General features: G+C 59.5%; 62 protein-coding genes (1 of these 62 cut by a window edge). 3 read left to right on the top strand and 59 right to left on the bottom strand.

Features of this window, described 5'->3' with window-relative positions; all coding sequences use genetic code 11:
* The 17 genes from ACXPVS_RS24045 to ccmA form a co-directional block, all read right to left on the bottom strand.
* Positions 1-647 carry the 5' portion of a carbon-phosphorus lyase complex subunit PhnI gene (locus ACXPVS_RS24045; RefSeq protein WP_458512120.1) on the bottom strand. It extends 430 nt beyond the left edge of the window, so 647 of the gene's 1077 nt are visible here — the first part of the coding sequence; it begins with the start codon at positions 645-647; the stop codon falls past the left edge of the window.
* Positions 647-1246 carry a phosphonate C-P lyase system protein PhnH gene (gene phnH, locus ACXPVS_RS24040; protein WP_458512119.1) on the bottom strand — a complete coding sequence of 200 codons (600 nt, stop codon included), beginning with the start codon at positions 1244-1246 and terminating at the stop codon, positions 647-649. Before phnH ends, ACXPVS_RS24045 begins: the two co-directional genes overlap by 1 nt.
* On the bottom strand, positions 1246-1692 hold the full coding sequence (phnG, locus tag ACXPVS_RS24035) for a phosphonate C-P lyase system protein PhnG (RefSeq protein ID WP_458512118.1): 447 nt from the start codon (positions 1690-1692) through the stop codon (positions 1246-1248). Before phnG ends, phnH begins: the two co-directional genes overlap by 1 nt.
* A gap of 14 nt (positions 1693-1706) precedes the next feature.
* Positions 1707-2411 (bottom strand): phosphonate metabolism transcriptional regulator PhnF, encoded by a 705-nt coding sequence (phnF, locus tag ACXPVS_RS24030; RefSeq protein ID WP_458512117.1) that lies wholly within the window; start codon positions 2409-2411, stop codon positions 1707-1709.
* A 36-nt stretch (positions 2412-2447) separates the two neighbouring features.
* Positions 2448-3230 carry a phosphonate ABC transporter, permease protein PhnE gene (phnE, locus tag ACXPVS_RS24025; RefSeq protein ID WP_458512116.1) on the bottom strand — a complete coding sequence of 261 codons (783 nt, stop codon included), beginning with the start codon at positions 3228-3230 and terminating at the stop codon, positions 2448-2450.
* 80 nt (positions 3231-3310) lie between these two features.
* Positions 3311-4327, bottom strand: coding sequence for a phosphonate ABC transporter substrate-binding protein (gene phnD / locus ACXPVS_RS24020; protein WP_458512115.1), 1017 nt, complete (start codon positions 4325-4327; stop codon positions 3311-3313).
* A 43-nt stretch (positions 4328-4370) separates the two neighbouring features.
* Positions 4371-5204, bottom strand: coding sequence for a phosphonate ABC transporter ATP-binding protein (phnC, locus tag ACXPVS_RS24015; protein WP_458512114.1), 834 nt, complete (start codon positions 5202-5204; stop codon positions 4371-4373).
* 236 nt (positions 5205-5440) lie between these two features.
* Complete coding sequence (locus ACXPVS_RS24010; RefSeq protein WP_458512113.1) at positions 5441-5839, bottom strand: hypothetical protein; 399 nt, start codon at positions 5837-5839, stop codon at positions 5441-5443.
* A gap of 14 nt (positions 5840-5853) precedes the next feature.
* Positions 5854-7056, bottom strand: a complete 1203-nt coding sequence (gene ccmI / locus ACXPVS_RS24005) for a c-type cytochrome biogenesis protein CcmI (protein WP_458512112.1) — start codon at positions 7054-7056, stop codon at positions 5854-5856.
* On the bottom strand, positions 7049-7522 hold the full coding sequence (locus ACXPVS_RS24000; RefSeq protein ID WP_458512111.1) for a cytochrome c-type biogenesis protein: 474 nt from the start codon (positions 7520-7522) through the stop codon (positions 7049-7051). The genes ccmI and ACXPVS_RS24000 overlap by 8 nt, the downstream gene beginning before the upstream one ends.
* The gene (locus tag ACXPVS_RS23995) at positions 7519-8055 is read right to left on the bottom strand and encodes a DsbE family thiol:disulfide interchange protein (protein ID WP_458512110.1); all 537 of its coding nucleotides are present in this window, start codon (positions 8053-8055) and stop codon (positions 7519-7521) included. Before ACXPVS_RS23995 ends, ACXPVS_RS24000 begins: the two co-directional genes overlap by 4 nt.
* Positions 8052-10040 carry a heme lyase CcmF/NrfE family subunit gene (locus tag ACXPVS_RS23990; RefSeq protein ID WP_458512109.1) on the bottom strand — a complete coding sequence of 663 codons (1989 nt, stop codon included), beginning with the start codon at positions 10038-10040 and terminating at the stop codon, positions 8052-8054. Before ACXPVS_RS23990 ends, ACXPVS_RS23995 begins: the two co-directional genes overlap by 4 nt.
* Positions 10041-10043: 3 nt before the next feature.
* A complete protein-coding gene (ccmE, locus tag ACXPVS_RS23985; protein ID WP_458512108.1) occupies positions 10044-10499 on the bottom strand; it encodes a cytochrome c maturation protein CcmE in 456 nt (151 codons plus the stop codon).
* Entirely contained in the window at positions 10496-10672 is a 177-nt protein-coding gene (gene ccmD, locus ACXPVS_RS23980) for a heme exporter protein CcmD (protein ID WP_008055370.1), read from the bottom strand. The genes ccmE and ccmD overlap by 4 nt, the downstream gene beginning before the upstream one ends.
* Positions 10669-11424: a heme ABC transporter permease gene (locus ACXPVS_RS23975; protein WP_458512107.1), complete on the bottom strand. Its 756-nt coding sequence runs from the start codon at positions 11422-11424 to the stop codon at positions 10669-10671. Before ACXPVS_RS23975 ends, ccmD begins: the two co-directional genes overlap by 4 nt.
* A gap of 78 nt (positions 11425-11502) precedes the next feature.
* Positions 11503-12171, bottom strand: a complete 669-nt coding sequence (gene ccmB, locus ACXPVS_RS23970; protein WP_111451895.1) for a heme exporter protein CcmB — start codon at positions 12169-12171, stop codon at positions 11503-11505.
* Complete coding sequence (gene ccmA, locus ACXPVS_RS23965; protein ID WP_458512106.1) at positions 12168-12803, bottom strand: cytochrome c biogenesis heme-transporting ATPase CcmA; 636 nt, start codon at positions 12801-12803, stop codon at positions 12168-12170. The genes ccmB and ccmA overlap by 4 nt, the downstream gene beginning before the upstream one ends.
* A gap of 197 nt (positions 12804-13000) precedes the next feature.
* On the opposite strand from ccmA, the gene fliK reads away from it, so the two are divergent.
* Complete coding sequence (fliK, locus tag ACXPVS_RS23960) at positions 13001-14575, top strand: flagellar hook-length control protein FliK (RefSeq protein ID WP_458512105.1); 1575 nt, start codon at positions 13001-13003, stop codon at positions 14573-14575.
* Complete coding sequence (locus ACXPVS_RS23955) at positions 14572-14901, top strand: EscU/YscU/HrcU family type III secretion system export apparatus switch protein (RefSeq protein ID WP_458512104.1); 330 nt, start codon at positions 14572-14574, stop codon at positions 14899-14901. Before fliK ends, ACXPVS_RS23955 begins: the two co-directional genes overlap by 4 nt.
* A gap of 35 nt (positions 14902-14936) precedes the next feature.
* Here the strand turns inward: ACXPVS_RS23955 and ACXPVS_RS23950 are convergent, their stop codons facing one another.
* The 42 genes from ACXPVS_RS23950 to ACXPVS_RS23745 form a co-directional block, all read right to left on the bottom strand.
* The gene (locus ACXPVS_RS23950; RefSeq protein WP_458512103.1) at positions 14937-15329 is read right to left on the bottom strand and encodes a DUF2802 domain-containing protein; all 393 of its coding nucleotides are present in this window, start codon (positions 15327-15329) and stop codon (positions 14937-14939) included.
* Entirely contained in the window at positions 15330-15815 is a 486-nt protein-coding gene (locus tag ACXPVS_RS23945; protein ID WP_322221603.1) for a chemotaxis protein CheW, read from the bottom strand.
* 73 nt (positions 15816-15888) lie between these two features.
* Positions 15889-16746 carry a CheW domain-containing protein gene (locus tag ACXPVS_RS23940; protein WP_458512102.1) on the bottom strand — a complete coding sequence of 286 codons (858 nt, stop codon included), beginning with the start codon at positions 16744-16746 and terminating at the stop codon, positions 15889-15891.
* Positions 16747-16773: 27 nt separating this feature from the next.
* Positions 16774-17562 (bottom strand): ParA family protein, encoded by a 789-nt coding sequence (locus ACXPVS_RS23935; protein ID WP_415770601.1) that lies wholly within the window; start codon positions 17560-17562, stop codon positions 16774-16776.
* A 43-nt stretch (positions 17563-17605) separates the two neighbouring features.
* A complete protein-coding gene (motD, locus tag ACXPVS_RS23930; RefSeq protein WP_458512101.1) occupies positions 17606-18496 on the bottom strand; it encodes a flagellar motor protein MotD in 891 nt (296 codons plus the stop codon).
* Positions 18497-18511: 15 nt separating this feature from the next.
* On the bottom strand, positions 18512-19252 hold the full coding sequence (locus ACXPVS_RS23925) for a flagellar motor protein (protein ID WP_458512100.1): 741 nt from the start codon (positions 19250-19252) through the stop codon (positions 18512-18514).
* The gene (locus ACXPVS_RS23920) at positions 19252-20382 is read right to left on the bottom strand and encodes a protein-glutamate methylesterase/protein-glutamine glutaminase (RefSeq protein ID WP_458512099.1); all 1131 of its coding nucleotides are present in this window, start codon (positions 20380-20382) and stop codon (positions 19252-19254) included. Before ACXPVS_RS23920 ends, ACXPVS_RS23925 begins: the two co-directional genes overlap by 1 nt.
* Before the next feature lie 49 nt (positions 20383-20431).
* Positions 20432-22669, bottom strand: coding sequence for a chemotaxis protein CheA (locus tag ACXPVS_RS23915; RefSeq protein WP_458512098.1), 2238 nt, complete (start codon positions 22667-22669; stop codon positions 20432-20434).
* Between the two features lie 37 nt (positions 22670-22706).
* Positions 22707-23495 carry a protein phosphatase CheZ gene (locus tag ACXPVS_RS23910; protein WP_458512097.1) on the bottom strand — a complete coding sequence of 263 codons (789 nt, stop codon included), beginning with the start codon at positions 23493-23495 and terminating at the stop codon, positions 22707-22709.
* Positions 23496-23517: 22 nt separating this feature from the next.
* The gene (locus ACXPVS_RS23905) at positions 23518-23889 is read right to left on the bottom strand and encodes a chemotaxis response regulator CheY (RefSeq protein ID WP_024012118.1); all 372 of its coding nucleotides are present in this window, start codon (positions 23887-23889) and stop codon (positions 23518-23520) included.
* A 167-nt stretch (positions 23890-24056) separates the two neighbouring features.
* Positions 24057-24797 (bottom strand): RNA polymerase sigma factor FliA, encoded by a 741-nt coding sequence (gene fliA / locus ACXPVS_RS23900; protein ID WP_348130628.1) that lies wholly within the window; start codon positions 24795-24797, stop codon positions 24057-24059.
* Positions 24794-25624 carry a flagellar synthesis regulator FleN gene (fleN, locus tag ACXPVS_RS23895; RefSeq protein ID WP_008001746.1) on the bottom strand — a complete coding sequence of 277 codons (831 nt, stop codon included), beginning with the start codon at positions 25622-25624 and terminating at the stop codon, positions 24794-24796. Before fleN ends, fliA begins: the two co-directional genes overlap by 4 nt.
* Before the next feature lie 116 nt (positions 25625-25740).
* Positions 25741-27069 carry a flagellar biosynthesis protein FlhF gene (gene flhF, locus ACXPVS_RS23890; RefSeq protein WP_458512096.1) on the bottom strand — a complete coding sequence of 443 codons (1329 nt, stop codon included), beginning with the start codon at positions 27067-27069 and terminating at the stop codon, positions 25741-25743.
* Between the two features lie 11 nt (positions 27070-27080).
* Positions 27081-29210, bottom strand: coding sequence for a flagellar biosynthesis protein FlhA (flhA, locus tag ACXPVS_RS23885; protein WP_458512095.1), 2130 nt, complete (start codon positions 29208-29210; stop codon positions 27081-27083).
* A 110-nt stretch (positions 29211-29320) separates the two neighbouring features.
* A complete protein-coding gene (locus ACXPVS_RS23880; RefSeq protein ID WP_458512094.1) occupies positions 29321-29743 on the bottom strand; it encodes a hypothetical protein in 423 nt (140 codons plus the stop codon).
* Between the two features lie 137 nt (positions 29744-29880).
* Positions 29881-31038, bottom strand: coding sequence for a flagellar biosynthesis protein FlhB (flhB, locus tag ACXPVS_RS23875; protein WP_458512093.1), 1158 nt, complete (start codon positions 31036-31038; stop codon positions 29881-29883).
* Between the two features lie 3 nt (positions 31039-31041).
* Complete coding sequence (gene fliR / locus ACXPVS_RS23870; RefSeq protein WP_458512092.1) at positions 31042-31824, bottom strand: flagellar biosynthetic protein FliR; 783 nt, start codon at positions 31822-31824, stop codon at positions 31042-31044.
* A gap of 3 nt (positions 31825-31827) precedes the next feature.
* Entirely contained in the window at positions 31828-32097 is a 270-nt protein-coding gene (gene fliQ, locus ACXPVS_RS23865; protein ID WP_458512091.1) for a flagellar biosynthesis protein FliQ, read from the bottom strand.
* Complete coding sequence (gene fliP, locus ACXPVS_RS23860; protein WP_458512090.1) at positions 32094-32852, bottom strand: flagellar type III secretion system pore protein FliP; 759 nt, start codon at positions 32850-32852, stop codon at positions 32094-32096. Before fliP ends, fliQ begins: the two co-directional genes overlap by 4 nt.
* On the bottom strand, positions 32852-33322 hold the full coding sequence (gene fliO / locus ACXPVS_RS23855) for a flagellar biosynthetic protein FliO (RefSeq protein ID WP_458512089.1): 471 nt from the start codon (positions 33320-33322) through the stop codon (positions 32852-32854). The genes fliP and fliO overlap by 1 nt, the downstream gene beginning before the upstream one ends.
* Complete coding sequence (gene fliN / locus ACXPVS_RS23850) at positions 33323-33781, bottom strand: flagellar motor switch protein FliN (protein WP_129442187.1); 459 nt, start codon at positions 33779-33781, stop codon at positions 33323-33325.
* Between the two features lie 72 nt (positions 33782-33853).
* Entirely contained in the window at positions 33854-34822 is a 969-nt protein-coding gene (gene fliM / locus ACXPVS_RS23845) for a flagellar motor switch protein FliM (RefSeq protein ID WP_458512088.1), read from the bottom strand.
* 9 nt (positions 34823-34831) lie between these two features.
* Positions 34832-35332 carry a flagellar basal body-associated protein FliL gene (fliL, locus tag ACXPVS_RS23840; protein ID WP_458512087.1) on the bottom strand — a complete coding sequence of 167 codons (501 nt, stop codon included), beginning with the start codon at positions 35330-35332 and terminating at the stop codon, positions 34832-34834.
* Positions 35333-35497: 165 nt separating this feature from the next.
* A complete protein-coding gene (locus tag ACXPVS_RS23835) occupies positions 35498-36859 on the bottom strand; it encodes a flagellar hook-length control protein FliK (RefSeq protein ID WP_458512086.1) in 1362 nt (453 codons plus the stop codon).
* Between the two features lie 102 nt (positions 36860-36961).
* On the bottom strand, positions 36962-37309 hold the full coding sequence (locus ACXPVS_RS23830; protein ID WP_458512085.1) for an Hpt domain-containing protein: 348 nt from the start codon (positions 37307-37309) through the stop codon (positions 36962-36964).
* A 30-nt stretch (positions 37310-37339) separates the two neighbouring features.
* Positions 37340-39046 carry an ATP-binding SpoIIE family protein phosphatase gene (locus tag ACXPVS_RS23825; protein WP_458512084.1) on the bottom strand — a complete coding sequence of 569 codons (1707 nt, stop codon included), beginning with the start codon at positions 39044-39046 and terminating at the stop codon, positions 37340-37342.
* Between the two features lie 5 nt (positions 39047-39051).
* Entirely contained in the window at positions 39052-39357 is a 306-nt protein-coding gene (locus tag ACXPVS_RS23820) for an STAS domain-containing protein (protein ID WP_458512083.1), read from the bottom strand.
* Between the two features lie 116 nt (positions 39358-39473).
* The gene (fliJ, locus tag ACXPVS_RS23815; protein WP_458512082.1) at positions 39474-39923 is read right to left on the bottom strand and encodes a flagellar export protein FliJ; all 450 of its coding nucleotides are present in this window, start codon (positions 39921-39923) and stop codon (positions 39474-39476) included.
* Between the two features lie 6 nt (positions 39924-39929).
* Positions 39930-41288 carry a flagellar protein export ATPase FliI gene (fliI, locus tag ACXPVS_RS23810; protein WP_458512081.1) on the bottom strand — a complete coding sequence of 453 codons (1359 nt, stop codon included), beginning with the start codon at positions 41286-41288 and terminating at the stop codon, positions 39930-39932.
* The gene (gene fliH / locus ACXPVS_RS23805; protein WP_458512080.1) at positions 41278-42087 is read right to left on the bottom strand and encodes a flagellar assembly protein FliH; all 810 of its coding nucleotides are present in this window, start codon (positions 42085-42087) and stop codon (positions 41278-41280) included. The genes fliI and fliH overlap by 11 nt, the downstream gene beginning before the upstream one ends.
* A 7-nt stretch (positions 42088-42094) precedes the next feature.
* On the bottom strand, positions 42095-43114 hold the full coding sequence (fliG, locus tag ACXPVS_RS23800) for a flagellar motor switch protein FliG (RefSeq protein WP_427634873.1): 1020 nt from the start codon (positions 43112-43114) through the stop codon (positions 42095-42097).
* Positions 43107-44894, bottom strand: coding sequence for a flagellar basal-body MS-ring/collar protein FliF (gene fliF, locus ACXPVS_RS23795; RefSeq protein WP_458512079.1), 1788 nt, complete (start codon positions 44892-44894; stop codon positions 43107-43109). The genes fliG and fliF overlap by 8 nt, the downstream gene beginning before the upstream one ends.
* Positions 44895-44908: 14 nt before the next feature.
* Positions 44909-45238, bottom strand: a complete 330-nt coding sequence (gene fliE, locus ACXPVS_RS23790; RefSeq protein ID WP_056742087.1) for a flagellar hook-basal body complex protein FliE — start codon at positions 45236-45238, stop codon at positions 44909-44911.
* 145 nt (positions 45239-45383) lie between these two features.
* A complete protein-coding gene (fleR, locus tag ACXPVS_RS23785; protein ID WP_458512078.1) occupies positions 45384-46769 on the bottom strand; it encodes a sigma-54-dependent response regulator transcription factor FleR in 1386 nt (461 codons plus the stop codon).
* A gap of 5 nt (positions 46770-46774) precedes the next feature.
* Positions 46775-47980: a sensor histidine kinase gene (locus tag ACXPVS_RS23780; RefSeq protein ID WP_458512139.1), complete on the bottom strand. Its 1206-nt coding sequence runs from the start codon at positions 47978-47980 to the stop codon at positions 46775-46777.
* Between the two features lie 128 nt (positions 47981-48108).
* Positions 48109-49584, bottom strand: a complete 1476-nt coding sequence (locus ACXPVS_RS23775; protein ID WP_458512077.1) for a sigma-54 dependent transcriptional regulator — start codon at positions 49582-49584, stop codon at positions 48109-48111.
* A gap of 175 nt (positions 49585-49759) precedes the next feature.
* Positions 49760-50056, bottom strand: coding sequence for a flagellar protein FliT (locus ACXPVS_RS23770; protein WP_458512076.1), 297 nt, complete (start codon positions 50054-50056; stop codon positions 49760-49762).
* 10 nt (positions 50057-50066) lie between these two features.
* Positions 50067-50462 carry a flagellar export chaperone FliS gene (fliS, locus tag ACXPVS_RS23765; RefSeq protein ID WP_347803251.1) on the bottom strand — a complete coding sequence of 132 codons (396 nt, stop codon included), beginning with the start codon at positions 50460-50462 and terminating at the stop codon, positions 50067-50069.
* A 132-nt stretch (positions 50463-50594) separates the two neighbouring features.
* A complete protein-coding gene (fliD, locus tag ACXPVS_RS23760) occupies positions 50595-52022 on the bottom strand; it encodes a flagellar filament capping protein FliD (RefSeq protein ID WP_458512075.1) in 1428 nt (475 codons plus the stop codon).
* A gap of 82 nt (positions 52023-52104) precedes the next feature.
* Positions 52105-52470, bottom strand: coding sequence for a flagellar protein FlaG (locus tag ACXPVS_RS23755; RefSeq protein ID WP_458512074.1), 366 nt, complete (start codon positions 52468-52470; stop codon positions 52105-52107).
* 74 nt (positions 52471-52544) lie between these two features.
* Positions 52545-53393 (bottom strand): flagellin domain-containing protein, encoded by an 849-nt coding sequence (locus ACXPVS_RS23750; RefSeq protein ID WP_458512073.1) that lies wholly within the window; start codon positions 53391-53393, stop codon positions 52545-52547.
* Between the two features lie 275 nt (positions 53394-53668).
* Entirely contained in the window at positions 53669-54595 is a 927-nt protein-coding gene (locus ACXPVS_RS23745; protein WP_458512072.1) for a ketoacyl-ACP synthase III, read from the bottom strand.
* A 424-nt stretch (positions 54596-55019) separates the two neighbouring features.
* Between ACXPVS_RS23745 and ACXPVS_RS23740 the strand changes: the two genes are divergently transcribed.
* Positions 55020-55151, top strand: a complete 132-nt coding sequence (locus ACXPVS_RS23740; protein WP_458512140.1) for a hypothetical protein — start codon at positions 55020-55022, stop codon at positions 55149-55151.
* Positions 55152-55246 lie beyond the last annotated feature (95 nt).

Raw genomic sequence — 55246 nt, 5'->3', positions numbered from 1 at the left:
TATCCGCGTTGGGTGGAATAGCCCAGCGCCAACAGAAAACCCTCATCGCCACGGGCCAGTGCCTGCAAACGTTCGGCGCGGCTGGCCGGCAGTTCCAGCGGGTCGCGGGTGATGTCGGCGACGCTGTCGTTGTTGTCGGACTCGTTCTTGATCAAGCCTTCCTTGGCCAGCAAACCCAAGACTCGCGGGCACGGTTCGAGGCTGGCGCTTGGCATGATCTGCGGCCCCGGGTATTCGCCCTCGGCGAGCAAGGCAAAGTCCAGCAAGCGATGGGTGTAATCGAAGGTCGGCCCTAGCAGTTGCCCGCCCGGCACATCCTTGAAGGTCGCGCACAGGCGCCGGCTGAGCTGCATGTCGGACGTGTCGATCGGCAGGCTCGGGCTGAAACGCGGCAACGTGGTGCGATAGGCGCGCAGCAGGAAGATCGCTTCCACCAAGTCGCCCGCCGCTTGCTTGATCGCCAGCGCGGCGAGTTCTTCGTCGTACAGCGAGCCCTCGCTCATCACCCGCGCCACGGCCAGCGGCAGTTGCTGGCGGATTTGCTCGACGCTCAGTTCTGTGACCGAGGTATCGCCCCGGCGTTTTTTCGCCAGTAGACGGTGGGCATTGTCGATGGCCTGTTCGCCACCCTTGACGGCTACGTACATCAGGCACGCTCCTGTTCTGCGTGGGCGACCCGCGTGCTGCGCGGCAGGCCGAGAAGGTCATGGCCGGCGGCGAAAAACAGATCCAGCCCACGGGGGAAGTCGTTGCGCTGCTCGCGCTCGCGCCAGGCGCGGTCGGGCAGCGGCAGGCTGACCACGTGTTCGGTCTCGATTCCCGGTCCGCGCCAGGCCAGCCCTTCCCCGCCGTCGAGGCTCGGCAACTGAACCAGCAAGGTGCAGGACTGATCGGGGTAGCGGTCATTGCCAAGGTCGAAGCCGCTGAGGTCGAGCAGATCCTCTGCGTCGAGCAAGGCGAACCGCGCAGCTTCACGGCGTGATGTCAGCGGGCAGCCACAGTGGAACGCCAGGTTGGCGCGGATCACCGGTGTGTCGAAGGACGGCGCCAGCCACAGCGCCGTGTCGACATCCAGCAGCGCCAGGCACAACGCGTAGGTGGCCGGTGCCAGCCCTTCGATGCCTGGAATGTCGTGCAATGTCTGGATCAATCCGGGGCCGGCCAGCGCCTTCAGTGCCGCGCGAAAACCACGTTGGGCATCCAGCACCGGGTCGGTGAAGGCCGGTTGCAACAGCTGTGCGCTCATCAGTTTTCTCCTCGCACGAGGGTGAAGAATTCAACTTTGGTGGCGGCGGTTTCGGCCGCTTTCTGCGCCCGGCGTTCGGCCTGGGCGGTCGCCAACGGCGTGATCATTTCCGCCAGCCAGTGACACTGTTGCGCGCCCTGCAAATGCGCGTCGGCCAGCGCCGCCAATTCGGCGTGGACCTTGTCGCGCCCCGCCAGGTAGCTGAAACCGGTACGACCATCGGCCAGACGCACCACGCAGCGGGTCACGCTCATTTCGCCGACGTTGAACGGCGCACCGTTGCCGCCCATGCGGCCACGGACCAGGGTCATGCCGATTTCCGGGGCACGGATCAATTGGTACTCGACGTCTCGCAGCGCCGCTTCGTGAGGCTGCAATTCACTGCGACGGGCGCGGGCCAACACGCCGATCCAGTGCTGCCGCGCCGAGTAAGGAGTAGCGTTCATCGTTGAATTCTCCATCAGGTGACGACCTGGTACTGGAAGCGATCCGAACGGCTGGTGGACTGGGCCAGCTCCACCGGGCGGCCGTCGCGGTCGCGGGAAAGGGTGAACACACTCAGCGCCGGCAAATGCCGGGGCATCATCAGCAACGCGGCTTCTTCGCGGCTGGGCAAACGGGCGCCTATCAGGCTCAGTGTTCGGGTCAACGGCAGATCCCGTTCGCTGAGGTACTGGCGCAATGAGCCGCCGGTGTAGTCCGCCAGCATCGGCGCATGGCTGGCGCAGTAGCGATGGCGGATCAGGCTGACCGGTTGGTGATCGAGCTTGCGCAAAGTCTGCAACTCGATCATCGACGCCATCTCGGCAAGCCCTAAGTGCTGCGCTTCTTCACGGCTGGCGAAGCAGTAGCGACGCTTGAGCAATACCGCCTCAACCCCCAGCCCTTGTGCGGACAACGACTGGCTGTAAGCGCTGTCGGCGGCCATCGGATAAATCAGTGGCCGCTCCAGCACCTGCGTGCCCTTGCCCTGGCGGCGCAACAGGCTGCCTTCGAACACCAACTCATCAATGGCGCGGCGCAAGGTATGGCGGTTGACCCCGAAGCGGTCAGCCAACTGCACCTCCGCCGGCAGGAAGTCCCCGGCCTGATAATCGGCCAGCTCACGGCGTAGGATGTCGGCCAATTCGCGGTACACCGGCTCATCTTGTCTAGACAACTGCATGCTTAAAAAAAGCGCCCACGGGCACCCCTCCGAAATTCAGATGAACTGCTTGCGCAGGCGTTGCGACAGGATGTCGATCAGGCTCACCACGACGATGATCACGAGCAAGACTGCACACGTCTGGACAAACTGAAAGGAGCGGATGTTCTCCCAGAGAATCACCCCGATCCCGCCGGCACCGACCATCCCCACCACCGTCGCGGAGCGCACGTTGGCCTCGAAGCGGTAGAGCGCGTAGGACACCCACAGCGGCATCACCTGCGGTATCACCCCGTAGATCACCTCTTGCAGGGCGCTGGCACCGGTGGCGCGAACCCCTTCAACCGGCCCCGGGTCGATGGCCTCGACCGCTTCGGCAAACAGCTTGGCAAGCACACCGGTGGTGCTGATCCACAGCGCCAGAACACCGGCAAACGGTCCCAACCCGACGGCCACCACGAACAACATGGCGAAGACCATTTCGTTAATCGAACGGAACGCGTCCATCACCCGGCGCAGTGGTTGGTGAATCCACCAGGGGGTGATGTTTTCCGAACAGAGAATCCCCAGGGGAATCGAGCAGACAATCGCCAGTACCGTGCCCCACAGGGCGATTTGTACGGTGACGATCATTTCCTTGAGGTAGGAGCGCCATTCGTGGAAGTCCGGCGGGAAGAAATCAGCGGCGAAGGTCGCCATGTTTCCCGAGTCGCGATACAGCGCCATCGGGTTCATCTCGGCGCCGTGCCAGGCCCAGGTCAGCAGGACCAGAAACAGGCCCCAACCGGCGAACTGCGGCCAGGTGCGCTTGCCGACAGCTTCAGCGTGAAGAGTGGTCATGAGGTTTCTCTTAAAAAGCGTTCAAAGAGGTGATGCACAATTCATGGCGGGTACAAAAACCTGTAGGAGTGAGCCGCGTATCAGCCAGCGTTGGCTGCACTCTTCTCAGTGTGGGTTTTTTCGAGCAAGGTCAGGCGCTCCTGCAGCTTCGCCAGTTCGGCGTCGATATCGGCGAGCTTCTTGGCCTTGTCCGCCGCGTCAAGCTTTGAGTCGGTATTGACGGTGGTGCGCTGCTTGAACAGTTCAAGCTGACGGATCGGCAGCAACTGGTCGTCGCTGGACTTCAGGAACTTGCCGAGTTGCATACCCGCAAGCACTGCTTTCTCGGCGTCGATGTCGCCATAGCTGAAGATGAAATCGCGGATCTTGGTCTTCTCGCTGTCGCTCAGGGCCTTGCTCCATACCAGTGGGTCGGCGGGGATCAACGGCGACTTCCAGATCACCTTGAGCAGTGCAGCCTTGTCCGGCTGGGTCACTTCCAGACGATCCCAGCTTTCGGTGTTGAAGGTCGCGACATCCAGTTGCCCTTTGGCCACGCTCAAGGCGTTGACCTCATGGCTGGAGTTGAGGGTGCGTTTGAACGCGGTGGCGGCGTCGACATGGTTCTTCGCGAAGACGTAGTAGCCCGGCACCAGATAGCCGGACGTGGAGTTCGGATCGCCGTTGCCGAAGGTCAGGGACTTGGCGTTTTTCAGCATGTCGTCGACGGAGTTGATCGGGCTGTCCTTGCGCACGATCAGCACGCTCCAATACCCGGCGGCACCGCTGGCGGCAGCGGTCTGGGCGAAGATCTCGCCGTTGGAACGGTCCACCGCTTCAATGGCGGCCTTGTTGCCGAGCCAGGCGACGTCGACCTTGTTGAAGCGCATGCCCTGGATCAGGCCGGCATAGTCGGAGGCGAAGGTGGCGTTGATCGTCAGGCCGGTTTTCTTCTGCATATCGTCAAGAAACGGCTGCCAGATACTTTTCAGATTCTGCGAAGACTCGGTGGACATGATGCCGAAGTTGATGGCTTTTTCTTCAGCCTGGGCAGTGCCCAGCACACAGCTGGCGAGTAGCGCGGCGCCAGCAACAACGCGACCGATACGGTTCAACATGGAATGGATTCCTGAGGGTGCGTAGTTAAGGAAGTGGAGGTACTCACACGCGAGCCAGCACCAAGCGCGGCGCGGGTTCGCGACGACGTATCTGGTCGGAAAACATCAGGCTGGTGTCGATGTCGGCACCATACAAATCATTGAGGAACTGACTGCTCAGGTCAGCGGCGAGGCCGTCAAAATGAATCCGGCCGCCCTTGAGAGCGACGGCACGCGGGCAATAGCGCGTGGCGTAATCGACTTGATGCAGGGTTACCACCACAGTCTTGCCGTCGCGGCGGTTGATGTCAGCGAGGATTTCCATGACCTTGCGCGCCGACTCCGGGTCCAGGGAGGCGATCGGTTCATCGGCCAGAATCACCTCGGCGCGCTGGGTCAGCGCCCGGGCAATCGCCACGCGTTGCTGTTGGCCGCCAGACAAGGTGGACGCCCGCTGCGCGGCCAGATCGGCCAGGCCGACACGGTCCAGGGACTCCAGTGCGAATTGCCTTTCCTCGGCATTGAACAGGCACAAATTGCCGCGCCAACGCGGCATACGCCCCAGGCAACCGAGCAGCACGTTATCGAGCACGCTGAGGCGGTTGACCAGGTTGAACTGCTGGAAGATGTAGCCGATATCGGCGCGCAAGCGACGGACCTTGCCGTTCAGTCGCCCGGAGGCCTGCACTTCCCGCCCCAGCACCTTGACGCTGCCCCCGTTGTTGCGATCGCAACAGGCCAGGCCCGCGAGGTGCCGCAGCAAGGTGGATTTGCCGGAGCCGGAAGCGCCAATCAGCGCGACCATCTCACCGGTTGCGATGGTGAGTTCGAGGTCGACCAGTGCGGTCTTGCGCGCAAAGGTCTTGTTCAGATGATCGACATGGATAGCTGCGTTCATGGGCTTCTCTGTCTGGTTGAACAGCCGTCCCTGGCCGCTTTGAAGTTCAACCGACTTTAGGCATGGGTTGTGTCAGCCCTATGACTTGCACAAGTCGCTGGATGGGCCATTTGATGAAGGTTTTGTGAAAGGTTGAGTTCTGAAAAACACCGCCCCCCTGTGGGAGCGGGTTCACAGTTGATTTTCTGCGGGCAAAAAAAAGGCGACCCGAAGGTCGCCTTGTTCTGTGCTTGCTGTTATTGCCCGAATTGCCGCCCCAATCCGCCCGGCACGCCATGGATGTCTGTCTCTTCCCATGGCCCGTTCGGGCTGATCGACCGGCTCCAGCCGTTGTCCCAGCGATAGTACGTGCGCTGGCGGTAGAAGGTGTTGGTCTGATCATCGAGTACGTACACGCCGAGCTTGGCATCCCAATGGCTGTTGCCACCCGGTGGCGGCGCGAAGCTGGCGGAGGTGCGTGGCAGCGGTTTGGCGGGCTTGGCCGGAATACTCGGCTTGCCCGGTATCGGGGACGGCGTCGGACGCGGCTTCGACGTCGGGATCGGTGGCAGCCGTTCAGGCTGCTGCGGCTGGACCACGCAAGCGCTTAACCCTAAAACCATACTGAGCAGGGTGATACGAGCGATGGCGGTCATAGTGGCGTTTCCTGTCATTTGTCCGGGCTGTCGATGGTCAGTTGTTGCTGCGCAGTGGTGCTGCTGGCCAGAGGCTCGCTGCGACCGATCCATTCGCCGGCAGTTGGTTGGCCGGCGCGAGAAATGCGCGCAACCAGTTGGACTTCAGGGAAGTTCGACAGTTTCAACTGCGGCATCATTGCGTCGGCATCGCCCAGCTCGACGGTCGCCGGCAAGTCGGCCACGGTCAGGCGCTTGGCGGCCAGAGGAGCCGGAGGCCCTGCGGTGGCGCGGGCGAAGATGAATACGCTGTCGCCCGGCTGAACCTTGGCTTTCAGCTCTGGTGCCAGATCCACTCGCACCTTGAGCAGTGCCGCCACCTTGGCGGCGGGCGCCTGGGCCACCTTGGCGCCGCTGGCTTCGAGTTTCTCGGTAGCCCGAGTGATGCCGCCTTGCAGAGCGGCGCGGGAACTGTCCTCCGGTGGCAGTTGCGCCAGCAGGCGATTCCAGTAGTCGATGGCGTCTTGATAACGCTGGCTTTCAAAGGCAGCAATACCGAGCAAGCCAAGACTGGTGACTTCTTTCGGATCGGCTTTGAGTGCTTCGTCGGTCAGGGCCTGAACCTTGTCCGACCACTTCTTGCCATCGGCGAAGTATTGAGCCTGCGCCCATTGCCCCAACAGTTCCGGTTGACGACCGGCCAGGTTCACCGTGCGTTCGAAGATCTTCGCCGCATCGCCAGGACGATCCTGAGCCATGTAGGTGCGACCGAGGAAGTACAAACCTTCAGCCGAATCCGGCTGAGCCTCGACTGCACGCTCCAGGCGACGGGTCATCTCTTCCATCGACTGCGGCGCCTGGGAGAATTCGCGGGTCAGTTCGACCTTGTCGCTGGCGCCGAAATGCAGGTACAGGCTAAGACCCAACACCGGCACCAGAATCGCCGCCAGCAAGGGCCACGGTTTGCCCAGGCGGGACACGCGTGGCGCCTCGACGCCTTCGGTGTCGGCGAGCAATTCACGGGCGGCTTCGGCGCGACCGGTGTCCATTTGCGTGGCGTCAAGAACGCCCTCTTCCTGCTGAGTCTGCAACTCAGCCACGCGCTCCTGATACAGGGCGACGTTCAGGGCCGTACGATCCTCTTCAAGCTGGGCGCGACGACCACGCAGAACAGGAATCAGCAGAAAACTCAGGGCGACCAGAAGTAGCAGACCTGCAGCGAGCCAGAAATCAATCATTCTTGGTTTTATCCAACAGGTGGTCGAGGCGCTCACGCTCCTCGGCAGAGAGCTCATCCTTGGTGTCAGCGCGTTGCACGCGACGACGCCGGACGATCACGGCGATGATCACAAAACCGCCCAGCAGCAGGCCGGCAGGGCCGAACCACAGCACAGCAGTCTTGGCGTTCAGAGCAGGTTTGTAGCGGACGAAATCACCATAGCGGTCGACCATGAAATCGATGATCTGCTGGTTGTCCTTGCCCTCGCCGAGCATGCGAAAAATCTCTTTGCGCAGGTCAGCGGCAATCGGTGCGTTGGAATCGGCAATGTCCTGATTCTGGCACTTGGGGCAACGCAGCTCCTTGGTCAGCTCGCGAAAACGCTCACGATCACCTTCTTTGGCGAACTCGTAGGTGTCGATGGCCGCGTGCGCCACGCCGGCCATGCTCAAACCCAATATCGCGGCGGCTATCCAGCGTTTCATGGCTTGGCCTCGTCAACCAGCGCCTGATACTTGGCCGCCAGTTTTTCGCGCCAGACCTGTTCGTCGATCACGCCAACGAACTTGTCGCGGATGATGCCCTTGGCGTCGATGAAGAAGGTTTCCGGAGCGCCATAAACGCCGAGGTTCAGGCCCAAGGTGCCTTCGTCGTCGCGGATATCGAGCTGGTAGGGGTTGTGAAATTCCACCAGCCACTTCAAGGCGTCAGCGTTGACGTCCTTGTAGTTGATGCCGTAGATCACCACGCCCTTCTCGGCCAGTTTATTCAGCACCGGATGCTCGACCCGGCAAGAAATGCACCAGGTGCCCCAGACATTGACCAATGCTGGCTTGCCCAGAATGTCGGCCTTGGTCAGGGTCTTGTCGCCCTGCACGGCAGGCAAGGAAAACTCCGGGAACGGCTTGTTGATCATCGCCGAAGGCAACTCGGCCGGGTCCAGATAGAGACCGCGATAAAGGAAAACAGCCACCACCAGAAAAACCGCCAGTGGCAAGAGCATCAACCAACGTCTCATGCCGTGGCTCCCGTCACGCCCAGTGCTTCACGCACACGGCTTTTCACCTTGACCCGGTAACGGCGATCCAGCGCCGCCAGCAATCCACCGGCACCGGTCAGCAACGCACCGAACCAGATCCAGCGCACGAACGGTTTGACGTGGACGCGAACGGCCCAGGCGCCATCACCCAACGGTTCGCCGAGTGCGACGTAGAGGTCGCGGGTGAAACCGGCGTCGATCCCGGCTTCGGTCATCACCGAATTCTGCACGGTGTAGAGGCGTTTCTCCGGGTGCAGCACGCTGACTTCCTTGCCATCGCGGATCACCCGCACGGTGCCCTTGTCGGACGTAAAGTTCGGGCCTTCGAAATGCTTGGCGCCTTCAAATACGAAGTGATAACCGCCCAGGTCCATGGACTCGCCTGGCGCCAGACGCAGGTCGCGCTCGGCACTGTTCTGGCTCGACAGCACGACGCCAAGGGCGCACACGGCGATGCCAATGTGAGCGATCTGCATGCCCCAATAGCTGCGAGTCAGGGTCGGCAGGCCTTTGATCAGGCCTTTGTGGCGAGTCTTGTCGACGATGTCACGCACACCGGCCAGCAACACCCAGGCGGCGAGCATGAACGTCGCAATCACTGCCCAATTGAAATCGCCATAAGCGACACCGGCTACCACGGCCAGCGCGGCGCTGCCGAGCAACACCGGGGTCAGCATGCCCACCAGCCATTTGACCGGGGTGTCTTTCCAGCGCACCAACATGCCGACCGCCATCACCATCATCAGCAAGGCCATCAACGGGATGAACAGTGCGTTGAAATACGGCGGGCCGACCGACAGCTTGGCGCCGGTCATTGCATCGAGAATCAGCGGATACAACGTGCCCAGCAGGATCATCGAAGCCGCCACCACCAGCACCAGGTTGTTACCCAGCAGCAGGGTTTCCCGGGACCAGAGGTTGAAGCCGACCTGGCTCTTGACCACCGGTGCGCGCAGGGCGAACAGGGTCAGCGAACCGCCGACCACAAACAGCAGGAAAATCAGGATGAACACGCCGCGCTCAGGGTCGGAGGCAAAGGCGTGAACCGAGGTCAGCACTCCAGAACGCACGAGGAAGGTTCCCAGCAAGCTCAACGAGAAGGCAGCGATGGCCAGCAACACGGTCCAGCTCTTGAACACGCCACGTTTTTCCGTGACCGCCAACGAGTGAATCAGCGCCGTACCCACCAGCCAAGGCATGAAGGACGCGTTTTCCACCGGGTCCCAGAACCACCAGCCGCCCCAGCCAAGTTCGTAGTACGCCCACCACGAACCGAGGGTGATACCGATACCGAGGAAGGCCCAGGCGACGATGGTCCACGGACGGGACCAGCGAGCCCACGCCGCATCAAGACGACCGCCCAGCAGTGCAGCGATGGCGAAAGCGAACGCCACGGAGAAACCGACATAGCCCATGTACAGCATCGGCGGATGAACGATCAGACCGATGTCTTGCAACAAGGGATTGAGGTCACGACCGTCCGCGGGAATCTGCGGCAGGATCCGTGCAAACGGGTTGGATGTAAGGATCAGGAACAGCAGGAAACCCGTGCTGATCATGCCCATCACCGCCAGCACGCGAGCCAGCATCACTTGCGGCAACTGTCGGGAGAACACCGACACCGCGAAGGTCCAGCCGCCGAGAATCAAGGCCCACAGCAGCAACGAACCTTCGTGCGCGCCCCATACGGCGCTGAACTTGTAGTACCACGGTAAGGCGCTGTTGGAGTTACTGGCGACGTAATCGACAGAGAAGTCGTCGGCCATGAACGCGTAAGTCAGGCAACCGAAGGAGAACAGCAGAAATGCGAATTGCCCCCAGGCGGCCGGCTGAGCGAGGCTCATCCACAAGCGGTCACCGCGCCAGGCGCCGAGCAACGGCACAATGGCCTGAACCAGCGCGAAACACAGCGCCAGAATCATGGCCAGATGGCCGAGTTCAGGAATATAGAGTCCGGACGTCATCGATCAACCCTCCTTCGCGGGCGTTGGGGCAGATTGACCACTGTCTTTCAAAGCCTTGGTCACTTCCGGCGGCATGTACTTTTCATCGTGCTTGGCCAGCACTTCGTCGGCCACCACCACACCGTCGGCGTTGAGCTTGCCCAGGGCAACGATGCCCTGCCCTTCGCGGAACAGGTCCGGAAGGATGCCGCGATAAGTGATGGTGACGGATTTATTGAAGTCAGTGACGATGAATTTCACGTCCAGCGAATCGCCGGAACGTTGCAGCGAACCATTCTCAACCATGCCGCCCGCGCGGATGCGCGTGTCTTGCGGGGCTTCGCCGTTGGCGATCTGAGTCGGGGTGTAAAACAGATTGATGTTCTGCTGCAGGGCGCTCAGGGCCAGGCCGACAGCAGCACCGACACCGACCAGGATCGCGAGAATGATGATAAGACGCTTTTTGCGCAGCGGATTCACTTGCCGTTCTCCCGGCGCAAACGACGCGCCTCTTGTTGCAGATACCGCTTGCGGGCCAGGATTGGCGCCGCCACGTTGAGGGCCAGCACCGCCAGGCAGATGCCATAGGCTGACCAGACATACAGGCCATGATGGCCCATGGCGAGGAAGTCGCCGAATGAAGCAAAACTCATCGAGCGGTCTCCAGACTGTTCTGCACTTCGGCCTTGACCCAACTGGCGCGGGCTTCGCGCTTGAGCACTTCAAGACGCATGCGCAGCAGTAACACCGCGCCGAAGAAACAGTAGAAACCCAGCACCGTCAGCAGCAGTGGCAGCCACATCTCGGCGGGCATCGCCGGTTTTTCAGTGAGGGTGAACGTCGCGCCCTGGTGCAGGGTGTTCCACCACTCCACCGAGTATTTGATGATCGGGATGTTGATCACGCCGACAATCGCCAGCACCGCGCAGGCCTTGGCCGCGCTGTCACGATTGCTGATCGCGTTGCCCAGCGCAATAAGACCGAAGTACAGAAACAGCAGAATAAGCATGGACGTAATTCGTGCATCCCATACCCACCACGAGCCCCAGGTCGCTTTGCCCCAGATCGCGCCTGTGACCAGCGCCACGGCGGTCATCCAGGCGCCGATGGGCGCCGCGCATTGCAGGGCGACGTCGGCCAGTTTCATCTTCCAGACCAGCCCGACGATGCCACAGATCGCCAGCGTCACGTAGATGGACTGGGCCAGCATGGCGGCCGGAACGTGGATATAAATGATGCGAAAGCTGTTGCCTTGCTGGTAGTCCGGCGGCGCGAAGGCCAGGCCCCAAACGACACCAACACTGATCAGCAGCAACGCCGCGACACTCAGCCACGGCAGCAGTTTGCCGCTGATGCCGTAAAACCATTTGGGCGAGCCGAGCTTATGAAACCAAGTCCAGTTCATTACTGTTTCCATCACGGTTGCTGCTCGCCATCACGAGCAGCGAAGGGTCTTTGCTGATCAATATTTGATCAGACCTCATTATTCGCCGACGCTGATCTTCAGGCCAGCAGCTATTGCAAAAGGTGTCAGGGTTATCGCCAGGGCGGTCAGGCTACCAAGCCACAGGAGATAACCGGTCGCCGGCATTCCCTGCAATGCCGCCTGCAAGGCGCCACTGCCAAGAATCAATACCGGGATGTACAACGGCAGAATCAGCAGCGCCAGCAACAGGCCACCGCGCTTCAACCCCACCGTCAGGGCTGCGCCCACCGCACCGAGCAGGCTCAGCACCGGTGTACCCAGCAACAAAGAAAGCAGCAACACCGGCAGACAGGCGGTTGGCAAACCCAGCATCAATGCCAGTAATGGAGCGAGCAAAACCAGTGCCAGGCCAGAGAAGGACCAGTGTGCCAGTACCTTGGCCAAAACCAGAAGAGGCAGGGGGTGCGACGAAAGGACCCACTGCTCAAGCGATCCGTCTTCGAAATCACTGCGGAAAAGCCCGTCCAGCGAGAGTAAAACCGATAAAAGAGCCGCTACCCAGACCAGTCCCGGAGACAAGGTTTGCAACAATTGAGACTCGGGTCCCACCGCCAACGGGAACAGGGACACGACGATCGCGAAGAAGACGAGCGGATTGGCCAACTCCGCCGGACGGCGGAACAACAATCGGGCTTCACGGGCGACTAACAGACCGAAAACTCTCATACGGCCCAGTTCCCCAGATCAATGTCGCGATAACCGGCCGGCATCCGGGTCAGCGTATGGTGAGTGGTCAAGACCACCATGCCGCCGCGCTCGCAGTGTGCGGCCAGGTGTTCTTCGAGTTGCGCCACGCCTTGCTTGTCGAGCGCGGTGAATGGCTCATCGAGGATCCACAGTGGAGGGCTTTCCAGGTACAACCGCGCCAACGCGACCCGGCGTTGCTGCCCCGCAGACAGTGTGTGGCAAGGAACATCCTCGAAACCGCGCAGTCCGACAGCCGTCAGCGCCTGCCAGATCGCCTCATGGGAGGCCGGTTGGTGCAAAGCGCACAGCCAGCTCAGATTCTCTTGCGGCGTCAGCAGATCCTTGATCCCGGCGGCATGGCCGATCCACAGCAGGTTACGCGCCAGCTCGAAGCGCTGCTCGCTCAACGGCTGGCCGTTGAGCAACACCTGACCGGCAGTCGGTTGCATCAGACCGCAAAGCAGACGTAAAAGGCTGGTTTTGCCACTGCCGTTGGGGCCGCTGATTTGCAACATTTCGCCACTGGCCAGTCTCAATTCGAGATTTTCGAAGAGCAGCCGAAGGTCTCGCTCACAGGCGAGGGCAACGGTTTGCAGGACAGGACTGGTCAAGAGATCACGGGCCTTTTGGGTTCAAGTCGGCAGTGGAGCGGCCGTTAAAGATATGCAGGATAAATGCATTGGCGGCCCGTTCTAAGGAGCTGGATCAAGTATTTGATATGTTTTCAGCGCCCCGGATACAGCGGGGCAGCATTATACATGCCGTGCCCTACTCTAAAGAGGGCAATTTCCTCAGGTTGTGACCGCGTATGACAGGCGAAATGAACATCCTTGCGCTACCGCAAACCACGCCCGCGACTTCGCGACCGCTGGTGGTGAGTAGCGACCTGCTGAAGTTACTGACCCCGATGGAGGGTCTGATCACTGCCGGCCAGACCGCCAAGGCCGAAGTGCTTTCGCTCAAGCAGGCGGATCAAACCTTTCAACTGTTGCTCAAGGTCACCCTCGACAGCGGCCGTCAGACCACCGTGCAAGCGACCAGTAACCTGCCGCTGCCGCAAGGCACCAGCCTGGCGATTACCCAGCCATCGGCGGGTAACCTGGCCGTCACCGTGCAACAGGCCATCGCCTCCAGTGTCGCCACCCTCACCCGTATCGACACGGCGCAACTGCCGATCGGCACGCTGCTGCAAGGCAAAGTGCTGACCTCTCAGGTGTTGCCGCAGGTCCCGGGCCAGCCTGCGGTGTTTCGTTCGATGGTGAGCTTGCTCAACACCGCGCTGAGCGGCAGCACCCTGAGCATCGACAGCCCGACGCCGCTGCGCATCGGCACGTTGCTGAGCGCGCTGGTGCAGGACACCCATACATTGAAATTTGTGCCATTGAGCAGCCGCCAGGAGCAATTGGCGGTGACCCAACAACTGGTCAACCAACAGAGCCGTCAAGGCTCGCTGGATGGCCTGCTCAAACTCCTGCAAAACCTGCCGTCTTCGAACCAAACATCCAGTGAGTTGCGTGCCGCCGTCGACAAGTTGCTCGCCGGTCTGCCCGACATTCAGCAACTCAGCACGCCAAAGGGCCTGGCCCAGGCGCTGGCCAATAGTGGCCTGTTCCTTGAAGCCAAGTTGCTCAGCGGTCAGAACCCGACATTGGCCCCGGACATGAAAGGCGATCTGCTCAAGCTGATCGCACAATTGACGCCAGGCCTGCCAGCCAATACCAATCTCAACGCGATCATTGCCGCCAACACACTGGCCCAGGCCATGCCAAACTTCGTGCGCAGCGCCCTCGGCATGCTCGGCCAGGTCAGCGCCAAACCGCTGCCAACCCGCTTCCCGCTGCCCGAGCGCTTGTTACAAAGCATGGACGGCGAAGGCGACCTCGAACACTTGCTGCGTTTAGCGGCAGCGGCGGTTTCACGCCTGCAAAGCCATCAACTGTCGAGCCTGGAACAGACCGGCGTCACTGACGACGGACGGTTGATGAGCACCTGGCAACTGGAAATTCCGATGCGCAATCTGCAGGATATTGTGCCGTTGCAGGTCAAGTTCCAGCGCGAAGAAGCGCCCGAGAAAGAACAGCAAAACGAACGCTGCGACGAGCGCGAACCCAAACAACAATTGTGGCGAGTGGACCTGGCGTTCGATATGGAGCCCTTGGGCCCGTTGCAAATACAGGCGCAACTGATCAACGGCAGCCTGTCCGGCCAGCTATGGGCCGAACGCCCCTACACCGCTGGCCTGATCGACAGCAATCTGCCCGGGTTACGCGAACGCTTGCTGGCGTCCGGCCTCAACGTCGGCGATCTCGATTGCCATCTCGGCACACCACCACAAGGCCCTCAAACCCGTCTCGAACAACGCTGGGTCGACGAAACCGCATGAAAAACCCCAACACCCCGCGCCAGGCCATCGCCCTCAAATACGACGGCAGCCACGCCCCAACCCTCACGGCCAAAGGTGACGAAGCTCTGGCCGAAGCCATACTGAAGATTGCCCGCGAATGCGAAGTACCGATCTATGAGAATGCCGAGCTGGTGAAACTGCTGGCGCGGATGGAATTGGGGGAGAGTATTCCGCAGGAGTTGTACCGCACGATTGCCGAGATTATCGCGTTTGCGTGGAATTTGAAGGGGAAATTTCCCGAGGGGCAGGATCCGGATGCGCTGCACGTAGAAAAGGATGTTACTGATCGCGGGGATGACGATTAATCGTTCCCACGCGTGGGAACGATCTTGGGCAGGCGTCAGTTCTTGTGCAACTTACTCATCAATTCCGCCTCAGCCTGGGTCAAGCCACAAGACTGAGTCAGTTCATCGACGCTCGCACCCATCCCCACCAATCGCGCCGCCTGGGCAAACGACAGGCTCGAGGGGTCGCGCTGTTCCAACTGAGCCAGTTTGTCCGGCAACGGGCCAATCACCGCGCGCAACTCGTGCAGGTCTTCACCCATGCGCACGTTGCCGTTCTGGTAGTCGTCGACGCGCTTGGCCAGGTCCTTGATGCGCTGATCGCGCAGCGCATCTCCCTGGGCCTGTTGCGCGACAATCAGTCGTTGGCCTCGTATGTACGCCAGAAACATCGCCAGCGTGCCTGCCCAGAACAGGAACAGGACAATGACCGCCACCTCAAGAATCAATCAGATGCTCTCCAGGTCCGACCATTCTTCTTCGCTCATCATCTTGTCCAGCTCGACCAGGATCAGCAGTTCGTTGTTCTTGTTGCACACGCCTTGAATAAACTTGGCGGATTCTTCGTTCCCGACGTTCGGCGCAGTCTCGATTTCCGACTGACGCAGGTAAACCACTTCGGCCACGCTGTCGACCATGATCCCGACCACTTGCTTGTCGGCTTCGATGATGACGATACGGGTGTTATCGCTGATCTCGGCATTCATCAGGCCGAAGCGCTGACGGGTGTCGATCACGGTGACCACGTTACCGCGCAGGTTGATGATGCCCAGCACGTAGCTCGGGGCACCCGGGACCGGGGCGATTTCGGTGTAACGCAGGACTTCCTGAACGCGCATCACGTTGATGCCGTAGGTTTCATTGTCCAGCTTGAAGGTTACCCATTGCAGGATCGGATCTTCGGAACCCTTTGCAGACGACGCCTTATCATTCATACCCTGACCCCTCGAAAAACCGCCCTAGCGGTATATGTTCTGTGCGACGGCAATCACTGCCGTCACGTGCTTGTTATGTTGGTTTATGAGTCGGTCTGGTGCCGCTCATGTGCTTTGCCCCGCCGCTGGCGATCAACTCGGCCAGTGCGGAAACGTCGAGCAATGCACACATGTGTTCAATCACAGTGCCCGCCAGCCATGGCCGTTGACCTCGGTGACTGCGCCATTTGATTTCGTTCGGGTCCAGGCGCAACGAGCGGCTGACCTGATGCACCGCCAGCCCCCACTCGTAGCCCTGAACCGAAATAACGTATTGCAAGCCTTGACGGAAATCGTCGCGGTAGCGGTCCGGCATGACCCAACGCGCGGTGTCCAATACTTTCAGGTTGCCGGCCTGGCTTGGCAGAATCCCAAGGAACCATTCCGGCTGACCGAACAGCGGTGTCAGCTCGTGACCGGCCAAAGAATAAATAGAGCCCAGACACACCAGTGGCACCGCCAGGGTCAGCCCGGCGACATCGAACAACAGGCATTCGAATGGCTCGGCGGCCCAGGACGGGCGACCATCGGTTTCCACTGGCGGCGGCGTGTTGCTCGGTGGCAGGTGGACTTCGACCACCGGTGGCACCAAGGCTTGCAGCTGCGGGGCGATGGTCGAGATCGGTACGAGAACCGGCACCGGTGCTTCGATCACGGCTACCGGCACGGCAACCACGGCGGGGTTCTGTGCATCACGAGCCTGCTCTTCGAGCACCGCTGCCTGGAAATCGTCCAGCGCAGCTTCAACTTCGACCGCGTCAACAACCACAACGGTTTCAACCAGCGCTTCGATTTCCGGCGGCAACTCTAACGTCGCCTCCATCAGCAAGCTGTCCAGATAGGACTGCAGCGCCAGTTGCGGACGCGAGGTGGTCTTGACCGGCCGATTCATGGGAGCACCAGGCTAGGAAGGCTCATCTCACGCCACCTGCGGAACAAGTTGTGCTGCCAGCAGATGTTTGAGCAACGCGCGATAGGCCAGCACCCCTCGGCTCTTGCCGTCGAACTGCGAAGGCGTCACACCGGCACGGCTGGCGTCACGCAAACGGGTGTCGACAGGGATGTAGCCCTGCCAGATGTCTTCCGGGTATTTGTCGCGTAACACCCGTAGCGTTCCGAGGGAGGCCTGCGTGCGGCGGTCAAACAGGGTCGGCACGATGCTGAACGGCAGCGCCTGTTTGCGCGAACGGTTGATCATCGCCAGGGTATTGACCATGCGCTCCAGGCCTTTGACCGCCAAGTGTTCGGTCTGCACCGGAATCACCAATTGCTGGCTCGCCGCCAAGGCATTGACCATCAGCACGCCGAGCAACGGCGGGCTGTCGATCACGGCGTAATCGAAGTCCTGCCAAAGTTGCGCCAGGCTCTTGGCTATCACCAGGCCCAAGCCACTCTGCCCCGGCGACTGGCGCTCGAGGGTCGCCAGCGCAGTGCTTGATGGCAGCAGGGAAATACTCTCGTGGCTGGTGGGCAACAACAACTGACCGGGCAAGCCTTGCGGCACACTGCCTTTGTGCAGGAACAGGTCGTAGCTGCTGTGTTCCAGGCTGTCGGGGTCGTAACCGAAATAGCTGGTCATGGAGCCGTGGGGGTCGAGATCGACCACAACCACGCGCTTGCCCGCCTCGGCCAGTAAACCGGCTAAAGCGATAGAGGAAGTGGTTTTACCAACACCACCCTTTTGATTGGCGACTGCCCAGACTCTCATTCGGATTGTTCCTCCCGGTCGAAATGGTCGACCGAGGAAAAGCTCAACGTATTAATGCGGGTGACGGAGAATTGACGGCACTCTCTCGTCCCGGCGACTTGACCGGGGTCGGTGCAGTTTGTGTGCCAGCACGCTTCAACGCGGCATCCGGTTTCGCATTGGCCGTTCCGGTACCGGTGAGGCTGCGGCGTACATCGAGATTTCGCGACACTACCAGGACGACGCGACGGTTACGCGCCCGGCCCTCGGCAGTGGCGTTGTTGGCCACTGGCTGGAACTCGCCGTACCCCACCGACGCCAGACGACCGGGGTTCACACCCTGCATCGCCAGCATGCGCACGATGCTCGCCGACCGGGCCGAGGACAGCTCCCAGTTGGTCGGGTATTGCGCGGTGCGGATCGGTTGATCATCAGTGAAACCTTCGACGTGAATCGGGTTGTCGAACGGCTTCAGAATCACGGCAACCTTGTCGATGATGTTGAACGCGATGTCACTGGGCATGGCGTCGCCGCTGCCGAACAACAGGCTGGAATTGAGTTCGATTTCGACCCACAGTTCGTTGCCGCGAATCGTCATCTGATTGGAGCTGATCAAGTCGCCGAACGCGGCGCTGATGTCGTCAGCGATACTTTTGAGCGGATCGTTGGCACCCGCAATACCGGCGTCGACCTGCTCGGCGTCTTTAACCAGCGGCTTGGCCGGGGTCACGGTCTTCGGTCGCTCGTCGCCGATCGGGATCGGCTTGAGGGCGCGGTCAGAGTCGGTAAAGACCCCGATCAGCGCTTCGGAAATGACCTTGTACTTGCCTTCGTTGATCGAAGAAATCGAGTACATCACGACGAAGAAAGCGAACAGCAACGTAATGAAGTCGGCGTACGAAACCAGCCAACGCTCATGGTTTACATGTTCTTCAGGTTGGCGACGACGAGCCATAATCCATTACCCCCATCAATCCATGAAGCCCTGAAGCTTCAACTCAATAGAGCGAGGGTTTTCACCTTCGGCGATCGACAGAATGCCTTCCAACAACATTTCGCGATAACGCGACTGCCGCAAAGCGACGGACTTGAGTTTGGCGGCAATCGGCAGCAGCACCAGGTTGGCACTGGCCACGCCGTAGATGGTCGCGACAAAGGCCACGGCAATGCCGCTACCCAGTTGCGATGGATCGCCCAGATTGCCCATCACATGGATCAGGCCCATCACCGCACCGATGATGCCGATGGTCGGCGCGTAGCCGCCCATGCTTTCGAAGACTTTGGCGGCTTCGATGTCGCGGCTTTCCTGAGTGTAGAAATCCACTTCCAGAATGCTGCGAATCGCTTCCGGCTCGGCGCCGTCCACCAGCAGTTGCAGGCCTTTGCGCGAGTAGTTGTCAGGTTCGGCGTCGGCTACGCCTTCCAGACCGAGCAGGCCTTCCTTACGCGCGGTCAAGCTCCAGTTCACAACGCGATCAATGCCACCGGCCAGGTCCACGCGGGGTGGAAACAGGATCCAGGCCAGAATCTGCATGGAGCGCTTGAAGGCGCTCATCGGTGACTGCAGCAGCGCCGCACCGACGGTTCCGCCGATAACGATCAACGCCGCCGGGCCGTTGGCCAGGGCGCCGAGGTGGCCACCTTCAAGGTAGTTGCCGCCAATGATGGCGACGAACGCCATGATGATCCCGATGAGGCTTAAAACATCCATCAGATACAAGCCTCGACCAGATGCTTGCCTATATCGTCCAGGCCGTACACCGCGTCGGCGAGTTCAGCTTTGACGATGGCCATCGGCATGCCGTAGATCACGCAGCTGGCTTCATCCTGAGCCCAGATCGAGCTCCCGCCCTGCTTGAGCAGACGCGCGCCTTCGCGACCATCGGCGCCCATGCCGGTCAATACGACCGCCAGAACTTTGTCACCGTAAGACTTGGCGGCGGAACCAAAGGTGATGTCCACGCACGGCTTGTAGTTCAGACGTTCGTCGCCCGGGAGGATCTTCACCGCGCCACGGCCGTCGATCATCATTTGCTTGCCACCCGGTGCCAGCAATGCCAGGCCCGGACGCAGGATGTCGCCATCCTCGGCTTCCTTGACGCTGATGCGGCAGAGCTTGTCCAGACGTTCGGCGAAGGCCTTGGTGAAGGCAGCCGGCATGTGCTGGATCAATACGATCGGTGCGGGGAAATTGGCCGGTAATTGGGTCAGAACCCGCTGCAAAGCAACCGGACCGCCAGTGGACGTACCGATGGCGACCAGTTTGTAGGCTTTGCGTTTCGGCGTTGGCGACGACGAGGCCGGTGCGTGCGTACGCGCCGGAATCGGCGCCGGTGCCGGACGCGCAGGCGTGCTGCTGCCGTAGCTGCTGACGCTCGAAGGTGCAGGCGTCGGGGCGGGCGCGGCGACAGGCACCGGTGCGCTGTAGGTGTTGGCGCGACGGTTACTGCGCGAAATGCTGAGAATTTTCTCGCACAGCAGTTGCTTGACCTTCTCCGGGTTGCGGGAGATGTCTTCGAAATTCTTCGGCAGGAAATCCACCGCGCCGGCATCCAACGCATCGAGGGTTACCCGAGCGCCTTCATGGGTCAGCGAGGAGAACATCAACACCGGGGTCGGGCAGCGCTGCATGATGTGCCGCACCGCCGTGATGCCATCCATCATCGGCATCTCGTAGTCCATGGTGATCACGTCTGGCTTGAGGGCCAGCGCCTGATCAATCGCCTCTTTTCCGTTGGTCGCCGTGCCGACGACCTGGATATTCGGATCCGCTGAAAGAATTTCCGAGACGCGGCGGCGGAAAAAACCCGAATCATCCACCACCAGGACTTTAACTGCCATAAACACTCCGTTAGACGGAGCGAGGCTCAGTCGCCCCGCCCCACCAGAATCAAATACGCCGTGCGGCGTAACGCTTGAGCATGCTGGGAACATCGAGAATCAGCGCAATGCGGCCGTCACCGGTGATGGTGGCGCCGGACATGCCCGGGGTTCCCTGGAGCATTTTGCCCAATGGCTTGATGACCACTTCTTCCTGGCCCACCAGTTGATCGACGACGAAGCCGATCCGCTGAGTGCCCACCGAAAGGATCACCACATGGCCCTCGCGCTGCTCTTCGTGAGCAGCGGAGCTGACCAGCCAGCGCTTGAGGTAGAACAAGGGCAGCGCCTTGTCCCGCACGATTACCACTTCCTGGCCATCCACCACGTTGGTGCGCGACAGGTCGAGGTGGAAGATCTCGTTGACGTTCACCAGCGGGAACGCAAACGCCTGGTTGCCCAACATGACCATCAGCGTCGGCATGATCGCCAGGGTCAACGGCACCTTGATGACGATCTTCGAGCCCTTGCCCTTGGTCGAATAGATATTGATGGTGCCGTTGAGCTGGGCGATTTTGGTTTTCACCACGTCCATGCCCACGCCGCGTCCGGAGACATCGGAAATTTCGGTCTTGGTCGAGAAACCCGGCGCGAAGATCAGGTTGAAGCAATCGGACTCGCTGAGGCGATCCGCTGCATCCTTGTCCATCAAGCCTTTCTTCACGGCAATGCCGCGCAGAACATCGGCGTCCATGCCCTTGCCGTCATCGGAAATCGACAGAAGGATGTGGTCGCCTTCCTGTTCAGCGGACAGGATCACCTTGCCGCTGCGAGGCTTGCCCATCGCTTCACGCTCGGCCGGCTCTTCAATACCGTGGTCGACCGAGTTGCGCACCAAGTGGACCAGCGGGTCGGCCAGGGCCTCGACGAGGTTTTTGTCGAGGTCGGTTTCTTCGCCGACCAGTTCCAGGTTGATCTCTTTCTTGAGCTGGCGAGCCAGGTCGCGAACCAGACGCGGGAAGCGTCCGAAGACCTTCTTGATCGGCTGCATCCGGGTCTTCATGACCGCGGTTTGCAGGTCGGCCGTGACCACGTCGAGGTTCGACACGGCCTTGGACATGGCTTCGTCACCGCTGTTGAGGCCCAGACGGACCAAGCGGTTACGCACCAGTACCAACTCACCGACCATGTTCATGATTTCGTCGAGACGCGCGGTATCGACCCGCACGGTGGTCTCGGCTTCGCTGGCCGGTTTTTCCGGCGGCGGCGCGGATGGGGCACGAGCCGGAGCCGGGGCAGCAGCGGCAGGCTTCGGCGCTTCGGCTTTAGGCTCGGGCGCTTTGGCAACGGGTTTGGGTGCAACAGCCTTGGCAATTGGCGTCGCAGCCGAAGCGCTGGTGCCCGAGGCGGTACCGACTTCAGTGAACGTGCCTTTACCGTGCAATTCGTCGAGTAGCGATTCGAACTCGTGATCGGAGATCAGATCGCCGCCCGCCACTTTAGCGATTGGCGCAGCCGGGGCCGGGACCGCAGCAATAGCCGATTCCAGCGCATCAACGGCAAAATTACCCTTGCCGTGCAACTGATCGAGCAGTGCTTCGAACTCGTCGTCGGTGATATCGGAGCTGTCGCCTGCCGCTTTCGGGGCAGCCGGTGCGGCCGGCGCCGGGGCTACCGCATCGACGGCGAACTGGCCTTTACCGTGCAGTTGATCGAGCAACGACTCGAACTCGGCATCGGTAATTTCGTCGCTGCTCGCCACATTACTGCTCGGGGCTTGCGGGGCTTGCGCCTGAGCCTTGACGGCGTTCAGCGAGTCCAGCAGTTGTTCGAATTCGTGATCGGTGATGTCACCCGATTCGCTCTCGGCGGCAGGTTGTTCCACCACCTCGGCGACCGGTGCCGTTTCATCGGCGATTTGCGGCTCGGCCAGACGGGCCAGTGCCGCAAGCAATTCTGGCGTGGCAGCCGTGATCGGGCTGCGCTCGCGGACTTCGGTAAACATGCCGTTCACCGCATCCAGCGCTTCGAGAACCACGTCCATCAGTTCCGAGTCGACGCGACGCTCACCCTTGCGCAGGATGTCGAACACGTTCTCGGCGATGTGACAGCACTCCACCAGCTCGTTGAGCTGGAGGAAGCCGGCGCCTCCTTTTACAGTGTGAAAACCGCGAAAAATTGCATTGAGCAAGTCCGCATCATCGGGTCGGCTTTCAAGCTCGACCAGCTGTTCGGACAGTTGCTCTAGAATCTCGCCGGCCTCAACCAGGAAATCCTGAAGGATCTCTTCATCGGCGCCGAAGCTCATTAAGGGGGTGCTCCTAAAGGTCTAAAAACCTAAAAACCTAAAATCCAAGACTGGATAGCAAATCGTCCACATCGTCCTGACCGGACACAACATCTTCTCTTTTATCGGCATGAATCTGCGGACCTTCACCCTGAGAGAGATGTTTTTGCGGATCTTTTTCTGCACGCATCGCTTCACGGTCATGTTCGATGCCCGCAAAGCGGTCCACCTGACTGGCCATAAGCACGAGCTTGAGCAGGTTGCTTTCAACTTCGGTGACCAATTGGGTCACGCGCTTGATCACCTGACCGGTGAGATCCTGGTAATCCTGAGCGAGCAGAATGTCGTTGAGGTTGCCCGACACAACGCGATTGTCTTCGCTGCTGCGTGTCAGGAAACCGTCGACTCGCCGAGCCAACTCGCGGAACTCTTCAGCCCCGACTTCGCGACGCATGAACCGTCCCCAGTCGGTGCTCAAGGCCTGGGCTTCGTTGCTCAGGCCGTTGACCAGCGGCGTGGCGTTTTCCACCAGGTCCATGGTGCGGTTGGCAGCAGCCTCGGTCAGCTTGACCACGTAACCCAACCGCTCGGTGGCATCCGTGATCTGCGAGACTTCCTCGGCTTGCGGCATGTTCGGGTCAATCTGGAAATTGACGATCGCGCTATGCAACTCGCGAGTGAGCTTGCCCACTTCCTGATACAGGCCACGGTCACGGGTCTGATTGAGCTCATGGATCAGTTGCACAGCGTCGCCGAACCTGCCTTTTTCAAGGCTTTCGACCAGTTCGACCGCGTGTTTTTTCAGGGTCGACTCAAAATCGCCCTGTGAAGATTCTTTATGCTCCATAGCTCCCCCGTGGCGCAGTTGCTCAACCGATGCGTTCGAAAATCTTTTCGATCTTGTCTTTCAACGCCTGGGCCGTGAAGGGTTTGACCACATAGCCGTTTACACCGGCCTGGGCCGCTTCGATGATCTGCTCGCGCTTGGCTTCAGCGGTCACCATCAGCACTGGCAAGTGCTTGAGTTTTTCATCGGCGCGCACGTGGCGCAGCAGGTCGATACCGGTCATGCCAGGCATGTTCCAGTCTGTTACCAGAAAGTCGATGCTGCCGCTGTTGAGCACCGGAATGGCAGTAGTGCCATCGTCGGCCTCGACAGTGTTGGTGAACCCAAGGTCACGCAACAGGTTTTTAATGATCCGCCGCATCGTTGAGAAGTCATCAACGATGAGGATTTTCATGTTCTTGTCCAATTCGACCTCCAAGCAGTCTTAAACGCGCCCAGCACCTGGACGCGCCATTTCATTCAATCCGGCAAAGCACTCAATGACTGTCTGGAGCACAACAGATCGTGACCGGCAAGGTTCAACACCCCACCAGCCGCGTTCGCAGTGTCCCCACACTGCCTTCAGCGCGCTCGCCACTCCCCCAAACGCCCCCGCAAACGGGCCGCGCACTGGCTGTGTAACTGGCTGACCCGAGATTCGCTGACCCCCAGGACCTCACCGATTTCCTTGAGATTCAACTCTTCGTCGTAGTACAGCGCCAACACCAGTCGCTCACGCTCCGGCAAATTGGCAATCGCGTCCGCCAGCGCCGCCTGGAAGCGTTCATCTTCCAGATCGCGTGACGGCTCGAGATGAGCACTGGCGCCATCCTCGTGCAGCCCTTCGTGTTCGCCGTCCTGCAACAGATCGTCGAAACTGAATAACCGGCTACCCAGGGTGTCGTTCAAAATCCCGTAATAATCGTCGAGACTCAATTGGAGTTCGGCCGCAACCTCGTGATCTTTAGCGTCACGACCGGTTTTAGCTTCAATCGAGCGAATGGCATCGCTGACCATCCGGGTATTGCGGTGGACCGAACGTGGCGCCCAATCCCCCTTACGCACTTCATCGAGCATCGCGCCACGGATTCGAATGCCCGCGTACGTCTCGAAGCTCGCACCTTTGCTGGCGTCGTATTTGGTCGACACTTCAAGCAGGCCGATCATACCGGCCTGAATCAGGTCTTCGACCTGGACACTGGCCGGCAGACGCGCCAGCAAGTGGTAGGCAATGCGTTTAACCAGTGGCGCGTAACGCTCGATCAGCTCGTACTGCGCGTCACGTGCCGACTTCTTGTAGAAGTTGTAGCCACTGGCTGTCATAGCACCGGTCCTGCGGTTTGTTGCACGAGGCGCTCGACGAAAAACTCCAGGTGACCACGCGGGTTGGCAGGCAGCGGCCAGGTATCGACCTTCTGTGCAATGGCCTTGAACGCCAATGAACACTTGGACCGCGGGAAGGCTTCGTAAACGGCGCGCTGCTTCTGCACCGCCTTGCGCACACTTTCGTCGTAAGGCACCGCACCGACGTATTGTAAGGCGACGTCAAGGAAGCGATCCGTGACCTTGGTCAACTTGGCGAACAGGTTGCGCCCTTCCTGCGGGCTCTGGGCCATGTTGGCCAGGACGCGGAAGCGGTTCATGCCGTAATCGCGGTTAAGCAGTTTGATCAGTGCGTAGGCGTCGGTGATCGAGGTCGGTTCGTCGCAGACCACCAGCAACACTTCTTGCGCTGCGCGGACGAAACTGACGACCGAGTCACCAATACCCGCCGCGGTGTCGATCACCAGCACGTCGAGGTTGTCGCCGATATCGCTGAACGCCTGGATCAGGCCGGCGTGTTGAGCCGGGCTCAAATGAACCATGCTCTGTGTACCGGACGCGGCCGGGACGATGCGGATGCCGCCGGGGCCTTGCAACAGTACGTCGCGCAGCTCACAGCGGCCTTCGATCACGTCGGCCAAAGTACGTTTGGGTGTCAGCCCCAGCAGTACGTCGACGTTCGCCAGCCCCAGATCGGCGTCCAGCAGCATGACGCGCCGGCCGAGCTCAGCAAGAGCCAGGGACAAGTTCACTGACACGTTAGTCTTCCCGACGCCACCTTTGCCGCCGGTCACCGCGATCACCTGTACGGGATGCATGCTGCCCATGAATTTTTTTTACCTTGTCTTACTTAGACGGAGGCCACATTACTGGCTGCGCGTTCACTAACTGAACAATGCATGGCAGACCATCGATGTAGGTACAAAAACTGTTTATTAATACCTCAGCCGACCTGCTTGGTCGGGCTGTGGTAAATATCAGCGAACATGTCAGCCATGGCTTCTTCGCTGGGTTCTTCTTGCATTTGCACGCTGACGGCGCGACTGACCAACTGATGACGACGCGGCAGATGCAAATCATCCGGAATCCGCGGGCCATCGGTCAGATAGGCCACCGGCAATTCATGACTGATGGCCAGGCTCAGCACCTCGCCCAGACTTGCCGTTTCATCCAGTTTAGTCAGGATGCAGCCAGCGAGCCCACAACGCTTGTAACTGTGATACGCAGCCGTTAGAACCTGTTTCTGGCTGGTGGTTGCCAACACCAGATAATTTTTCGATTTGATGCCACGACCGGCCAGGCTTTCGAGCTGCATGCGCAGTGCCGGATCGCTGGCCTGAAGGCCCGCGGTATCGATCAGCACCACGCGTTTGCGTAGCAAAGGCTCCATCGCCTGCACCAGCGATTGGCCCGGATCGACATGCGTCACCGACACATTGAGGATCCGGCCCAACGTCTTGAGTTGTTCCTGAGCACCAATGCGGTAGCTGTCCATGCTGACCAGCGCGATATTCTGCGCGCCGTACTTGAGCACGTAACGGGCCGCGAGTTTGGCCAGGGTGGTGGTCTTGCCCATGCCGGCGGGGCCGACCATGGCAATCACGCCGCCCTCTTCCAGGGGCTCGACTTGCGGTGTGGCGATCATCCGCGCCAGGTGCGCCAGCAACATGCGCCAGGCCTGACGGGGTTCTTCAATATCGGTAACCAGCGCCAGCAAATCGCGCGACAACGGGCCGGACAGGCCAATACGTTGCAGGCGACGCCAAAGATTGGCCTGGGCCGGACGGCTGCCTTGCAGCTGATTCCAGGCCAGGGAGCCGAGTTGCACTTCCATCAATTCGCGCAGGCTGTTGAGTTCGAAACGCATCGAGTCGAACGCCCGTGGGTCGACGCCACCGGTGACAGGTGCCGCAGCCGGTGCAGCACGGCGGGGTTCGGTGTAGGTCGCCTCGATCAGCGGCTCCGCGGCGGTCAATGGCAGGCCGGCGAACAATTGGCGATTGGTGGACTTATCGCTCTCGCCATCGCTGCGCAGGCTCAGTTCGGCCTGGGCGGTGACGATCCGCGATTGGGTCTTGCGTAGCTCGTCTTCAAGCTCCATGTTCGGAACGCGCGGAGCCAGCGCCGACAGCTTGTAATCCAGGGCAGCCGTCAGTTCAACACCACCGGCGATCCGGCGGTTGCCAATGATAGCGGCATCAGCGCCCAGCTCATCACGAACCAGCTTCATGGCCTGACGCATATCGGCGGCGAAAAAACGCTTAACTTGCATAAACCACTACCTCAGCCGTTGGGCCCTACTGTCGCAACGATGGTCACTTGCTTGTTGTCAGGAATTTCCTGGTAAGCCAACACATGCAAACCCGGAACTGCCAATCGGCCGAATCGCGACAGCATCGCGCGAACCGGACCGGCTACCAACAGAATCACCGGTTGACCTTGCATTTCCTGACGCTGCGCCGCATCGATCAACGAGCGCTGCAGTTTCTCAGCCATGCTTGGCTCCAGCAGAACACCCTCTTCCGAGCCTTGCCCTGCCTTCTGAAGACTATTGAGCAATATTTGTTCCAACCTTGGCTCCAGAGTGATCACTGGGAGCTCGGAGTCAGTCCCTACAATGCTTTGGACGATTGCGCGGGATACACCGACGCGAACCGCGGCCACCAGCGCGGCAGTATCTTGACTCTTGCTGGCATTGTTTGCGATGGCTTCGGCAATGCTGCGAATGTCCCGTACTGGTACCTGTTCGGCCAGCAATGCCTGCAATACTTTGAGCAACTGCGACAGAGACACCACACCAGGCACCAGCTCTTCGGCCAGTTTTGGCGAGCTTTTGGCCAACAATTGCATGAGTTGCTGCACTTCTTCGTGACCGATCAACTCGCTCGAATGCTTGTACAAAATCTGGTTCAAGTGCGTTGCCACTACCGTACTGGCATCGACCACGGTGTAACCGAGGGACTGTGCCTGGGCGCGCTGGCTGACTTCGATCCAGACCGCTTCCAGCCCGAAAGCCGGATCTTTGGCGGTAATGCCGTTGAGCGTACCGTAGACCTGCCCCGGATTGATCGCCAGTTCGCGGTCCGGGTAAATCTCCGCCTCGGCCAGGATCACCCCCATCAGGGTCAGGCGATAGGCACTCGGGGCCAGGTCGAGGTTGTCACGGATATGCACAGTCGGCATCAGGAAGCCCAGGTCCTGGGACAGCTTCTTGCGCACGCCCTTGATCCGCGCCAGCAACTGCCCCCCCTGATTGCGGTCCACCAGAGGAATCAGCCGGTAGCCGACTTCCAGGCCGATCATGTCGATCGGAGTGACGTCATCCCAGCCAAGCTCCTTGGTTTCCTGAGCGCGAGCCGGCGATGGCAGCAGTTCCTGTTGACGCTTGACCTCTTGCAAGGCCTGAACCTTGACCACGTTCTGCTTCTTCCAGAACAGGTAAGCACCGCCAGCCGCCAGGGCCGCCATGCTGAGAAAGGAGAAGTGCGGCATGCCGGGCACCAGGCCCATGACCGCCATCAGGCCAGCGGCTACCGCCAACGCTTTGGGCGAGGCGAACATCTGGCGACTGATCTGCTTGCCCATGTCTTCGGAACCGGAAGCACGGGTCACCATGATCGCTGCAGCTGTAGATAAAAGCAGTGATGGCAATTGCGCCACCAAACCGTCACCAATCGTCAGCAACGCGTAAACCTTGCCGGCTTCGGCAAAGCTCATGTTGTGCTGGAAGATACCGACCGCCACACCACCAATCAGGTTGATGAACAGAATCAGCAGGCCGGCAATGGCGTCACCACGCACGAATTTGCTGGCACCGTCCATGGAACCGTAGAACTCGGCTTCCTGGGCCACTTCCATCCGGCGCAGCTTGGCCTGGCTCTGGTCGATCAGGCCGGCATTCAAGTCGGCATCGATGGCCATCTGTTTACCGGGCATCGCGTCGAGGGTGAAACGCGCGCTCACCTCGGAAATCCGCCCGGCGCCTTTGGTCACCACGACGAAGTTGATGATCATCAAAATCGCGAAGACGACGATACCGACCACGTAGTTACCGCCGATCACCACCTCACCAAAGGCCTGGATCACCTTACCGGCGGCGGCATGGCCGTCCTGACCGTTGAGCATGACCACCCGCGTGGAGGCCACGTTCAGTGCCAGTCGCAGCAATGTTGCCACCAGCAGAATGGTCGGGAACACCGCAAAATCCAGCGGCCGCAAGGCGTAGACGCACACCAGCAGCACGACAATCGACAAGGCAATGTTGAACGTGAAAAACACGTCCAGCAGGAACGGCGGCACCGGCAACATCATCATCGCCAGCATGACCAGCAGCAACAACGGCACACCCAAATTGCCTCGACTTAGGTCGGCAACGTTTGTGCGAGCGTTGTTGAGTAACTGAGAGCGATCCACCGGTTTTCCCCGTTCCTTTAAAGCAAACTTTTTGACGCCTGAAGCAGACGCAGAGCGGCTACTGCAAGAAGCCTTCCAACTTTTGCAGGGGTTTGAAACAGAGGGGATTATCAGCGGGATTGGTACGGTGGACCGACCGTGCAACGCTTGCCGCAGCGGTCGTGAAATTTTCGCGAGAACGTTGGTCGAGCGTGACCCCGACCCGCACGCAGGCTCGTCAGCGGCGACAAACGCAAGGGGCTGCAAATATGGATCAACGCTTGGTTATCACCGATATTGCCAGCCGCGTCGGAGAAGTAATTGTGATTATGGTGATAGCTGAACCCGTCCAATTCGGGTCGGATCACATTGATAGCGCCGCTCAGGCAACCCGGAATGTAGGCATTGGCCCTCTGCACAAAATGCGCAAAGCCCAGAGTCATGTCGAACGCAGCCGAGTAACTGATCGTGCGCTCGAACTGATCCTCCTCCAGGACGCCCGAAACAAATTCCAACGCCATCCCTTGAAGCGTTCGGTATTCACGCTCTGCCATGACCGCCACCTCAAATGCCTTAATGAACGCCCATCCACAGTGATCAATTCACTCATTGAACGGGAGAACGCCCAAGGCCATGACAACGCTTAAGAGCAAGCGTGTCTACTGTCAGAACTAACAGGCACACAGCGTTTTCAGGCGGGCGGCGGCTCTTTGGAATCGCGCCGTAGATCCGGCGGAATCGGCAGGTCGTCCTTGAGCGGATCCGGGCGTTTACCCTTGCCGGCGCGGTGCTGGCGGATCTGGTAGACGTAAGCGAGTACCTGGGCGACGGCAAGGTAGAGCCCGCCAGGGATTTCCTGATCAAGTTCGGTGGAGTAGTAGATCGAACGCGCCAGTGCCGGCGACTCAAGCAGCAGCACGTCGTTGGCCACAGCGATTTCACGGATTTTCAAGGCCAGGAAGTCGCTGCCCTTGGCGATCAGCATCGGCGCTCCACCCTTGTCCGGATCGTACTTGAGCGCTACGGCGTAGTGAGTCGGGTTGGTGATCACCACATCGGCGTCGGGAATCGCCGCCATCATCCGGCGCTGGGACATCTCACGCTGCAACTGGCGAATCCGCTGCTTGACCTCCGGCCGCCCTTCCTGATCCTTGTGCTCGTCACGCACTTCCTGCTTGGTCATCAGCAACTTCTTGTGGCTTTCCCACAGCTGCACCGGCACATCCACCGCGGCGATGAAGATTAGCCCACAGGACATCCATAACGTACTCCAGCCCACCACCTGCAAGCAGTGAATGACCGCCAGCTCCAAAGGTTCATGGGCGATGCGTATCAGGTCATCGATGTCTGACAATAACACCTGCAGGGCCACGGTCAGGATGATCAAAAATTTTGCAAACGCCTTAAGCAACTCCACCACCGCCTTGAACGAAAACATTCGCTTGAGGCCAGCGGCAGGGTTCATCCGGCTGAATTTCGGTGCCAGGGAACCTGCTGCGAATAGCCATCCACCAAGGGAGATCGGCCCGATCAAGGCGGCCAGCACCAGGGTAATCATGATCGGCTGAATCGCCAGCAAGGCGGTCAGCCCTGAATTCAACAGGTAAGTGCTCATGGAGCGCTGATCGAGAATGACTTCACGCGACAAGGAGAAATTCTGCCGCATCAATTCCATCAAGTCTTGCGCCAGCGCCCCGCCGAAAATCAGCAGCGCGGCGGAACCGGCAATCATGATCGCAAGGGTGTTGAGCTCTTTGGAACGCGCGATCTCGCCTTTCTCGCGAGAGTCCTTCTTGCGCTTCTCCGTGGGGTCTTCTGTTTTGTCCTGACCGCTTTCGCTCTCAGCCATGACTCAGCGCGCCCGTGCCAGTTCGCGTAAAAACTGCAAGGCCTCGGAGGCCATCGGCTGATACTGATTAATAATGTCCGCCAGCCCGACCCAGACGATGAACAGCCCGAGCACCAGCGTCAGCGGAAAGCCGATGGAGAAGATGTTCAGCTGTGGCGCCGCCCGGGTCATGATGCCAAACGCGATGTTGACCACCAGCAACGCCGTGATCGCCGGCAACACCAGCAACAGCGCGGCACCGAGGACCCAGCCGAACTTGCCGGCCAGTTCCCAGAAATGATTGGCCATCAACCCGCTACCGACCGGCAGCGTAGTGAAGCTTTCGGTGAGGATTTCGAACACCACCAGATGGCCATTCATCGACAGGAACAACAGCGTGACCAGCATCGTGAAGAACTGCCCGATCACCGCCACCGAGACGCCGTTGGTAGGGTCGACCATCGACGCGAAGCCCATGCCCATCTGAATGGAGACGATCTGCCCGGCGACCACGAAAGCCTGGAAAAACAGTTGCAACGAGAACCCCATCACGGCACCGACGAGGATCTGCTCGGCAATCAGTAGCAGCGCGCTCAAGTCCAGTGCGTTGACCGGCGGCATCGGCGGCAACCCCGGGGCAATCACTACCGTGATCGCGAGGGCAAAATAAAGGCGCACGCGTGTTGGCACCAGAGTCGTACCGAAAACCGGCATGACCATCAGCAAGGCACCGATACGAAACAGCGGCAGCATGAACGTCGCCACCCAAGTACTGATCTGGGTATCGGTCAGCTGGAGCAGCGACATGGTTTAGCCAATGACCTGAGGAATACTGCCGTACAACTGCAGGATGTATTCCATAAAGGTCTGCACCAGCCACGGACCGGTGACGATCAACGTCACCAGCATCACCAGCAAGCGAGGCAGAAAGCTCAGGGTCTGTTCGTTGATCTGCGTAGCGGCCTGGAACATCGCCACCATCAGACCTACGAGCAAACTCGGAATCACCAGTACGGCAACCATCATGGTGGTCAGCCACAGCGCTTCCCGGAAGATGTCTACCGCAACTTCTGGCGTCATGGCGATACACCGCCGAAGCTGCTCGCCAGCGTACCGATGATCAACGCCCACCCATCCACCAGCACGAACAGCATGATCTTGAATGGCAGGGAAATGATCAGCGGCGAGAGCATCATCATACCCATGGCCATCAGCACACTGGCCACGACCAGATCGATGATCAGGAACGGAATGAAGATCATGAAGCCAATCTGGAACGCGGTTTTCAGCTCGGATGTGACGAACGCCGGGACCAGAATGGTCAGCGGCGCCTGATCCGGCGACGCAATATCAGTACGTTTGGACAAGCGCATGAACAACTCCAGATCGCTGGTGCGAGTCTGGGCGAGCATGAAATCCTTGATCGGCACCTGCGCCTTGGCCACGGCATCTTGAGCGGTGAGTTTCTCGGCCAGATACGGCTGCAAGGCGTCCTGATTAACCCGGTCGAACACCGGCGCCATGATGAACAAGGTCAGGAACAGCGCCATGCCCGTGAGGATCTGGTTCGACGGCGTTTGTTGCAGGCCCAGGGCCTGACGCAGGATCGAGAAGACGATGATGATCCGGGTGAAGCTGGTCATCAGCATGACGAACGCCGGGATAAAACTCAGCGCAGTCATGATCAGCAGGATTTGCAGACTGACCGAATACTCCTGAGCGCCGTCGGCGTTGGTGCCCAGGGTAATCGCCGGGATCGACAACGGATCGGCGGCGAACGCCAGCGGCGCGGCCAGCATCAGGGCCAGCGTCAAGATGATGCGTAGCGCACCCATTACTTCTTATCCTTATGATCCTTGCCCATCAGCTCCATCAGGCGCTGGGCAAACTCGGGGGTCGCTTTTTCAGTACCGCCGGGCACTTGCACCGGCTCCTTGAGCACGTGCAACGCGGTGATGGTGCCGGGGCTCAAGCCAAGCAAAATCTGCTCGTTGCCGACCTGCACCAGCATCAATCGGTCGCGAGGGCCAAGCGCGCGGGAACCGATCAACTCGATCACCTGCCCCTTGCCGGCGGGTCCGGCCTGTTGCACCCGACGCAGCAGCCAGGCGAGGAAGAAGATCAACCCCAGCACCAGCAGCAAACCGAACACCAACTGCGTCAATTGCCCGGCAACACCGCTGCTGACCGCGGGTGCAGCGGCGCTGGCAGCCATCGCCACCGGCTCGGCAGCCATGACGCTGAACGGCGAGGCCAGCGCTAACCCCAACGCCAATCCAGGCAAAACCCCCAGAACCTTTTTCACTCAGCGCAACTTCTTGATGCGTTCGCTTGGGCTGATCACGTCGGTCAGGCGGATGCCGAACTTCTCGTTGACCACCACGACCTCACCGTGAGCAATGAGCGTGCCGTTGACCAGCACGTCCAGCGGCTCACCGGCCAGACGATCGAGTTCGATCACCGAACCCTGGTTAAGCTGCAGCAGGTTACGGATGTTGATATCCGTGCTGCCGACTTCCATGGAAATCGACACCGGGATATCGAGAATCACGTCCAGGTTCGGACCGTCGAGGGTGACCGGTTCGTTGTTTTTGGGCACGCTGCCGAACTCTTCCATCGGCAGACGGTTGGACGGGGAACTGGCGGCGTCGGCGGCCAGCAAGGCGTCGATATCGTCCTGCCCCGCGTCGCCGGTTTCTTCCAGGGCAGCAGCCCATTCATCGGCCAGCGCCTGGTCGTCCTGGGTGTTCATATCGTTAGCCATCAATTTGTCCTCGGCGGGCATCCATTCAATCAGGAGCCGTCAGTTAAAAGCACAGGGGGTTTGGAGCGCCGGTCAGCGGCGCTCGATCGGCTCGATCACTTGCAACGCGAGGTTGCCTTTGTGCGACCCCATCTTGACCTTGAACGCAGGCACGCCGTTGGCGCGCATGATCATCTCTTCCGGCATCTCGACCGGAATAATGTCCCCCGGCTGCATGTGCAGAATGTCCCGCAGGCGCAACTGGCGACGGGCAACCGTGGCACCGATCGGCACGTCAACGTCCAGCACGTCCTGACGCAAGGCGTTGACCCAGCGTTCGTCCTGATCGTCGAGGTCCGACTGGAAGCCGGCGTCGAGCATTTCGCGTACAGGTTCGATCATCGAGTACGGCATGGTCACGTGCAGGTCGCCGCCGCCGCCATCGAGTTCGATGTGGAAGGTGGAGACCACAATGGCTTCGCTCGGGCCGACGATGTTGGCCATGGCCGGGTTCACTTCGGAGTTGATGTACTCGAAGTTCACTTCCATGATCGCCTGCCAGGCTTCTTTCAAGTCGACGAAGGCCTGTTCCAGCACCATGCGCACCACGCGCAGTTCCGTAGGGGTGAATTCACGCCCCTCGATCTTCGCGTGACGGCCGTCGCCGCCAAAGAAGTTGTCCACCAGCTTGAACACCAGTTTGGCGTCGAGGATGAACAGTGCGGTGCCGCGCAACGGCTTGATCTTGACCAGATTGAGGCTGGTCGGCACGTACAGCGAGTGCACGTATTCGCCGAACTTCATCACCTGCACGCCACCGACGGCAACGTCCGCCGAGCGGCGCAGCATGTTGAACATGCTGATGCGGGTGTAACGGGCGAAGCGTTCGTTGATCATTTCCAGGGTCGGCATGCGTCCACGGACGATGCGATCCTGACTGGTCAGGTCGTAGCTTTTGACACTGCCGGGTTCAGCAGCGATATCGGTCTGTACCAGACCATCGTCGACGCCATGCAACAGCGCATCAATCTCATCTTGGGACAGCAGGTCCTGCACGGCCATGTCGTGTTCCTACTGCAGTACGAAATTAGTGAAAAGCAACTGTTCGATGACCACTTTGCCGAGTTCTTTCTGCGCGACTTCCTGGACGCTGGCCGTGGCTTTCTGACGCAACATTTCCTGGCCGACCGGCGACGCCAGCGTGGCGAAGTCCTGCCCGGAGAACAGCATGACAAGGTTATTGCGGATGACGGGCATGTGGACTTTGAGCGCTTCCAGATCGACTTGATTGCGACCCTGCAAGGTGATGCTCACCTGCATGTAGCGCTGACGACCGTTCTGGTTGTAATTGGCCACGAAGGCCGGCGCCATGGGTTCGAAAACCGCTGGCTGCTGGCCGACCGGGCCGGTTTCGGCTGCGACAGCGGGCTTGCTCTGGGCGCTGTGCATGAAGAACCAGGTCGCCCCCACGGACACGCCGATCGCCAGCAGCAGGGCCACCACGATCACAATGATCAGCTTGAGTTTGCCTTTGGTTGCGGGGTCTTTTACTGCTGTTTCGCTCTTCGCCATGCCAATAATCCGTCACTATTCGGGTTTTCACAGTCGCACGGCAAGGCAAGAGCAAGTGTTATGCCAGAAATGTCTGACGGAGAACCGGAAGGACAGTTTGATCGCGCCCACGCAGGCGGTTCGACGCCTCGACGTGGGAACGATCGGACAGGGGTTTGCGTTTGATCAGGCGTAATAGTCGACGGCGCTGGAGCCGATGACGCTGGTGGCACTGGACGCCACTTCGGTAACGGCCGGCGCAAGCTCCTCATCCATGGAGTCGATACGACCACCGCTGGCGTTGGTGCGTCCACCCTGGCCTTGACCCTGTTGAGCCTGCTCCTGCCCTTGCCCCTGCCAGCCACGGGACTGGTCGGACACATTGACGTCGACCTGTCCCATGCCCTGCTGCGCAAACATGTCACGCAAACGATGCATCTGCCCGTCCAGCGCTTCGCGAACACTTGGATGGGCGCTCATGAACGTCACCTGAGTCTGCTGATCCGGAACCATGTTCACCCGAATGTCCAGGCGCCCCAGTTCAGCCGGTTGCAACTGGATGTCGGCCGCCTTGAGATTGGCACTGGACAGGTACATGACCCGGTTCACTACTTCCTCGGTCCAGCCGCTCTGATGCATGGCGATCGGTTGATTCACCGGCAACGCGTTGGCGGTTTTCGGCGTGGCCGCCTGGGTCAGTGCCGCCAGACGGTTGGCGAAATCGTCGACCCGGGTATCGCTACTCGCGGACTTCAGGTCCTTGAGACCGTCATCGATAAGACCACCGAAGGCCTTGTCACCCCCCTGACCAGTGCCGTCCTTGTCGGCTTGCACATCGAGCATGCTCGCCATGCCAGCGGCGAAGTTCTGCGCCGAGGTGGACTCGCCGTCGGCCTGGGCCTGGGCCGAGGTCGGTGCCGCTTTGGGCTGGGCCTGACTCGCAGCCGAAATATGGCCGCCCTGTTCCATGGCCATACGCACGGCAGGCAGTGCGTCGAGGGGATCGGCTTCGGGATCGAAATCGGTGTCAGTGCTTGCAACAACCGGAGTCGCCGCCGCCGTCACAGCCACCTCGACCTGCGGTTGCGGGGTGACTACAACGGGCGGAGTTGCCGGTACCGCCGCTGTCACCGCAGGTTGGGCTACCTGCATCAACGCAGGATCCAGCGTCGGGTCAACGGGCGCGGCATCGGCAACCGGTACCTGCGCAGTATCCGACCCGTCATCGCTGGCAGCCTCGTCGCCAGCCTGCGCCGGCTTATCGGCGGGCAAGGATTTGCCGCTATCGGCAACCGCAGGTTCCGGGGCGGCAGACGTGTCGTTGCTGAGGTTCTTTTTGTCGGGGCTGTCCGGTGTTTTATCGCGTATCGGCTTGGCCGATCCATCACCCACCGCAAAGGGTTTGTTCCGGGCTTGATTGGCGTAGACCTGAGCGAAGCTGGATGCCTTGTCCCCAGGCTCAGCGGCCAGCGCCGGTGTATTGGCGGAAGCGGCTTGAGTCTTGGCCTGCGCGGCGGCCTGAAGAAGCATATTGGGGGTAACGGGCATGGAACGGTCTCCGCTGCACTGGGATCGTAGGTACAGTTGACGGAGATTACTGCAAAGGTCGCGCCAGATTTGAGCCACAGGCGCTAAAAGCGCCGGAAGGCCTCATTGGCAGAGCGCGCGCTGACGCTCGGCCTCAAAGAGCGGCCGGACAAACGCAAATTCGTCATCAATTTCGCCCACCAGCTCTTCAATGCCGGCGAGGCTTCTTTGCTTGGCGCGCTGCTCCAGTTCATGGCACAACTCAGCCAGGCGAATGGCGCCCATATTGCTGCTGCTCCCCTTGAGACTATGAGCAGCATTCATGAGTTGCGCGGCATCTTCAGCCTTTCGCAAGATGCGTAAACGCTCTTCGGAATCGGCGAGAAAGGTATCCAGCAACGTCGGATACTCATCCTCCATGACCTCTTGCAACGCGCTCAGCAGATCGCGGTCCAGGTGTGTGTCAGCCACTTGCTCACTCCTTGATCAAGAATGCGTGGATTATGCCAGAGCCTCCCAGAAAAACTCCACGCGGGCACTTCGACCATCGTCGGACCAACTCGCATTGTGGCCCAACTGACGGATCAGACTGACGCCCCGTCCCGACAGACGGACACCGTCGATCGGCCGCGCCATCACCCGCGCGACATCGAACCCCTTGCCGCTGTCTTCTACTCGAACCGTCAAACAGCCGCCTCCGCCCTGGGGGGTCACCTGCAAATACACCCGCACGAAGCCGTCCTGCAAAGCGTCCAGGCGCGCATTGCGCTGTTGATAATAGCGGGTGAAACCCGAAGCATCGCGCTTGAGACTCGAATCCAGCCCCAGCACCCCATGCTCCAGGGCATTGGAATACAGTTCAGCCAACACACTGTAGAGCGCCCCGCTCTGAGCCCGCAGACCGTGGACCTCAAGCAGCAATTGCAGAAGATACGGCAGCGGATTGAAGCGTTTGAGCGTGGCGGCGCGAAATTCGAAACTCACTGACCAGTCCAGCGGGCAGGACTGACCGCTGTCGGAATACACCAGCGCCGGCGGGCTCAGTTGTGCGGCCTCCAGCAGACTGACCTCGACCATGCTCACGTCATCACGGGCCTCGCCACGAAAGTCCCGCAACGCTTGCTCGATCTCTTCGAACAACTCGTCAGGCTGGCGATTAGCCGCAAACACCTGCTGCAATCGCTCCACACCAAACAACTGTTCGTTGGCATCGCAGGTATCGATCACCCCGTCGGACAACAGGAAGACTCGATCCCCGACCGCCATCGGAAACACCTCGGTGCGGTCTTCAAAGGATTGCGGGCTCAGCACACCGAGCGGCAAATGCCGAGCCCTCAGCGGCGTTCGCTCACCGCTGGCGATGCTGTGCAGGTAACCGTCGGGCATCCCGCCGTTCCAGACCTCCACCGAGCGTCGCTGAAAACTCAGGCACAGCAGCGTTGCACAACAGAACATGTCCACCGGCAGGATGCGTTTGAGCTTGGCATTCATCTCGCGCAGGGTTTCGGACAGGCCGTATCCCTTGGCGGTCATGCCATAGAAGACTTCGGCCAGGGGCATGGCACCGACCGCGGCCGGCAAACCATGACCGGTAAAATCGCCGAGCAGTACGTGCATGTCGCCGGCGGGGGTGAACGCGGCCAACAGCAGATCGCCGTTGAACAACGCATAAGGCGATTGCAGGTAGCGGATATTGGGTGCATTCAGGCAGCCGGAGTGGGCCACCTTGTCGAACACGGCCTTGGCCACCCGCTGCTCGTTGAGCAGGTAGTCGTGGTGCCTGGCGATCTGGTCGCGCTGCTGCAACACCGTGGCCTGCAACCGCCGCAAGCGATCCATCGCCTTGATCTTGGCGGCGAGGATCACCTGGTTATAGGGTTTAGCCAGAAAGTCGTCCCCCCCGACCTCCAGACAGCGGGCCAGCGCTTCGCTTTCGGTCAGCGAGGTGAGGAAGATGATCGGCACCAGGGTTTCCCCTGCCAACACTTTGATTTGCCGCGCCGCCTCGAAACCATCCATCACCGGCATCATTGCGTCCATGAGCACCAGGTGCGGTCGTTGCTGGCGAAACGCTTCAACGGCTTCGGCACCGTTGGCAGCCGTCAGCACCTCGTGCCCCTGGCGACGAACGATGGTCGACAGCAGCATGCGATCGGCCGCGCTGTCTTCGGCGACCAGGATCGTCAGCGGTTCGAACAAGGACTGCATGGCGGTCACGCCACGTCGAAGATTTGTTCGAAGTTGGAGATGGCGAGGATCTTGCGCACATCTGCGTTAGCGTTGGTCAACGTGATATCGGCACTCTCGCCACCGGCGTGATCACGCAATAGCAACAGCATGCCGAGCGCCGAGCTGTCGAGGTAGGTGGCGTCTTTGAGATTTACTTCGAAGGATTCGGGTTTTGGCTGAAGATTTTCGTAGGACTCACGAAATTCCTGATGCTTGGCGAAATCGAATCGTCCCTTGACCGAGATCGTCAGCTTTTGCCCATCTTTGGATACTTCAGTAACCACTGGCATTTAACGGCTTCCTTGTCATTGATGAACGCACGTGTAGAAGGTTTAGCACTTGCCGGAGGCGGGAGCAAGGCTGGAAAAGTGGTGCTGTGAGGGATCGCCTTCGCGATCTACTTGATTCAATACTGATCCTGACGCGGCAACCGCTGGGACAACTCATCCAGCAGCTTTTGCTCGCGCCGGTCTTCCAGCCGCCGCGCCTCATCCATGTAGCGCGACACCAGCTTGCGCAACCCTTCGACCCGGGCAAACGCCTGCTGCCAGGATTCCCGCGCCTTGTTCAGGTTGTTTTGATGCCAGACCAGACTTTGTCGCTGCTGGTCGATGGCCGTGCCCAGTTGTGCCAGGAAGCCTTGATAACCCAGAAGCCATTGACCCGACACGCCACTGCTGCCGCGCACGATCCACTGCTCCTGATAATCCAGACGAAAGGCTTCGAGGTCGGCGAGTTTGCTTTCGGCCAGACGGACTTGCCCCTGAAAGTGCCCCAGACGCAGGACCGCGGTTTTCTCGGCCTTTTCGGCTATTTCCACCACGGGGGCCAGGCGTGAGGCGCGGCTCTGGGCCATGCCCGGTTAGCCGCCGGCCGCGGGAGCGAAAATCGTGCCGAGATAGGCTTCGCTTTCGCCCAGGCTGATGCTGTCGTTGAGGCTCTGGCGCAAGTATTTCACCAACTGCGGTTGCAGGGAGATCGCCAGGTCGGTTTCCCGATCACCCCCCGCAACATAGGCGCCGACGCTGATCAAGTCGCGACTCTGCTGATACCGCGACCACAGTTGCTTGAAATACTGGGCGCGCATCATGTGTTCGGGCGTAACCACCGACGGCATGACCCGGCTGATGGACGCTTCGATATCGATGGCCGGGTAGTGACCTTCCTCGGCCAGGCGCCGGGACAGCACAATGTGCCCGTCGAGCACGCCTCGTGCGGCGTCGGCAATCGGGTCCTGCTGGTCATCGCCTTCGGACAGTACGGTGTAGAACGCGGTGATAGAACCGCCGCCCTTCTCGGCATTACCGGCCCGTTCCACCAGTTTCGGTAGTTTGGCGAACACCGATGGCGGATAACCCTTGGTCGCCGGCGGCTCGCCGATCGCCAGGGCGATTTCCCGCTGGGCCTGGGCGAAACGGGTCAGGGAGTCCATCAGCAACAGGACGTTCTTGCCCTTGTCGCGGAAATACTCGGCAATTCGCGTGCAGTACATCGCCGCGCGCAGACGCATCAGCGGCGCATCGTCCGCCGGGGACGCCACCACGACCGAACGCTTGAGCCCTTCTTCACCGAGGATGTGTTCGATGAATTCTTTAACTTCACGACCCCGCTCACCGATCAGCCCGACAACGATGATGTCGGCCTCGGTGAAGCGCGTCATCATGCCCAGCAGCACACTCTTGCCCACCCCCGTACCGGCGAACAGGCCCAGGCGCTGACCGCGACCGACCGTCAACAAACCGTTGATGCTGCGAATGCCCACGTCCAGCGGCTCGCTGATCGGTTCGCGCTTGAGCGGATTGATGGTCGGGCCGTCCATCGGCACCCAGTCTTCGGCCTTCATCCCGCCCTTGCCGTCCAGCGCGCGACCGGCGCCATCGAGCACCCGCCCGAGCATGCTCATGCCCATTGGCAGACGGCCAGTATCCGCCAGAGGAACCACACGGGCACCGGGAGCGATGCCGGCAACACTGCCGACCGGCATCAGAAACACCTTGCTGCCGGAGAAACCCATGACTTCGGCCTCGACCTGCACCGGGTGATAACTGTCGTCGTTGATCACCATACAGCGGCTGCCCATGGCGGCGCGCAAACCCTCAGCTTCGAGGGTCAGGCCGACCATGCGCAGCAAGCGGCCTTCAAGGATCGGCGCGCCTTCCAGGTCCGTGGCCTCGGCGTAGCTGGCGAGGCGCTTGGCGAAGCTGGTGCGATCAAGGCGCATCGGGAACGTCCGGTTCAGGTTCGACCGGCGAGACTGCTGGCTTGTCGCTGATCGGCAGTTCCAGGCTCAGGTCCGGCTCGGCCGGGTGCAAGGCCTGTTCGTGCAACTGATCGAACAGCTTGTCCATGACCCGCGCAACGCGGGTTTCGACCGTGGCGTCGATGCGGCTGTGTTCCGTCTCGACCCGACAACCGCCGGGCAACAAGGCCTCGTCCTCGACGATGCGCCAGGTTTCTTCATGGCGCTCGCGCAAGGCTTTGACCTGTTCGAAATCTTGCGGATTGATGTACAGCCGCACATTGTCCACGCCCAGCGGCAACAGCTTGAGGGCTTCACGCATGACGTGTTCGATCTGCGTCGAGTCGATGGCGAGTTCGCGCTGAATCACCTGTTTGGTGATGTGCTGCACGAGGTCGACCAGGGACTTTTCGATCAAGGTGTCCTGCTCGGCGATAGGCTCGAACAAATGCCCCATCAATTGCTCCAGAGCAGCAATCTTGGCGGCCAGAGCCACCTCGGCTTCCTGACGGACCTTGAGCGTGGAGCTGTGAAAACCTTCTTTCTCGCCCGTGGCGAAGCCTTCGTTGTAGGCCTCCTGGCGAATGCTTTCGAGTTCTTCGAGGGTCAGTGGCTGGACTTCATCCAGTGGCACTTCTTCCATTTCCGGTGGCTCGGGTTCCGGCTCAGGCTCGGGTTCCGGCACGAACGGATCGAAACTGGGCAGCGACCAGACGTCGAAACCGCCGACGTCCTTGCCTCGGATCAGGTCGGTGTTGGACTCATCATGTTTGGACGACATAGTGACCTTAGATCATCTCTTCGCCGCCCTTCCCGCCGAGAACGATTTCTCCGGCTTCGGCCATACGGCGGGCAATGGTGAGGATTTCTTTCTGCGCCGTTTCCACGTCGCTGACGCGCACCGGGCCTTTGGCCTCGAGGTCGTCGCGCAACAGTTCGGCCGCCCGTTTGGACATGTTCTTGAAGATCTTCTCTTTGACGCCTTCGTCCGAACCCTTGAGGGCCAGCACCAGCACGTCGGAGGACACTTCGCGCAGCAGCGCTTGAATACCGCGATCGTCGACATCGGACAGGTTGTTGAACACGAACATGAGGTCTTCGATCTGACCGGACAGGTCTTCGTCGACTTCGCGAATCGAGTCCATCAGCTGACCTTCGATCGAGCTGTCGAGGAAGTTCATGATATCCGCCGCGCGCTTGATGCCACCCAGGGTGGTGCGCGAGGCATTCGAGTTGCCGGAGAACTGCTTCTCGAGAATCTGGTTGAGTTCTTTCAGGGCCGCTGGCTGCACCGTGTTCAGCGAGGAGACTCGCAGAATGATGTCCAGGCGCACCTTGTGGTCGAAATTACCGAGCACTTCACCGGCCTGGTCCGGATCCAGATACGCCACCACGATCGCCTGGATCTGCGGGTGCTCGAAACGGATCACGTCAGCGACGGCGCGTGGTTCCATCCACTTCAGACTGTCGAGACCACTGGTGTTGCCGCCCAGCAGGATCCGGTCGATCAGGCCGTTGGCCTTGTCTTCGCCCAGGGCCTGCGTGAGCATTTTGCGCACGTAGTCATCGGAGCCGACGCCGAGGCTGGTCTGGTCGCCGACGATGTCAACGAACTCGCTCATTACCTGCTCGACTTGCTCGCGGTGCACGTTACCCATTTGGGCCATGGCCACACCCACCCGCTGGACCTCTTTGGGCCCCATGTGGCGCAGCACTTGCGCGGCGTCGGTAGAACCCAGGGACAGCAGCAGAATCGCGGCTTTGTCGACCTTGGTCAGTTTGGCGGCAACGGCTCGGTTATCACTCATCTGCGTTAATCCACTCTTTCACGACCTGGGCCACGCGACCCGGATCTTCTGCCACCAGGCTCTTGATTGCGTTCAACTGCGCGTCATAGCCTTCGCTTGGGCTCGGCAGCAGGATACTGGCCGGGCCGCCGAGACTGACTCGGTCGTTGGCCAGTTCGCCGTCCAGGCCGCCCATGCCACCCAACTCGACATCGCTGCCGATACCTAGCTGCTTGTCTTTGCCGCCGCCGCCGGTGATGTTGTTGAGCACCGGACGCAGCACGCCGAACACCAGCACCAGAATGAACAAGACACCCAGCACTTGCTTGACGATGTCCCAGAACCAAGGCTGGGAGTAGAACGGAATTTCGGCAATCACTTCACCGCGCTCGGCGGAGAACGGCATGTTGATCACGCTGACGCTGTCGCCACGGCTGGCGTCAAAGCCGACGGCGTCCTGCACCAGGCGAGTAAAACGCGCCAACTCATCGGTGGTCCACGGCGCACGGGTGACTTCACCGTTGGCCGCGTTGATCTTGACCTGGTCATCTACCACCACCGACACCGACAAGCGATTCAAACGGCCCTGCTGTTGTTTGGTGTGGCTGATGGAGCGGTCAAGCTCGAAGTTCTTGGTGGATTGCTGACGCTTGTCCGACGGGTACGGTGCAAGCATAGGCTGGCCGGTGGCCGGGTCCATGATTTGCTGACCGTTGGCATCCAGCAGTGGCTGGCCTGGCTGCACCATGCCGGCCGACGCAGTAGCGCCTCCGGTGGTTTGCGGTGCGGAGGCAGGCGACGGCGGCTGGTTGCTCAGAGCACCCGGCACACCTTGCGGACCATTGCTGGCGGTGCGTTGCTCATTCACCGACTGCTCGCTGCGCAACGCCGGCTGGTCCGGGTTGAATTGCTCGGAGGTCGACTCGACAGCACTGAAATCGACATCGGCCGAGACTTCGGCTTTATAGCGATCGTTACCCAGCACCGGTTGCAGAATGTTGTGCACGCGCTGAGTCAGCATGCTTTCCATGCGACGGCTGTAATCGAATTGCTTGCCGGCCATGGTCAGTGCGGAATTTTCCGCCTGATCCGACAGCAGGTTGCCCTTCTGGTCGACGACAGTGATCTGGGATTTGCTGAGTTCGGGAACGCTGGTGGCCACCAGGTTGATGATCGCCAGCACTTGACCAGGCTCCAGCGAGCGGCCGGAGTACAGTTCCACCAGAATCGAAGCGCTCGGCTTGCGCTCGTCGCGCACGAACACCGAGCTTTTCGGAATCGCCAGGTGCACGCGGGCACCCTTGACGTTGTTCAGGCTGGAAATGGTGCGGGCCAGTTCGCCTTCGAGACCACGACGATAACGGGTCGCTTCCATGAACTGGCTGGTGCCCAGGCCCTGGTCCTTGTCAAGAATCTCAAAACCGATGTTGCCGTCGCTGGGAGTGACACCAGCGCCCGCGAGTTTGATTCGCGCACGGGACAGGTCATCGGCCTTGACCAGCAAGGCACCGGAGTTCGGTTCAACGGTATAGGGAATGTCGGCTGCGGCCAGAGTATCCATGACCTGTTTGGCGTCCATACCGGCAAGACTGCCGTACAGAGGCCGGTAGTCCGGCTGCTGGGACCACAACACCACGGCAAAGCCAATCGCCACGCTCGCAGCCAGGCCGACCAACAGGCCGACCTGACGCAACATGGTCATCTCGGAGAGGTTTTCCAGGAAGGACAACCCGAACAGCGGCGGCTTGCCGTCTATTGGAGTGGCCTTGGCCGGAACATTATCGGCGACTGCTTCTGCCATGACTCAATTCGTCCTTAAACCGGCATCTGCATGATGTCTTGGTATGCCTGAACCAGCTTGTTGCGTACTTGGGTCAACGCTTGAAAAGACACGCTGGCCTTTTGCGAGGAAATCATCACGTCCGTCAGGTCGACACCACTCTTGCCGATCTCGAAGGCACTGGCCAACTGACTGGACGCCTGCTGCGTCTCGCTCACTTTGTTGACGGCCTGACCGAGCATGTCGGAAAAGCTGCTGCCACCCATTTCAGGAACAGCGGCAGTCGATTTCGATGCAGACATGGCATCCATTTGCATGGAGCGCATGTCCAGCATCAATCGATTGAATTCAATACCTTGGCTCATAGTTTCTCTCTTTGACGCGCGACGTCTTTGGCGACCCGCAATTTTTTGACACTCACTCGGCGGGTAGTGAGGTGTTAGCAACAAGGGTGCCAGCTCCGTGGTCGTTCTAAACAAAAGCCGTCCGGGGCTTTGCATCGCTAACAAATCAGGTGGCGAACAAATAAGCTTCCACGTCCATTCCGGCATCACGCATCTGCGCCAGCTTGTAACGCAGGGTGCGCGGGCTGATGCCCAAGCGCTCGGCGGCCTCTTTGCGACGACCGCGCTCGGAGCGCAAGGTATCGATGATCATCTGGAATTCACGACGACGCAGATCATCACCCAGCGCCCCGGCCGACTCGGATTCGACCTCCACGGTTCGCACGGACGCTGGCGCCAGGGCAGGCAACGGCGCACAGGCGACCGGCCCGGCCAGACAAAAATCCTCAGGCTGTATCAATCCACCCTGCTGCAGAATCAGCGCCCGCTGAATCGCGTTATCCAGCTCACGCACATTACCCGGCCATGGATAACCGATCAGGCACGCCTGAGCCTCGGGCGACAGCCGTGCGGCGGCATGCTTCATTTTATTGACGTACTTGGCCAGAAGCCGCTCGGCCAACGGCAGGATGTCGGCGGTACGTTCGCGCAACGGACGCCAGGCCAGCGGAAACACCGACAAGCGATAGTAAAGGTCTTCACGAAAACGCCCCGCCGCCACTTCACCGGCCAGGTCACGGTTGGTGGTGGCGACCACTCGAATGTCCAGCGTGATCGGCTTGCGAGCGCCAACGCGCTCGACTTCGCGCTCCTGCAATACCCGCAACAACTTGGCCTGAAGGCCTAGAGGCATTTCGGAGATTTCATCGAGCAGGATCGTGCCGCCATCAGCTTGCTCGAACTTGCCGGCCTGCGCGGCGATGGCGCCAGTGAACGAACCCTTTTCGTGACCGAACAAGGTGGCTTCGAGCATGTTGTCCGGGATCGCCGCACAGTTGATCGCAATGAACGGCTGACTGGCGCGATGAGAGTGCTGATGGATGTAACGCGCCAGCACTTCCTTGCCGGTCCCGGACTCACCGGAAATCAATACCGTGGAATCACTGCGCGCCACCCGTGCGGCCAATTCCAGCAATTGCGCACTGGCCGGCTCGAACGCTACAGGCCCCTCGCCCTCGGTCGCACCAAGATTGCCCAGCGCATGACGCGCCACCAGATCGAGCAAGGCCTTGGGCTCGAATGGCTTGACCAGATAATCCGCTGCGCCCTGACGCATCGCATCGACTGCCCGCTCCACGGCGCCGTGCGCGGTCATCAACAACACCGGCAACTGCGGCTGACGAGCGCGCAGCAATCCGAGCAGTTGATGGCCGTCCATGCCCGGCATGTTGACGTCACTGAGCACCAGGTTGAACGCCTCGGCACCGACCGCTGCCAGCGCTTCTTCCGCCGAACCGACCGCTTTGAAATCGTGCCCGGCGAGCAACAACGTATCGGCCAATGCTTCGCGTAGCGCGCGGTCATCCTCGACCAGTAAAACCTTGATTGCCATGTCCGTCATTCCGCTCCCTGAGCGCTGGGCTTTTCACCCGAAAAAAGCGGCAGGATCACCTGCGCACACGTGCCGCGACCGAGCCGCGAGCGCAGCTGCAATTCTCCTTGATGAGCACGCGTAACGGCCTTGACCACGGTCAGGCCAAGGCCGGTTCCGGTGGCTTTAGTGGTAAAGAACGGCTCACCCAGACGCTTCAGTACGTTCGTATCGATGCCACTACCGCTGTCGCTGACCGCTACACGCAAGTTGTTGTCACGGGTATAGAAATGGACTTTCAAACGCACATCGCCGGCGCTGGCCTGGATGGCGTTCTCGATCAGGTTCAGAACCGCCCCGACCAGCGTGTCACGATTGCACAGCAACTCGCCGGAATGGCTGTCGCACTGCCAACGAATCGGCAGGTCCTGCACATGGGTCAGTGCTGCCGCCTGCAACGACTGCATCAGCATTTTGGGCGTGAGGCGATCGGTCAGCGGCAGCTCGCCGCGCGCAAACACCAGCATGTCGCGAACCTGATGCTCCAGCTCATGCAGACGCTCTTTCAGGCGCCCGGCAAAACGCTGCTGGGTCTCCACCGGCAACGCTTGCTCAGTCAAATGACTGGCGTAGAGCAAGGCGGCGGACAAGGGGGTACGAATCTGATGAGCCAGCGAAGCGACCATTCGACCGAGGGACGACAGCCGTTCGTGGCGGGCCAACTGATCTTGCAGATGACGGGTTTCAGTCAGGTCGTTGAGCAACACCAATTGACCGGGCTCGGCATCCAGTGAGCGTGTGGAGATCGACAAACGTCGACCGTCCTTGAGCGAGATTTCGTGGCCGTCGTCTTCACGAGGTGCAAAGCAGCGGGCAATCACGTGGCGCCACAACTCGCCTTCGAGGGGTAGACCGAGCAGTTCGCAGGCAGCGGGATTGGCTTCTCGCACGATGCCTTGGGCATCGATGACGATGACGCCGCCGGGCAACAGATCGAGGAGGTTTTGCAGCCGGTTGGCCAGGCGTTCTTTTTCCGCCAGTTCCTGCATGCGCTGAGCACTGACCACCGCCAACTCACCCTTGAGCTCGGTGACCCGGGCTTCGAGCATGCTGTAGGAGTCGGTCAATTGGCTCGACATCTGGTTGAACAGTGCAAACGCCTGTTCAAGGCCAAGCCGGCTCGCCTGCTCTACGGACGACGGTTGTCCCGACGCATCAGGGACAGGAGACATCTGGGCGGCTTGAGGCATTGTGTTCTCTCGCTTGGCTGACCGTCAGTTAAACGGAACGTTGCGAGGGATGTAGCAATACCCGTGCCTAAAAAAAACCGCCTACAAATGAAGGACTTGAAAAACAGGCGTCAATCATCTGCCTGTTCTTCACCGTCACGACGGCTCATGCCGTACTTGCGCATCTTTTCCACCAGTGTGGTGCGACGAATACGCAGCCGCTCCGCCGCGCGCGCCACGATGCCATTGGCATCATCCAGCGCCTGCTGAATCAGCCCTTGCTCCAGACCACCGAGGTAGTCCTTCAGGTCCAGACCTTCCGGCGGCAGCATGGCGCCGGCAGTGAAGTCTGGAGTATGACCGTTGATGGCCACACGCTCTTCAAGATCGCTGCGCAAAATGTCGACCAATTGCTCATCTTCGTCGTCAACGTAACGGAATTTCTTCGGCAGCTCGACCACGCCGATCACCCCATACGGATGCATGATCGCCATGCGCTCCACCAGGTTGGCGAGTTCGCGGACGTTGCCCGGCCAGCCGTGGCGACACAGCGACATGATCGCCGCGGAATTGAAACGGATCGACCCACGCTTCTCGTGCTCCATGCGCGAGATCAACTCGTTCATCAGCAGCGGAATGTCTTCGACACGCTCGCGCAGTGGCGCCATTTCGATCGGGAACACGTTCAGGCGGTAGTACAAGTCTTCGCGGAAGGTCCCGACCTCGATCATGCTTTCGAGATTCTTGTGGGTCGCCGCAATGATCCGCACATCGACGCTCTGGGTCTTGTTGCTGCCCACGCGTTCGAAGGTGCGCTCCTGCAATACGCGCAGCAACTTGACCTGCATTGACAGCGGCATGTCGCCGATTTCATCGAGGAACAGCGTACCGCCATTGGCCAGCTCGAAGCGCCCGGCGCGGCTGGTGATCGCCCCGGTGAAGGCGCCTTTCTCGTGGCCAAACAGTTCGCTTTCCAGCAACTCGGCCGGGATCGCCCCACAGTTGACCGGTACGAACGGAGCGTCACGACGTTTGGAGTGATAGTGCAGGTTACGCGCGACCACTTCCTTACCCGTCCCGGACTCGCCGAGGATCAGCACACTGGCGTCGGTGTCGGCAACTTGCTGCATCATCTGACGGACGTGTTGAATCGCCCGGCTGGTGCCGACAAGACTACGGAAAAGATTGGGTTCACGGTGACGGCCGCGCTCGCGGGCCTGGTCGTACATCTCGCGATAGACCTGAGCACGGTGCAGGGAGTCGAGCAGCTTGCTGTAGCTGGGCGGCATCTCGAGGGTCGAAAGCACTCGGCGACGCTGGTCATCGGGCAAGTCAACGGAAGAATTATCGCCCATTAACAAAACCGGAAGGAACTCATCCCAGGTTGAGAGTGTCTTTAACAAGCCCACGAGTGCACCAGGAGCATTGACCGTCCCGATGAGGACACAGATTACTTCACGACTTGATGACAATGAGCCGACAGCCTGCTGCCAGTCATGGCTGCCGCTGGGTAAATTTTCTTCGCCAAGAAAATTTAGAATCACCGCCAGGTCGCGGCGACGGACGCTATCGTCATCAATCAGCAGAATTTTGGTTTCACGCCACATGCAATAGCAACTTCCCTGGTCAACTCAATGCCCAAAATATGATGGGGCAAGCTAGGCGCTTGCAGACACGTTATGCCTGTAGACGCCTGAAATCTGGAATCAGCCACTAGTTAAGTCAAAAAACCGTGCACAGTCAAATTTATGGCGCACGATGTTTGGATTAACCGGGGATTAATTAGCCGAACAGATGGTAAACCTTTGCCGCGCTCTGTGCTTGGTGGATCTGCGACATCTCATCGACTATCGCTTGGCGCGCCCCTGTCGCCGCCTCAAGAAGCTGTTTATACACCCCCAACAACTCCTCAAGATTCTCGCGCAACGCGGCCTCGTCCACCGAAGCTTCACTCAAGACGTCTTCCATGCAGGAACGGCAAGCCAGGTCCAATTCACCAATGGCTTCCCAGTTACGCTCGGCCAAAGCACCGACCAGGCCTTCGCGGGTTTGTTCGATTCGCTGCAATACAAGACTCATGGTGATCTCCTTAAAACTGCGGACCCGGCGCGGCGATAGCATCCCAGCCGTCTTTGACGGTGCGAAGCAGATCGGCGACTTCGTCGAGAATCTTTGGATCTGTCTTGATGTTGGCTTCGGCCAGACGCTTCATCATGTAGGTGTAGAGGTTATCCAGTTCACCCACCGACTCGGCCTGATTTTCCAGATCCAGACCTTCACGCAGACCACCGACAATGCCGATGGCCTTGCCGATCAGAACGCCTTTATTCGCGATGTCCTTGCGCTCCATCGCGCCTTTGGCCTGCGCAATACGATCCAGCCCACCTTCCATCAGCATCTGTACCAGACGATGAGGGCTGGCCTCGGATGTCTGCGCCTGGGCGCCAATCTTCTGGTATTGGCGAAGGGCTAACATTGGATTCATGTTGTACCTCATCAAAAAATCTGTGGTTCGTATAACCAGTGTATCGACGATGCGTCAAAAAACTTTAGACGCAAAAACACAAAAGCCCGGAGCGCTGAACGACGCTGCCGGGCTTTTGGCGCTACTAGACTATCAGCTGTTCTTCTGCTGCGCGGCCATTGCTTCAAACATCGAGGTGATGTTGCTGGCAGTGGCTTTCAACTTGCCGACAAGAGAATCCATGTCGTTGTATTTTTTGGTCAGTACGGCGGTCAGGGATTCGATCCGACGATCCAGCGCAAGCTGGTCGTTGGCCAGTTTGGTCTTGGTTATGGCCAACGCGGTAGAACGGGTATCGAGAATTCCGCCAGTTTCGGTGTAAGGCGAAATCGCCGTGCCCATACGCGCGAGTAGACCGTTGTCACCCGAGAAAAGACTCTGTACTTCCCCGCCGAGCTTCTTGTCGTTCATTGCGGAGGTAAACTTGGTGGAATCGAAGTTCAGAGCACCGGTTTTCTGATCGGTGGTGATCCCCAATTGCGACAGTACGGTGAGTTTATCGCCATTACCGGCCTCGGACAGAGGCCCGCGCATGGCCGCCAGGATCGAACGCGGCATAGCGTCGCCAGTCAGCGCTGCAGGAATGGTCGGATTGCCGTCATCATCGAGCGAAGGCTTGGTCAGCGAGCTGATCGCGTTGGCCACTGCGTTGTAGGCATCGACGAATTTCTGGATCGATGCTTTCAATCCATCAGTATTAGTCGTTACGAGTACCTGCGATTCGCCCTTGGCGAGCAGTGTCATCGAAAGTCCCGAAACTGTACCGTCCAGTTTATTGGTGGGGCTGCTGATCGACAGACCATCCACCGTGAACTTCGCATCCATTGCGAGCGAGCCCACCGAGCCAGCCGAAGCCCGGTCGGAGTCTGCCGGAATCACCGTCGAACCATCAACGTCCAGGCCGACACCGGAGAGCGAAATATCGGTGCCTTCGCCAGTATTCGACGAGCTCACCATCAGTCGGGAACCAAAGTTATCGGTCACGACGTTGGCGCTGAAGCCGCTGAACTGGTATTTGTCGTTCAGGGCTTTCGCCACAGATTCAAGCGTGGAGTTAGCGGGTATATCGAGGTTGTAGGTTTTGGCCGTACCGTCTTTCACACCCTGAGAGATAACCAGAGTACCGGCAGCACCGTTATTGACAGAGGCTTTGGAACCGCCATCAAAAGCAGCCGTGGCGACTTTCGAACCAGTGGCAAGCTGCGAGACATTGATCTTGTAGATGCCAGCGACGGCGGAGTTGTTGGCGGTAGCCGTGAGGACCTTGGGATCGGAAGAACTGGCAGCGAAACCAGTGAACTGAGGCTCAGTGGTATTGCCCAGCGTTTTCATGGACGCCTGGAACGTGGCGAGCAGCGACTTCAGGGAGCCGACACCGGAGATGGACGCCGTGTTGGTCTTAGTGCCACGGTCGATCTGACCTTGCTTGGCCGCTTTGTCAGCATTGACCAGTGCCTTGACGATAGCACCGGTGTCGAGGCCCGAGCCTAAGCCCGTGCCCGGTAGAATTGGACTTGCCATGTAGATCTCCCTTCAGTGTCTCGCCGGTCTTTTGACCACTACAACGCCCAAAAGAACATAGCAACAAATTTCGTGCCAGCTGTCAGGCTTTGGCGCTGAACAGCAGACTGCTTGCGTCATTCAAGCTATTGGCCAGCTTCAGGACTTCTTCGTTGGGGATCTGACGGATCACCTCACCGGAGTCGCTGGCAATGACTTTGACGATGACTTTGCCTGAAGGCTCATCGATAGAGAACTCCAGGTTACGCTTGACCGACTGGACGAACTTTTCAATTTCTTGAACGGCCATCTTCAGCTTGTCCCGCTCACTTACTGCATCCTTGGGCTCATCCCTGACCAATGCCACTGGCGCAGCATCGGCTCGAGGCTTTTCCGCAGCCGCATCAGCAACGGGCGTCGCCGGCTTCGCCGCAGGATAAGACAAGTTCAGCTTCACGCTCATATCCATGTCCATCACCTCTTTAAATCAAAAAAGCGAGAGAGCGCGACAAGCGCACTCCCCCGCCAAAAACACATCAGCTATTACTGAAGCAGTTTCAGTACAGCGGATGGCAGTTGGTTGGCTTGAGCCAGAACTGCGGTGGAAGCTTGTTGCAGAGTTTGTTGCTTGGTCAGCTGTGCAGTTTCAGAAGCGAAGTCGGTATCTTGTACGCGACCCAGTGCAGCACTGGCGTTTTCGTTGATGTTTTGCAGGTTGGCGATGGTGCTGGTCAGACGGTTTTGTGCAGCACCAAGGTCAGCACGGCTGGCGTTGATGGTTTTCAGCGCGTCGTCAATTGCGCCAACAGCAGCCGAGAAGTTGGTTTCAGCGATGGTTGTGGACGAGCCGGCAATGGTGATCCCGGAAGTGATACCCAGGCTGACGGCGTCGAACTTGGCGGTCAGGTCCAGTTTGATCTGGTTGTCGCTACCAGTGTTGGAGCCAACCTGGAAAGTCATAGTGCTGGCGGAACCGTCGAGCAGGTTTTTGCCGTTCAGGTTGGTGGAACCAGCAATACGAGACAGCTCGGACGCCATTGCGCTGAACTCTTTGTTCAGAGCGTCACGGTCGTCGGAGCTGTTGCTGTCGTTTCGGGACTGAACTGCCAGTTCACGCATACGTTGCAGGATGTTGGTTTGTTCCTGCATCGCGCCTTCAGCGGTCTGAGCGATGGAGATACCGTCGTTGGCGTTTTTGATCGCCATGGTCTGACCACGGATCTGCGAAGTCATGCGGGTAGCGATTTGCAGGCCGGCGGCGTCGTCTTTGGCGCTGTTGATTTTCAGACCGGAAGACAGGCGAGTCATCGAAGTCGACAGGGCATCGGAAGCCTTGTTCAGGTTTTTCTGAACGTTCAACGATGTGACGTTAGTGTTTACTGTTAAAGCCATGACGAATTCCTCGTTGGTTGGGTACTGCGGCTTCCGGCCCTGGCAACCGCCGGGTGTGGCCTAGAGAACCTTCGTAATAGTTATCGTCGTCATGGCAGGTTGCTTGAGGGCTTTTTTTAAAAAAATTACTAGCAGACTGCCACCCCCAACAAAACAAGGGCTTAGCGGCCTTGCCGCATAAAAAAATGACGTCAAAAAAGCTGCAAAAAAAGCTCCGGGCAAAAAAATAGCGCTACAGGGTCTGCCGGTAGCGCTATGAGAAAGTCTTTTAGAGATCAGCCGCGATAGAGAATCGCCGAGCCCCATGACAGGCCTACGCCGAAGCCACTGATAGCCACACGACTCCAGTCAGAGCTCAGAACGTGTTTTTCCAGCAATAAAGGGATGCTCGACGAAACGGTGTTGCCTGTTTCGACCATGTCCTTGATGAACTTCTCTGGCTCTCCTTCAAAACGCCGTGCCACTGCATCAACAATGGCCGCGCTGCCCTGGTGAATGCAGAACGCGTCAATGTCGCTGGTTTTCAGCGCCGACTCATCGAGCAACTCGTGCAGGTGGGCGGGCACTTTCAACAAGGCGAAGTTGAACACCTGACGACCATTCATATAAAACACACCGTCGCTGACCTTCAGGTGCGGCGCACCGGAACCGTCAGTACCGAACTTGGCCTTGCCCAATTGCCAGTGCGCGCCCTCACCCATCCAGGTCGCCGTTGCAGCGTCACCGAAAAGCATGGTGGTGTTGCGGTCTTCAGGATCAACGATTTTCGAGTAAGGGTCCGCGGTGATCAGCAAACCGTTCTTCAAGCCTGCGGCTTCCATGAAGCCTTTCATGGCGTAAATACCGTAGACGTAACCCGAGCAACCCAGGGAAATATCGAACGCGGCAACATGCGTTGGCAGACCGAGCTTGTCCTGAACGATGGCGGCCGTGTGCGGCAGCCCTTCCTCATCACCATTCTGGGTGACAACGATCAGCGCATCGATAGACTCGCGCTTGAGGTCGGGATTATTGGCAAACAATGCATTAACAGCTTCAACACACAGGTCCGATGTTTCCTGCTCAGCGCCTTTGCGCGGCAGGAAAACCGAACCGATCTTACCCAGGATGAACTCTTCATCTTTGGCGAATTTAGCACCCTGAGCGTAGTTATCCACACCGGCGGCCGGCACGTAACTCGCTATGCTTTTTATGCCAATCATCATGGCTTCCCGATCATAAACAGCGACTAGGTTCACCCCGAAAAACTCAGGGGCGCATCAAAATGGTTGATTTCCCGGGACAGACTCATCGCCCGCTCCCAGAAACACAATACAGTGAAGATGCACTTTATGACCTATGCGTCACGCCGTTAAGCACATGAATGCAATTTTTCGGTTTTTGACCACCCGAATATCGGTATTGAAGCCCTCAAACACCTGCGCCATGAGTTCGGTTGGAACCAACACATCAAAGCAATATTGGCGCCATCGAAAAACCGCCCGTACAAGCCAGCAACTATGGACCCAGCCACGTCGTGCAGACAAAAAAGGCCCACCGTAAGGTGCAATGCTGTTCACTTAAGGATTGTTGACTAATCCTCAAGCAGCCGGAAATCCGGAGTCTGATAAGGACTCCGGATTTTTTATGCCTATTGCTCAGGATTTAAGCGCTGTTCTAGATTTTGCTGAGCGGCCGCTCTCGCGCCTTGAGGTGTTCGCCGATGATATTCCTGATGAGTGGATAACAGCAGCGGCCACGCTGGCTGATAAAGCGTAAGCCTCCAGCCCAGCCACCTGTAATTCCCTACCTCCACTCGCCACGCTGTGCTCTCCAAAAAAGGAGCACACATGAAACCACCCACCACACTCACT

Source organism: Pseudomonas sp. Ma2-10 (assembly GCF_054330215.1).
This window is presented reverse-complemented; position numbering and strand designations above follow the sequence as displayed.

Excerpts from the sequence above, each read along its gene's own strand:
- phnH (WP_458512119.1), bottom strand. The coding sequence starts at position 1,246 with ATGAGCGCACAGCTGTTGCAACCGGCCTTCACCGACCCGGTGCTGGAT.
- phnG (WP_458512118.1), bottom strand. The coding sequence starts at position 1,692 with ATGAACGCTACTCCTTACTCGGCGCGGCAGCACTGGATCGGCGTGTTG.
- phnF (WP_458512117.1), bottom strand. The coding sequence starts at position 2,411 with ATGCAGTTGTCTAGACAAGATGAGCCGGTGTACCGCGAATTGGCCGAC.
- phnE (WP_458512116.1), bottom strand. The coding sequence starts at position 3,230 with ATGACCACTCTTCACGCTGAAGCTGTCGGCAAGCGCACCTGGCCGCAG.
- phnD (WP_458512115.1), bottom strand. The coding sequence starts at position 4,327 with ATGTTGAACCGTATCGGTCGCGTTGTTGCTGGCGCCGCGCTACTCGCC.
- phnC (WP_458512114.1), bottom strand. The coding sequence starts at position 5,204 with ATGAACGCAGCTATCCATGTCGATCATCTGAACAAGACCTTTGCGCGC.
- ACXPVS_RS24010 (WP_458512113.1), bottom strand. The coding sequence starts at position 5,839 with ATGACCGCCATCGCTCGTATCACCCTGCTCAGTATGGTTTTAGGGTTA.
- ccmI (WP_458512112.1), bottom strand. The coding sequence starts at position 7,056 with ATGATTGATTTCTGGCTCGCTGCAGGTCTGCTACTTCTGGTCGCCCTG.
- ACXPVS_RS24000 (WP_458512111.1), bottom strand. The coding sequence starts at position 7,522 with ATGAAACGCTGGATAGCCGCCGCGATATTGGGTTTGAGCATGGCCGGC.
- ACXPVS_RS23995 (WP_458512110.1), bottom strand. The coding sequence starts at position 8,055 with ATGAGACGTTGGTTGATGCTCTTGCCACTGGCGGTTTTTCTGGTGGTG.
- ACXPVS_RS23990 (WP_458512109.1), bottom strand. The coding sequence starts at position 10,040 with ATGACGTCCGGACTCTATATTCCTGAACTCGGCCATCTGGCCATGATT.
- ccmD (WP_008055370.1), bottom strand. The coding sequence starts at position 10,672 with ATGAGTTTTGCTTCATTCGGCGACTTCCTCGCCATGGGCCATCATGGC.
- ACXPVS_RS23975 (WP_458512107.1), bottom strand. The coding sequence starts at position 11,424 with ATGAACTGGACTTGGTTTCATAAGCTCGGCTCGCCCAAATGGTTTTAC.
- ccmB (WP_111451895.1), bottom strand. The coding sequence starts at position 12,171 with ATGAGAGTTTTCGGTCTGTTAGTCGCCCGTGAAGCCCGATTGTTGTTC.
- fliK (WP_458512105.1), top strand. The coding sequence starts at position 13,001 with ATGACAGGCGAAATGAACATCCTTGCGCTACCGCAAACCACGCCCGCG.
- ACXPVS_RS23955 (WP_458512104.1), top strand. The coding sequence starts at position 14,572 with ATGAAAAACCCCAACACCCCGCGCCAGGCCATCGCCCTCAAATACGAC.
- ACXPVS_RS23945 (WP_322221603.1), bottom strand. The coding sequence starts at position 15,815 with ATGAATGATAAGGCGTCGTCTGCAAAGGGTTCCGAAGATCCGATCCTG.
- ACXPVS_RS23940 (WP_458512102.1), bottom strand. The coding sequence starts at position 16,746 with ATGAATCGGCCGGTCAAGACCACCTCGCGTCCGCAACTGGCGCTGCAG.
- ACXPVS_RS23935 (WP_415770601.1), bottom strand. The coding sequence starts at position 17,562 with ATGAGAGTCTGGGCAGTCGCCAATCAAAAGGGTGGTGTTGGTAAAACC.
- motD (WP_458512101.1), bottom strand. The coding sequence starts at position 18,496 with ATGGCTCGTCGTCGCCAACCTGAAGAACATGTAAACCATGAGCGTTGG.
- ACXPVS_RS23925 (WP_458512100.1), bottom strand. The coding sequence starts at position 19,252 with ATGGATGTTTTAAGCCTCATCGGGATCATCATGGCGTTCGTCGCCATC.
- ACXPVS_RS23920 (WP_458512099.1), bottom strand. The coding sequence starts at position 20,382 with ATGGCAGTTAAAGTCCTGGTGGTGGATGATTCGGGTTTTTTCCGCCGC.
- ACXPVS_RS23915 (WP_458512098.1), bottom strand. The coding sequence starts at position 22,669 with ATGAGCTTCGGCGCCGATGAAGAGATCCTTCAGGATTTCCTGGTTGAG.
- ACXPVS_RS23910 (WP_458512097.1), bottom strand. The coding sequence starts at position 23,495 with ATGGAGCATAAAGAATCTTCACAGGGCGATTTTGAGTCGACCCTGAAA.
- ACXPVS_RS23905 (WP_024012118.1), bottom strand. The coding sequence starts at position 23,889 with ATGAAAATCCTCATCGTTGATGACTTCTCAACGATGCGGCGGATCATT.
- fliA (WP_348130628.1), bottom strand. The coding sequence starts at position 24,797 with ATGACAGCCAGTGGCTACAACTTCTACAAGAAGTCGGCACGTGACGCG.
- fleN (WP_008001746.1), bottom strand. The coding sequence starts at position 25,624 with ATGGGCAGCATGCATCCCGTACAGGTGATCGCGGTGACCGGCGGCAAA.
- flhF (WP_458512096.1), bottom strand. The coding sequence starts at position 27,069 with ATGCAAGTTAAGCGTTTTTTCGCCGCCGATATGCGTCAGGCCATGAAG.
- ACXPVS_RS23880 (WP_458512094.1), bottom strand. The coding sequence starts at position 29,743 with ATGGCAGAGCGTGAATACCGAACGCTTCAAGGGATGGCGTTGGAATTT.
- flhB (WP_458512093.1), bottom strand. The coding sequence starts at position 31,038 with ATGGCTGAGAGCGAAAGCGGTCAGGACAAAACAGAAGACCCCACGGAG.
- fliR (WP_458512092.1), bottom strand. The coding sequence starts at position 31,824 with ATGTCGCTGCTCCAGCTGACCGATACCCAGATCAGTACTTGGGTGGCG.
- fliQ (WP_458512091.1), bottom strand. The coding sequence starts at position 32,097 with ATGACGCCAGAAGTTGCGGTAGACATCTTCCGGGAAGCGCTGTGGCTG.
- fliP (WP_458512090.1), bottom strand. The coding sequence starts at position 32,852 with ATGGGTGCGCTACGCATCATCTTGACGCTGGCCCTGATGCTGGCCGCG.
- fliN (WP_129442187.1), bottom strand. The coding sequence starts at position 33,781 with ATGGCTAACGATATGAACACCCAGGACGACCAGGCGCTGGCCGATGAA.
- fliM (WP_458512088.1), bottom strand. The coding sequence starts at position 34,822 with ATGGCCGTGCAGGACCTGCTGTCCCAAGATGAGATTGATGCGCTGTTG.
- fliL (WP_458512087.1), bottom strand. The coding sequence starts at position 35,332 with ATGGCGAAGAGCGAAACAGCAGTAAAAGACCCCGCAACCAAAGGCAAA.
- ACXPVS_RS23835 (WP_458512086.1), bottom strand. The coding sequence starts at position 36,859 with ATGCCCGTTACCCCCAATATGCTTCTTCAGGCCGCCGCGCAGGCCAAG.
- ACXPVS_RS23825 (WP_458512084.1), bottom strand. The coding sequence starts at position 39,046 with ATGCAGTCCTTGTTCGAACCGCTGACGATCCTGGTCGCCGAAGACAGC.
- ACXPVS_RS23820 (WP_458512083.1), bottom strand. The coding sequence starts at position 39,357 with ATGCCAGTGGTTACTGAAGTATCCAAAGATGGGCAAAAGCTGACGATC.
- fliJ (WP_458512082.1), bottom strand. The coding sequence starts at position 39,923 with ATGGCCCAGAGCCGCGCCTCACGCCTGGCCCCCGTGGTGGAAATAGCC.
- fliI (WP_458512081.1), bottom strand. The coding sequence starts at position 41,288 with ATGCGCCTTGATCGCACCAGCTTCGCCAAGCGCCTCGCCAGCTACGCC.
- fliH (WP_458512080.1), bottom strand. The coding sequence starts at position 42,087 with ATGTCGTCCAAACATGATGAGTCCAACACCGACCTGATCCGAGGCAAG.
- fliG (WP_427634873.1), bottom strand. The coding sequence starts at position 43,114 with ATGAGTGATAACCGAGCCGTTGCCGCCAAACTGACCAAGGTCGACAAA.
- fliF (WP_458512079.1), bottom strand. The coding sequence starts at position 44,894 with ATGGCAGAAGCAGTCGCCGATAATGTTCCGGCCAAGGCCACTCCAATA.
- fliE (WP_056742087.1), bottom strand. The coding sequence starts at position 45,238 with ATGAGCCAAGGTATTGAATTCAATCGATTGATGCTGGACATGCGCTCC.
- fleR (WP_458512078.1), bottom strand. The coding sequence starts at position 46,769 with ATGGCAATCAAGGTTTTACTGGTCGAGGATGACCGCGCGCTACGCGAA.
- ACXPVS_RS23780 (WP_458512139.1), bottom strand. The coding sequence starts at position 47,980 with ATGTCTCCTGTCCCTGATGCGTCGGGACAACCGTCGTCCGTAGAGCAG.
- ACXPVS_RS23775 (WP_458512077.1), bottom strand. The coding sequence starts at position 49,584 with ATGTGGCGTGAAACCAAAATTCTGCTGATTGATGACGATAGCGTCCGT.
- ACXPVS_RS23770 (WP_458512076.1), bottom strand. The coding sequence starts at position 50,056 with ATGAGTCTTGTATTGCAGCGAATCGAACAAACCCGCGAAGGCCTGGTC.
- fliS (WP_347803251.1), bottom strand. The coding sequence starts at position 50,462 with ATGAATCCAATGTTAGCCCTTCGCCAATACCAGAAGATTGGCGCCCAG.
- fliD (WP_458512075.1), bottom strand. The coding sequence starts at position 52,022 with ATGGCAAGTCCAATTCTACCGGGCACGGGCTTAGGCTCGGGCCTCGAC.
- ACXPVS_RS23755 (WP_458512074.1), bottom strand. The coding sequence starts at position 52,470 with ATGGATATGAGCGTGAAGCTGAACTTGTCTTATCCTGCGGCGAAGCCG.
- ACXPVS_RS23750 (WP_458512073.1), bottom strand. The coding sequence starts at position 53,393 with ATGGCTTTAACAGTAAACACTAACGTCACATCGTTGAACGTTCAGAAA.
- ACXPVS_RS23745 (WP_458512072.1), bottom strand. The coding sequence starts at position 54,595 with ATGATTGGCATAAAAAGCATAGCGAGTTACGTGCCGGCCGCCGGTGTG.
- ACXPVS_RS23740 (WP_458512140.1), top strand. The coding sequence starts at position 55,020 with ATGCCTATTGCTCAGGATTTAAGCGCTGTTCTAGATTTTGCTGAGCGG.